The sequence below is a fragment of the Aporhodopirellula rubra genome, assembly GCF_014192335.1.
Taxonomy (GTDB): Bacteria; Planctomycetota; Planctomycetia; order Pirellulales; family Pirellulaceae; genus Rhodopirellula; species Rhodopirellula rubra.
In genome coordinates this window covers 173,015-230,685 of record NZ_JACHXU010000006.1, presented here as the reverse complement: position 1 = coordinate 230,685, position 57,671 = coordinate 173,015, and the positions used below count along the sequence as shown (strand labels likewise).

Annotated in this window: 53 protein-coding genes and 1 tRNA gene (2 of these 54 running past the window's edge); 25 read left to right on the top strand and 29 right to left on the bottom strand. The window is 56.8% G+C overall.

Annotated elements, in window-relative coordinates:
• Positions 1-1,876, bottom strand: the 5' portion of a protein-coding gene (locus FHS27_RS10510) for a hypothetical protein (protein ID WP_246419414.1). Its footprint begins 449 nt before the window's first position; only the first 1,876 of its 2,325 coding nucleotides appear in the window; its start codon is at positions 1,874-1,876; the stop codon falls past the left edge of the window.
• Positions 1,877-2,212: 336 nt separating this feature from the next.
• On the bottom strand, positions 2,213-3,364 hold the full coding sequence (gene aroB / locus FHS27_RS10505; RefSeq protein ID WP_184304898.1) for a 3-dehydroquinate synthase: 1,152 nt from the start codon (positions 3,362-3,364) through the stop codon (positions 2,213-2,215).
• Between the two features lie 127 nt (positions 3,365-3,491).
• On the opposite strand from aroB, the gene FHS27_RS10500 reads away from it, so the two are divergent.
• A complete protein-coding gene (locus FHS27_RS10500) occupies positions 3,492-4,136 on the top strand; it encodes a hypothetical protein (RefSeq protein ID WP_246419413.1) in 645 nt (214 codons plus the stop codon).
• Between the two features lie 4 nt (positions 4,137-4,140).
• Here FHS27_RS10500 and FHS27_RS10495 read toward each other — a convergent pair whose 3' ends face one another.
• The 3 genes from FHS27_RS10495 to FHS27_RS10485 are packed head-to-tail and all read right to left on the bottom strand — an operon-like array spanning position 4,141 to position 8,240.
• On the bottom strand, positions 4,141-5,622 hold the full coding sequence (locus FHS27_RS10495) for an amidohydrolase family protein (protein ID WP_246419411.1): 1,482 nt from the start codon (positions 5,620-5,622) through the stop codon (positions 4,141-4,143).
• Between the two features lie 3 nt (positions 5,623-5,625).
• Positions 5,626-6,933, bottom strand: coding sequence for a 3-hydroxyacyl-CoA dehydrogenase family protein (locus FHS27_RS10490; protein ID WP_184304896.1), 1,308 nt, complete (start codon positions 6,931-6,933; stop codon positions 5,626-5,628).
• The gene (locus FHS27_RS10485; RefSeq protein ID WP_184304894.1) at positions 6,930-8,240 is read right to left on the bottom strand and encodes a YdjY domain-containing protein; all 1,311 of its coding nucleotides are present in this window, start codon (positions 8,238-8,240) and stop codon (positions 6,930-6,932) included. The genes FHS27_RS10490 and FHS27_RS10485 overlap by 4 nt, the downstream gene beginning before the upstream one ends.
• A gap of 135 nt (positions 8,241-8,375) precedes the next feature.
• On the opposite strand from FHS27_RS10485, the gene FHS27_RS10480 reads away from it, so the two are divergent.
• From FHS27_RS10480 to FHS27_RS10420, 13 genes are all read left to right on the top strand, one after another.
• Positions 8,376-10,445 (top strand): hypothetical protein, encoded by a 2,070-nt coding sequence (locus tag FHS27_RS10480; RefSeq protein ID WP_184304892.1) that lies wholly within the window; start codon positions 8,376-8,378, stop codon positions 10,443-10,445.
• 149 nt (positions 10,446-10,594) lie between these two features.
• Positions 10,595-11,380 (top strand): YggS family pyridoxal phosphate-dependent enzyme, encoded by a 786-nt coding sequence (locus FHS27_RS10475; RefSeq protein ID WP_184304890.1) that lies wholly within the window; start codon positions 10,595-10,597, stop codon positions 11,378-11,380.
• Between the two features lie 296 nt (positions 11,381-11,676).
• Positions 11,677-12,222 (top strand): rhodanese-like domain-containing protein, encoded by a 546-nt coding sequence (locus FHS27_RS10470; RefSeq protein ID WP_184304888.1) that lies wholly within the window; start codon positions 11,677-11,679, stop codon positions 12,220-12,222.
• Positions 12,210-13,034: a sulfite exporter TauE/SafE family protein gene (locus tag FHS27_RS10465; protein ID WP_184304886.1), complete on the top strand. Its 825-nt coding sequence runs from the start codon at positions 12,210-12,212 to the stop codon at positions 13,032-13,034. The genes FHS27_RS10470 and FHS27_RS10465 overlap by 13 nt, the downstream gene beginning before the upstream one ends.
• Positions 13,035-13,063: 29 nt before the next feature.
• Positions 13,064-14,491 (top strand): MBL fold metallo-hydrolase, encoded by a 1,428-nt coding sequence (locus FHS27_RS10460; RefSeq protein ID WP_184304885.1) that lies wholly within the window; start codon positions 13,064-13,066, stop codon positions 14,489-14,491.
• Between the two features lie 76 nt (positions 14,492-14,567).
• On the top strand, positions 14,568-15,047 hold the full coding sequence (locus FHS27_RS10455; protein WP_184304883.1) for a bacterioferritin: 480 nt from the start codon (positions 14,568-14,570) through the stop codon (positions 15,045-15,047).
• Between the two features lie 22 nt (positions 15,048-15,069).
• The gene (locus tag FHS27_RS10450; RefSeq protein ID WP_315854520.1) at positions 15,070-16,164 is read left to right on the top strand and encodes a DsrE family protein; all 1,095 of its coding nucleotides are present in this window, start codon (positions 15,070-15,072) and stop codon (positions 16,162-16,164) included.
• A gap of 212 nt (positions 16,165-16,376) precedes the next feature.
• Positions 16,377-16,970 carry a c-type heme family protein gene (locus FHS27_RS10445; protein WP_246419409.1) on the top strand — a complete coding sequence of 198 codons (594 nt, stop codon included), beginning with the start codon at positions 16,377-16,379 and terminating at the stop codon, positions 16,968-16,970.
• A gap of 83 nt (positions 16,971-17,053) precedes the next feature.
• Complete coding sequence (locus tag FHS27_RS10440) at positions 17,054-17,593, top strand: rhodanese-like domain-containing protein (protein ID WP_184304881.1); 540 nt, start codon at positions 17,054-17,056, stop codon at positions 17,591-17,593.
• A complete protein-coding gene (locus tag FHS27_RS10435; RefSeq protein WP_184304879.1) occupies positions 17,593-18,720 on the top strand; it encodes an FAD-dependent oxidoreductase in 1,128 nt (375 codons plus the stop codon). Before FHS27_RS10440 ends, FHS27_RS10435 begins: the two co-directional genes overlap by 1 nt.
• Entirely contained in the window at positions 18,717-19,877 is a 1,161-nt protein-coding gene (locus FHS27_RS10430) for an efflux RND transporter periplasmic adaptor subunit (protein WP_184304876.1), read from the top strand. The genes FHS27_RS10435 and FHS27_RS10430 overlap by 4 nt, the downstream gene beginning before the upstream one ends.
• The gene (locus tag FHS27_RS10425; protein WP_009104158.1) at positions 19,874-21,085 is read left to right on the top strand and encodes an ABC transporter permease; all 1,212 of its coding nucleotides are present in this window, start codon (positions 19,874-19,876) and stop codon (positions 21,083-21,085) included. Before FHS27_RS10430 ends, FHS27_RS10425 begins: the two co-directional genes overlap by 4 nt.
• Entirely contained in the window at positions 21,082-21,813 is a 732-nt protein-coding gene (locus tag FHS27_RS10420) for an ABC transporter ATP-binding protein (RefSeq protein ID WP_184304874.1), read from the top strand. The genes FHS27_RS10425 and FHS27_RS10420 overlap by 4 nt, the downstream gene beginning before the upstream one ends.
• A 46-nt stretch (positions 21,814-21,859) precedes the next feature.
• Here the strand turns inward: FHS27_RS10420 and FHS27_RS10415 are convergent, their stop codons facing one another.
• Positions 21,860-23,203: an MFS transporter gene (locus FHS27_RS10415; protein WP_184304873.1), complete on the bottom strand. Its 1,344-nt coding sequence runs from the start codon at positions 23,201-23,203 to the stop codon at positions 21,860-21,862.
• A 216-nt stretch (positions 23,204-23,419) separates the two neighbouring features.
• Here FHS27_RS10415 and FHS27_RS10410 point away from each other — a divergent pair, with 216 nt between their 5' ends.
• The 3 genes from FHS27_RS10410 (at position 23,420) to FHS27_RS10400 (ending at position 27,268) form a co-directional block, all read left to right on the top strand.
• Positions 23,420-24,094: a DUF374 domain-containing protein gene (locus FHS27_RS10410; protein ID WP_246419408.1), complete on the top strand. Its 675-nt coding sequence runs from the start codon at positions 23,420-23,422 to the stop codon at positions 24,092-24,094.
• A 297-nt stretch (positions 24,095-24,391) separates the two neighbouring features.
• Positions 24,392-24,718 carry a hypothetical protein gene (locus tag FHS27_RS10405; RefSeq protein ID WP_246419511.1) on the top strand — a complete coding sequence of 109 codons (327 nt, stop codon included), beginning with the start codon at positions 24,392-24,394 and terminating at the stop codon, positions 24,716-24,718.
• A gap of 258 nt (positions 24,719-24,976) precedes the next feature.
• Positions 24,977-27,268, top strand: a complete 2,292-nt coding sequence (locus FHS27_RS10400; protein ID WP_184304871.1) for a SulP family inorganic anion transporter — start codon at positions 24,977-24,979, stop codon at positions 27,266-27,268.
• On the opposite strand, the gene xerC is transcribed toward FHS27_RS10400, so the two are convergent.
• From xerC to FHS27_RS10385, 3 genes are all read right to left on the bottom strand, one after another.
• Positions 27,213-28,115 carry a tyrosine recombinase XerC gene (xerC, locus tag FHS27_RS10395; RefSeq protein WP_184305026.1) on the bottom strand — a complete coding sequence of 301 codons (903 nt, stop codon included), beginning with the start codon at positions 28,113-28,115 and terminating at the stop codon, positions 27,213-27,215. The genes FHS27_RS10400 and xerC overlap by 56 nt on opposite strands.
• Before the next feature lie 330 nt (positions 28,116-28,445).
• Positions 28,446-28,694, bottom strand: coding sequence for a hypothetical protein (locus FHS27_RS10390; protein ID WP_009104148.1), 249 nt, complete (start codon positions 28,692-28,694; stop codon positions 28,446-28,448).
• A 105-nt stretch (positions 28,695-28,799) separates the two neighbouring features.
• Positions 28,800-30,071, bottom strand: a complete 1,272-nt coding sequence (locus tag FHS27_RS10385; RefSeq protein ID WP_246419509.1) for a hypothetical protein — start codon at positions 30,069-30,071, stop codon at positions 28,800-28,802.
• Between the two features lie 252 nt (positions 30,072-30,323).
• On the opposite strand from FHS27_RS10385, the gene FHS27_RS10380 reads away from it, so the two are divergent.
• A tRNA-Ser gene (locus FHS27_RS10380) sits at positions 30,324-30,410 on the top strand.
• A gap of 257 nt (positions 30,411-30,667) precedes the next feature.
• Here FHS27_RS10380 and FHS27_RS10375 read toward each other — a convergent pair.
• The 6 genes from FHS27_RS10375 to FHS27_RS10350 form a co-directional block, all read right to left on the bottom strand.
• Complete coding sequence (locus FHS27_RS10375) at positions 30,668-31,492, bottom strand: hypothetical protein (RefSeq protein ID WP_184304867.1); 825 nt, start codon at positions 31,490-31,492, stop codon at positions 30,668-30,670.
• Positions 31,493-31,636: 144 nt separating this feature from the next.
• Positions 31,637-32,158 (bottom strand): zinc ribbon domain-containing protein, encoded by a 522-nt coding sequence (locus tag FHS27_RS10370; RefSeq protein WP_184304865.1) that lies wholly within the window; start codon positions 32,156-32,158, stop codon positions 31,637-31,639.
• A gap of 194 nt (positions 32,159-32,352) precedes the next feature.
• Positions 32,353-33,627 (bottom strand): M48 family metallopeptidase, encoded by a 1,275-nt coding sequence (locus FHS27_RS10365; RefSeq protein WP_184304863.1) that lies wholly within the window; start codon positions 33,625-33,627, stop codon positions 32,353-32,355.
• A gap of 32 nt (positions 33,628-33,659) precedes the next feature.
• Positions 33,660-34,433: a TIGR00266 family protein gene (locus tag FHS27_RS10360; RefSeq protein ID WP_184304861.1), complete on the bottom strand. Its 774-nt coding sequence runs from the start codon at positions 34,431-34,433 to the stop codon at positions 33,660-33,662.
• 52 nt (positions 34,434-34,485) lie between these two features.
• On the bottom strand, positions 34,486-34,716 hold the full coding sequence (locus FHS27_RS10355) for a hypothetical protein (protein WP_184304859.1): 231 nt from the start codon (positions 34,714-34,716) through the stop codon (positions 34,486-34,488).
• Positions 34,717-34,899: 183 nt separating this feature from the next.
• Positions 34,900-36,024, bottom strand: a complete 1,125-nt coding sequence (locus tag FHS27_RS10350; RefSeq protein ID WP_184304858.1) for a DUF937 domain-containing protein — start codon at positions 36,022-36,024, stop codon at positions 34,900-34,902.
• A 227-nt stretch (positions 36,025-36,251) separates the two neighbouring features.
• Between FHS27_RS10350 and FHS27_RS10345 the strand changes: the two genes are divergently transcribed.
• From FHS27_RS10345 to FHS27_RS10325, 5 genes are all read left to right on the top strand, one after another.
• Complete coding sequence (locus FHS27_RS10345) at positions 36,252-36,443, top strand: hypothetical protein (RefSeq protein WP_009097777.1); 192 nt, start codon at positions 36,252-36,254, stop codon at positions 36,441-36,443.
• Positions 36,444-36,447: 4 nt separating this feature from the next.
• Entirely contained in the window at positions 36,448-37,794 is a 1,347-nt protein-coding gene (trkA, locus tag FHS27_RS10340; protein ID WP_009097775.1) for a Trk system potassium transporter TrkA, read from the top strand.
• 46 nt (positions 37,795-37,840) lie between these two features.
• Positions 37,841-41,875 (top strand): hydantoinase B/oxoprolinase family protein, encoded by a 4,035-nt coding sequence (locus tag FHS27_RS10335; RefSeq protein WP_184304856.1) that lies wholly within the window; start codon positions 37,841-37,843, stop codon positions 41,873-41,875.
• Positions 41,876-42,000: 125 nt separating this feature from the next.
• Entirely contained in the window at positions 42,001-42,756 is a 756-nt protein-coding gene (locus FHS27_RS10330) for an ATP-binding cassette domain-containing protein (protein ID WP_044253437.1), read from the top strand.
• Positions 42,753-44,855: an ABC transporter permease subunit/CPBP intramembrane protease gene (locus FHS27_RS10325; protein WP_184304854.1), complete on the top strand. Its 2,103-nt coding sequence runs from the start codon at positions 42,753-42,755 to the stop codon at positions 44,853-44,855. The genes FHS27_RS10330 and FHS27_RS10325 overlap by 4 nt, the downstream gene beginning before the upstream one ends.
• Here FHS27_RS10325 and FHS27_RS10320 read toward each other — a convergent pair.
• From FHS27_RS10320 to FHS27_RS10275, 10 genes are all read right to left on the bottom strand, one after another.
• Positions 44,826-45,161, bottom strand: a complete 336-nt coding sequence (locus FHS27_RS10320) for a DUF4235 domain-containing protein (protein WP_184304852.1) — start codon at positions 45,159-45,161, stop codon at positions 44,826-44,828. The genes FHS27_RS10325 and FHS27_RS10320 overlap by 30 nt on opposite strands.
• Before the next feature lie 5 nt (positions 45,162-45,166).
• A complete protein-coding gene (locus FHS27_RS10315; protein ID WP_184304850.1) occupies positions 45,167-45,346 on the bottom strand; it encodes a zinc ribbon domain-containing protein in 180 nt (59 codons plus the stop codon).
• Between the two features lie 190 nt (positions 45,347-45,536).
• A complete protein-coding gene (locus FHS27_RS10310) occupies positions 45,537-46,019 on the bottom strand; it encodes a pyridoxamine 5'-phosphate oxidase family protein (RefSeq protein ID WP_184304848.1) in 483 nt (160 codons plus the stop codon).
• Positions 46,020-46,213: 194 nt separating this feature from the next.
• Positions 46,214-46,669 (bottom strand): hypothetical protein, encoded by a 456-nt coding sequence (locus FHS27_RS10305; protein ID WP_184304846.1) that lies wholly within the window; start codon positions 46,667-46,669, stop codon positions 46,214-46,216.
• Positions 46,670-47,036: 367 nt separating this feature from the next.
• Positions 47,037-47,372 (bottom strand): amidohydrolase, encoded by a 336-nt coding sequence (locus FHS27_RS10300; RefSeq protein ID WP_184305025.1) that lies wholly within the window; start codon positions 47,370-47,372, stop codon positions 47,037-47,039.
• Between the two features lie 62 nt (positions 47,373-47,434).
• On the bottom strand, positions 47,435-48,025 hold the full coding sequence (locus tag FHS27_RS10295) for a hypothetical protein (protein WP_044253435.1): 591 nt from the start codon (positions 48,023-48,025) through the stop codon (positions 47,435-47,437).
• A 192-nt stretch (positions 48,026-48,217) separates the two neighbouring features.
• Positions 48,218-49,309 carry a redox-regulated ATPase YchF gene (gene ychF, locus FHS27_RS10290; RefSeq protein WP_009097755.1) on the bottom strand — a complete coding sequence of 364 codons (1,092 nt, stop codon included), beginning with the start codon at positions 49,307-49,309 and terminating at the stop codon, positions 48,218-48,220.
• A 274-nt stretch (positions 49,310-49,583) separates the two neighbouring features.
• Positions 49,584-50,414, bottom strand: coding sequence for a phytanoyl-CoA dioxygenase family protein (locus tag FHS27_RS10285; RefSeq protein ID WP_184304844.1), 831 nt, complete (start codon positions 50,412-50,414; stop codon positions 49,584-49,586).
• A 281-nt stretch (positions 50,415-50,695) separates the two neighbouring features.
• Complete coding sequence (locus FHS27_RS10280; protein WP_315854518.1) at positions 50,696-51,169, bottom strand: PEGA domain-containing protein; 474 nt, start codon at positions 51,167-51,169, stop codon at positions 50,696-50,698.
• A gap of 136 nt (positions 51,170-51,305) precedes the next feature.
• Entirely contained in the window at positions 51,306-52,094 is a 789-nt protein-coding gene (locus FHS27_RS10275; RefSeq protein ID WP_009097750.1) for an SDR family oxidoreductase, read from the bottom strand.
• Positions 52,095-52,325: 231 nt separating this feature from the next.
• On the opposite strand from FHS27_RS10275, the gene FHS27_RS10270 reads away from it, so the two are divergent.
• Complete coding sequence (locus FHS27_RS10270) at positions 52,326-53,036, top strand: DNA alkylation repair protein (RefSeq protein ID WP_009097748.1); 711 nt, start codon at positions 52,326-52,328, stop codon at positions 53,034-53,036.
• Between the two features lie 138 nt (positions 53,037-53,174).
• On the opposite strand, the gene FHS27_RS10265 is transcribed toward FHS27_RS10270, so the two are convergent.
• Entirely contained in the window at positions 53,175-53,900 is a 726-nt protein-coding gene (locus FHS27_RS10265; protein WP_184304842.1) for a class I SAM-dependent methyltransferase, read from the bottom strand.
• A gap of 167 nt (positions 53,901-54,067) precedes the next feature.
• The gene (locus FHS27_RS10260) at positions 54,068-55,564 is read right to left on the bottom strand and encodes a protein kinase domain-containing protein (protein ID WP_184304840.1); all 1,497 of its coding nucleotides are present in this window, start codon (positions 55,562-55,564) and stop codon (positions 54,068-54,070) included.
• Positions 55,565-55,675: 111 nt separating this feature from the next.
• Between FHS27_RS10260 and FHS27_RS10255 the strand changes: the two genes are divergently transcribed.
• The gene (locus FHS27_RS10255; protein ID WP_184304838.1) at positions 55,676-55,933 is read left to right on the top strand and encodes an indolepyruvate ferredoxin oxidoreductase subunit alpha; all 258 of its coding nucleotides are present in this window, start codon (positions 55,676-55,678) and stop codon (positions 55,931-55,933) included.
• 127 nt (positions 55,934-56,060) lie between these two features.
• On the opposite strand, the gene FHS27_RS10250 is transcribed toward FHS27_RS10255, so the two are convergent.
• The gene (locus FHS27_RS10250; RefSeq protein ID WP_184304836.1) at positions 56,061-56,951 is read right to left on the bottom strand and encodes a M28 family peptidase; all 891 of its coding nucleotides are present in this window, start codon (positions 56,949-56,951) and stop codon (positions 56,061-56,063) included.
• 85 nt (positions 56,952-57,036) lie between these two features.
• Positions 57,037-57,671 carry the 3' portion of an ADP-ribosylglycohydrolase family protein gene (locus tag FHS27_RS10245; RefSeq protein ID WP_184304834.1) on the bottom strand. The gene runs 520 nt beyond the window's last position, so the window shows 635 of its 1,155 coding nt (coding positions 521-1,155); its start codon lies beyond the right edge, outside the window — the gene reads right to left on this strand; the stop codon is at positions 57,037-57,039.

The window sequence follows — 57,671 nt, the reverse complement described above, 5'->3', positions numbered from 1 at the left end:
TGCCGGCCGGCGGGTAGGACGGTGTGGGGGACGGGGCCGGATACGTCGGTCCTGAATAGGTTGGTGCCGGATACATCGGCGTGCTCGCGGCAATGGTGGGTGTTCCCAAGGTCGACGTTGAGACGACGGTGTCACCGTCTCGGCGGCGGGCGAGTGATTCGTAGTCGCGTGCCCGTTGGGCAAGTTCGTTCATCGAGAAACGCTGAGCCGCATCGGCGACCAGTCGAATCTCGGGGGCCGAGGCTCCGCGCGCCATCAGTGACGACATGATCGTTGGCAATGATTCAGGCGTCGAAGTGGCGACGGCACGTTGCACTTCTTCGATTTGAGCGGCTGTGATTGTGCGAAGTTTCCGTGGAGCCACGAATGAACCTGGCACGCTCGAAGGATATTCCGAACGGGCGACGAGTCGTGGCGAAGACATGATCGCAATCTGTGACTCGCCAGTACGGAACTCGGGGTGTGCGGTTGCGGCGACGGTTTTGATTTGATTGCCCGTGACGTCTTGAGCCGGGGCTTGCGCAACTGCGGTAGGTGTTGGTTGCGCTACTGGCGCGGCGAGCGTTTGCGACGGAGCGGTTGTGCCAGCGACCATGGTGTTCGTGTCAGCGGATTCGCCGTTTCGTTCGGTCTCAGGCGAAGCGGGGGGCACTGCGGCAGCGGGCGTTGTGGCCAATCCGCTCCCGATCGGGACGAGGTCGGGCACGCGACGGCTGGATTTGGTCGACGGTTCAAGCGTTGGTGTTCCTTTTTGGCGTCCGCTGAGCAGCGATGAGAGGCCTTCGGTCACGCGTTGCGAGAAACTGCGGATCTGGTGATCGGCAGTTCCGTTGTGCGGTGCAGACTCTGGGTGGTTGGCAACTTCCGCCACGTGGTCGTCGATCGGTGTGTCTGTGGTGGTTTCGTTAGCGCGATCAAACCGGCTTCGATTGCGGGCTTCGATGTGGCGTTCGATTTCGTCGAGGCGTCGGATTTCGGCGAGGGTCGCCAGTCGCTCCTCTTCGGTTTCTCGCGGTAGGTCTTCGCGGTACGGTTGGTCGTCGGACACACGACGCAGTCCTGACCCAATTTGGCCTGACCCAATTTGGCCTGATCGTGATGAGGCGACTCGGTCGGCGCGGTTGTTTCCTGATTGGCCTGAGTTTCGAGGCTGAACGGCGTTTCGAGGCTGAACGGCGCTGGGGCCGCCTGGGAGGAATTCGATCGATTCACTCGGTTCATCATTTTGCAAACCCGCGATCAGTTCTTCCGCCGTTGTGACCACTTGGTCGCGATGAATCCAGCGAAATTCGCCTGACGGTGGGACGATGCGGTACCACGTTTGTGGACCATCGGGCCCGTCGCGTTCACTGCGTCCGAGGATCGTGACGATTTCGCCTTCACCGAGTTGGACGAGCCATCGGTATCGGCGTGCGCGTCCCAGGTTAGTGCCGATCCAAGCAACCGTTTTGTCTTCGATAATTTCGGCTTCGATCGCGTCTGGTTTCGCGTTGGCGTTGTTTTGGGTGTCGATCAGTTTCGCTGCGTCCGCGGGGATCCAGCAAAAACTGTCGTCGGTCGGCCGAACGCCGAGCCAGCCGTCTTCGGTCTCGACATAAACCTCGAGTTCCTGGCCGTGGCGCAGCGGATCGGTTCGATAATCGTCGCCGGATGGCCCGCACCGTAAGTACGCGGAGCCCTCGGCCACAAAAACGAGATAGGGATCGGAAACGAACGGCGAGCCGCCGGATTTGCCCGATGGATCTGCGTTTGATTGCGCCGACGTGGTCGAAAAAGGCATGCAAAACAACGCCATCAGCAACATGCTGACGCAACGCGTCCACGCGGAGAGGGCCGGAAATCGGAGCATGGAATAAGACAGCGGGGACCGACGCATCGTGCGGCTTCCGTTGTGACGGGTAAGAAACGGTTCAAGGAGCAAATTCTCTAGCCGGGGCAAAGCCGAGGCTATGAAGTCAGCGATAGCTAGAAAACTAGCGTGGCGACAAGATCAGTTCTCCAAGATCCGTCGTCGCTTCCTACCGTTTCACCGTTTTGGGACCCATCGGTAACCGTTCGTTTATTTGCGCTGGACACTCGCATCCTCGCAAGATTGCCTGCCTTGCGTCGCCGCCCTGCCCTGCCCTGTCGCCCGTCACCTGTCTCACCCATTCAATGATTTCGGGATTTCAGAGGACTCCGAAAAAGGAGCAGATGCATGTTGGCGAACGCGTTAGCGACACGCTCGGATCGCCGCGGCGACTTCATCGGCGGGAACGTCTCCGACGAGTTCGACGTTTCCGATCCGGTCGGGAAGCACGAATCGCAATTTCCCGTGAGCGACTTTTTTATCGCGTGCCATGACCGCAATCATGTCATTGACGTCAGCGTCTTCCCACGTCAGCGGTAGCCCGGCGGCGGCGAGCAACGCGGTTTGGCGTTCGAGCAATTCGCGGTCGCAGCGGCCCAGGCTCACGCTGAGTTCCGCTGCCATTTGCATTCCGATCGAGACCGCTTCACCGTGCAGCATCACGCCATAGCCCGCCGTCGACTCCACCGCGTGCGCAAACGTGTGACCGTAGTTGAGGATCGCGCGACGTCCCGTTGTTTCTCGTTCGTCGTCGGCAACCACGCGGGCTTTGGACTCGCAGCTCTTTGCGATCGCCGTGCGGGTCGGTTCCGGTTCACGTTGCAAGATGGCGGCGATGTTTGCTTCCAAATATTCAAAGAAATCGGCGTCCTCGATCACGCCGTATTTGATCACCTCGGCGAGGCCGCTGATGTATTCGCGTTCGGGCAACGTGCTGAGGAAATCGGTGTCAATCCAAACCATGTGAGGCTGCCAGAACGAGCCGACGAGGTTTTTGCCGCCCGGGAGGTTGATGCCTGTTTTTCCTCCCACGCTGCTGTCGACCATCGCGAGCAAGGTCGTCGGAACTTGCACAAGTCGAAGGCCGCGGGTGAAAGTCGCCGCTGCGAACCCGGCTAGATCGCCGATCACCCCTCCACCGACCGCAATCACAACGCTGCGACGGTCTGCCGCAGTGTCCAGCATTTCATTCCATAGCTGGGCGATTCGGTCCGTCGATTTGCTTGTTTCACCCGACGCGATTTGGATCACGCTCAATCGCAGTGGGCTCGATTTGAGAGATTGAGTGATCATCGAGCCCGCGGAATCGGCGATCGCCACGTCCTGGACGACAATCGCGTGAGTGCAATCGCCGACCGCGTCGAGGAAGTGGCTCGCAAATCCGGATGGATCAGCGAGGCCGGTTTCGCCGCTTTTGATCGCGATCGGATAGGCACGGTCGCCCAGCTCAACGGTGATGACGGAGGTGTCGGCGGGCGGATTGGATGTCGAATCAGGGCGGGGAGGGATTGGCACGGCTGGTATGCTAAAACGGAAAGGGTGGAAGTAGGCGATCCGTGAATCGGTCGCGACCTATCCTAACCGGTGTCGCGGGTTTCTAGCGATACGACCGAATCTCTCAACCGTCCAATCGGATTTGACATTGTCTGACGCATCCTCCACCTCCACGATCCCATCCGCACCTGAAAACTACTCGGAAGGTTTGGCCGAACGTTCCACGGCCGGGGATCTTCATGCGGACAAGTACAACGACCCTCGCGCCCATTTCGGTTGGAAGGCGTGGGCGTCGATGTTCGCGATCATCATCGGCGGGGCCGTGTTTGCGCTGTCGAGCATCTATGTCCGGCGAACCCGGCTAGAGGAGACGACTCGTTTTTGGGGGCCTGAGACGATCACCGCGATACAGCTCGGGGACCACGTCATGTTGTTGCCTCGTGAAGGATCCGATTTTGATCCTGTCGAATTAACCGCCTTTCCAGGACTCGGGCACCTGCGCCGCGCCTTGCTCGACGAGCGGCATTACGAATGGTCGACTCAATCGGACACCGGCGTTGATGACTTTTGTGCGGACACCAATGACGCACAGTGCGTGCGGTTGGAGTTTTCGGATCCTTCGCTGCAGCGGTTTGAAACCGCGCAAGTGGACATTGAACTGAACCACGGTGTCGTCGGTCCCGCGGATCAATCGCGACGCGTGGAGGTTAACGAACGCGTGCGTCCGGCGCTGAAGCATCAGATCGGATTGCTGATGCGTGTCAAACAGAAACGCTACGACCGACGCGATTGAACTGTTATCGCGACAGCTCGTTGAATTTCTCGATCCGCCACTTCACGCCCGGGATCAGCCGTTGGGCGTTCTCGAAATAGATCTTCTTGAGAACGTCGTCGGGTAAATGGATGCCGTAGATCTGCCATAGACCCTGTGGAGGCGGGGACTTCTCGCTGTAGTGGAAGTACTCGTCGCGGGTTTCGAAAAAACGCCAGTACAAATGCATGCGTTTTTCCGGCCACGGACCATCGGTTCCGAACAGCATGCGGTCGGCATAACGAATGATAAAATCGCGTGCCGTGTAGGGTTGCCGGCCGAGTTCACTGATCCGCGACGCGGGTTCGATCCACAAATTCGGATACTGGTCGAGCCACATCGCGACGGTGCGAAGGTCTTCGGAGTTATTCGCGATGTGGGCCCCGATAAATTGTGTCTTTCGGTGCCGCGCGATCACTCGATTGCGCGCCTGCAGCAGTTCTTCACGGGAAGGGTATTCGTCACCGTAAAAGCTCCAGTCGGGGTGACGGGACAACTCTTCCCACCGTTCGTTCGACGCATCGATCGGTTCGAAGAAAGCAGCCGGGTCGGCGGTGTGGATGATCACAGGAATGCCCAATTCTCCACACGCTTCCCAAATCGGGTCCCACCGTGGGTCGTCGATCTTGATGAGCGACCCGTCCGGGTTCCGGTATCCCAGGCCAAAACGTTTGAAGATCTTTAGGCCTGAAACACCTTGCGCCACGGCTGCTTTGAGTTCTTTGGCGGTGCGATCGGCAAAGCCTTTGCGGTGACATGCCCAGGTTGCCGGATCGTCCGTCACGCCGTCACCTTGCCAATCCACGTTCGCGTAAACGATGAACCGATCGCGGTATCGGGCCCAGAGGTGTTCGAGATGCTCGTCGAGTTGGCTGCCGAGTTTTCCGTCGAGTGACGCGCAAATTGCAATGCGGTTGCGATCCATCATCGCGACGAGGTCGTCGAGAGCCTCGTCGTTGTGCCGCAACCGATAGAACAGGTGAGTATGCACGTCCACGACGGGAAAGCGTGCGTGGGTCAGTGGCGTGGTCGAAACCTTCAGTTGAGACGTCGGGTCAAATGTTCGCACCGAGAGTTCACGGCCGTCGCATCCGTCGAGCACAACATGGGTGTCACCCTTTTTATTCGAGGCCGTCGCGATCGTCGCAGTCGATTCAGTCTCAGCCGTGGTTGTTTCAGGCTCTGTCGTTTCAACCGCGGTGCGTTCAACCGTGGGGGCGGTAGTTTTCCTGTCAGGTGTTGCGGACTCGGTCGCGGCGTTATGGCCGGGCGTGTCCTGCGCGGCAACACTCATGCAAAACAGTGCGCCAGAGAACAGCAAGACACCGGTGCCAATCAATGCGACCATTCCGAGTAGCAAACCGCAGCGGATGGGCGTGCCGAGTCGCCACGTCGGTTGGGGGTGCAGAGGAGAAAGCATGGCCGTGGGGAAGCATCTCTTCGTGAAACGGCGATGAATATCGGGCATGGATTAATCCAGTGGCTGGATCGATTTAAGTTTCGGGAACTGGGCCGCAAGCTCTTTTACACGTTCAGGTGAGAGTCCGTCCACGGGGCCCTTCGAGCCGTCGTGGGCGTTCCATCCCAGGCCGCCTTTGATCGCGGCATCAATGGTTTCTGCGTCGGCCACACCATCCCGTTCGATCGCGATCGCTTCCAAACGAATGGCCGCAGCAAACAATTCCGTGAGAAGATTAATCCGATCCTCATTGCAGTGGGGAAAATTCACGAAGGAGTCATGTCTATATTTTTCAGCGAGTTCCATCGCGATCGGTGCCAGGTCGTTTCCGACGCGATTGCCGTCACTGTCGTAGGCGTAGAACCCTTCGTTGGATGCGACTCCCGCCCGTTTGCGTTTGACCAGTGCCGGCAGCAACGGGGATGGGTCCATTCGTCCGGGAAACGCACTCCAGACGATTCGGCCACCGTCAAACGCCGTGCGTGTACCGATTAAGTCGACCAGTTCGAGCGGCGAAATCGGCATCCCGTAATCGATCGCGGCTCGGCGAATCGATTCCGCGTCGATGCCCCCGCACAGCAGGTCGGTTGCCAGATTGAGATAAGGGGCCAGCAATCGGTTGACGACAAATCCCGGTGCGTCGCGGACTCTCAGTGGTTTTTTGTCCAGGGCGATCGCATGGCGACAACACGTTTCGACCACGTCAGGGTCTGTGGGGCTGGATACGCCCTCGTCGCTATTCGTGAAAGCATGAGGAATGATCTCTGCGGCAGGTCGGTCGCTGACCGGCATGAAGAAATGCAGCCCGCAGAGTCGCTCGGGGGACCGCAGTTTGGCGGCGATCGATGCGATCGGCAGCGTCGAGGTGTTGGTCGTTAAGATTGCCTGGCGATCGAACCAACCTTCGGCTTCGGCGAAGAAGGACTGTTTGATGTCGAGTCGTTCGGCGATCGATTCGATCAACAGCCATTGGGGTACGGGATCTCGGCCAATCGCAAGTTTGTCAATCGAATCGGCTTCGTTTTCGTCGCTCGCATCGGATCGGCCCGAAATTGCGGGAGCCGGCGACGCGGGGGAAAAGTGAACAATGGGCAAAGGGATGCGTGCGCCCCAGGGAGACGCCGAATCGGCAACGCCATCACTCTGCCGTAACACAAGATCGCAACTGCGCCGCAGGATCTCCTCGTCCTGGTCGGCCATCCAAACTTCGATGCCCGACTTCAGGTGGTCGACCGCGATGGCGCGTCCAACAACACCGGCCCCGACCAGCAAGATTTGAGGTGGCGAGTGAGATGGTTTCGGTTCACCGCCGTTGATCATGGTTCGTCCCGTTGAGGAATCGGCAGTTGCGACGCTTCGGGGGGCGCGGCCGGATCGACGGCCGGTTCGGGTTGCGGTGTGTCGCTCGGAATCGGCTGCGGGACCAACACCAATCGAACCGGCGTTCCCCGTTGTGGGAGTCGCTCGGTAAAGGGTTCAAACATCAAGTTGCCGGCATCGGCACTGCTGTTGAACGGCACATCGAGCATTGCGGTTGAGAAGTTGGAGACGCAGATCATGTCGCCTGCATTGGCCGAGTAATGTTCGGTACCGTCTTCGGGATCGGACCAGAAACCGCTGCCCGCGAAGACCCACGGTTCGGCCAGTTCTTTCTTCGACTCCATGTTTCGCACCCATGTTCGGGCATCGGCAACGGAGAACTGATCGCTGGGGATAAAACGTTCGGCGACGGAGGGAGCCTCCGTATCGCTGTCCTCTGCGTTTGGATCTGAGTTTTCCGGTGCATCGGTTTGCACTGGTTTTCGCCACATGACCCACACCGAAATGGTTTGTCCGGTGGGCGGAAGGAATTCGGGATCCCATCGCACCGGTGTACCGCTCTGCGCCCCAATCGCCAATAAGGCTGCGTGAACTTCGCTGCTCTTGGCAAACACGGCGATCACGGACTCATGCTCTTTTGTGCCGACCGGACAGGCCAGCATTTCGAGCGGGCCACGCGTCATTGTGACGTAGCCGTCGATGTAGACGCGTTTGGCTTTCAGATCGACCCACAGATCCGGTTGTTGGCCGAGTTGTTTCGCGCCGGGAGGCGGGGCGTAGGTGTCGGCGATCCGTCTTAGCGCTGCTCGCTGGGCTTCGATGTGTGCCAAAATTTCCGGATCAATTTCATAGTCATCGTCGTCGTCGAGTCCCTCCCCGACGTCAGGAGACTCATCATCGGCCATGGCCGCGTCGTCTTCTTTGGGCGAGTCGCCGTTGGCTGTCGATTGCGTTGTCGAATCGGTTGCCGCGTTTGGGAGCATGCGTTTGGGTGTGTCGTCGAGAGTCGTTGAGGACGAAGAGGTCTCGCCGCTCGCGTCTTGGGCAGCGGTGCTTTCTGCAGCCGGTTGTTCCTCCGTGGTGGTTTCATTCGCTGGCGTTTGAGCGGTGTCAGATCCGGTGGTGGCCGAGTCGAGGTCTGCCTGAGGTTCTGCGTCGCTCGCATCGAGGGCGGCCGGAGCTGCGTCGGAGGCTTCCATCGTCCGAGGTGCCGGGTGTTCCTGCTCGACAGGTTTGCGACTGCAGCCCGAAGAGATCAGTCCGAGCACCAGCACGAGAGAAAGTGGAAACGTTAATAGGGATTTCATAGCGAGAAATCGGTATGGGGAATGAATGCAGGGCGACCGGCGAAAACGAAGCTTAATTGATACGTCTTCCTTGGCCCGGCGGTCTGGTTAAACTGCCTGACCGGTTCAGTATCCCTGTTGTTCGCTTATCGGTCCATGACATTGACTTCCACCGTCCCCTCCCCACGCAAACGGTCCAAAAAGGCAGCGAAAGCGGCAGCAACGCCTGATTTCGGCGGTCCACTCTCATCCGTCCAGTGGGAGACGCTGCGGGGCCAGTTGGCCAAAGCGGCACCGCGAGGTCGATCGGCGGCCAAACTTTATGGCGATGACGGGGCCAACGGGGCGTTCTATCTCTGGGGCACCTCGACTGCAATGCGCGGGCCGTCGACGACTCTCCAGCGAACCCTGGCCAAGTTAGCCACGCAGATCGAAGGCGATGGGGGGGCAAGTGGTCTCGCCCGCCAAGTTGATAGCGACGCAAACGGGGGCAATTTAGCCGACGCTGACCACGCCGACGCCGAGCAAGAGATGCTGGTTGAGGAAGCTCAACGGTTGATCGATCGGGTCTTTTATGACGAAATGTCCGCCGTCGATGCCGCCGAAACCATCATGTGGGCGGCCGCGATGCCCGGATTGAGTGGGATTTTGCCGCATGAGGTTTGGTGGCAGTGCGGCGAGCAATTGTTGCAAATCCGAGCCGATGCCTCTTTGCGATCCGACGCGACCTCGCCTCTGCACTTGTTACTCGCCGGCGAACTCGGGTTGACGCTCGCTTGGAGTCTCGCGGCGTTACCGTCGTGCCAAAAACTCGCTGAGCCTGCGGCCGAGGCTGTGTTGGCGTTCATCGAAGGAGAAGCCGAGTCGATCGATCGGTCCCTGATCCATCCCGCCGATTTGCGACTGATCGTGGCGTCGTTAGTACGATGCGACAGGTTACTGCCCTTGGTCAGCAAAACGAAATTCAAGAAACGCAACCGTGACATCGCAGCCGAGTTCGCCACTTGGATGGCCGCGTTGTCGAGGTGCGACGGCACACAGGCTCTAACGACTGTCGATGCGGACGAATGCCAGATCGATTTTCGATCGAGCCAACCGCTCGCCGGGGCGTCGATGAACGCAGTGCGAGAAGCGGTGCCGGGTGTGGCCAAAACAAAACGGGCTGCTCTTGCAAAGAAAAAATTGGGTGAACCCGATCTGCACGGATTGATGTTGGCGGCGTCGGAGTTTGATCGAGAGACGTTGCCTCCCGCAATGGCGGCCGCGCTCGGCCAAAGTCACTCGGGCGGGCAATTGGCGTGGGAGGTTTCGCTCCCCGAAGCGATGTGGCACAGCGAAACGGGCAAGACGCTCGCGATGTTGCCTGAGTGGGACGTTCGGCGTGGGCGAACCTTTGTCGACTATTCCGGAGAAGACGTCCGCGTCGAAATGATGGGCGGGCGACAATCCATTTTCCAAGGAACTCATCAAACCATGGTGCGGGTCGGCGGTGTCGATCTGCAGCCCACGGGTGATTGGGAATGCACGTGTGAGTACACCGATGATGACGTGCATTTGATCGAACTCGAGCAGCCGTTCGGAGATTATGTCTTGCAGCGGCAATGGATGCTGGTTCGTGATGACCGATGTTTGATGATCTCGGACGCGGTCTTGCCGCTCGCCGGTGGATCGGCGGCCTCAGCGTCGAAAAAGAAGAATGGAGTGGCAGAAGATGCGCCGGAGATCCTCTGCGTCAGCCGTTTGCCGCTCGCTCCAGGCGTTGACGTTGTCGAGGACGAGGAAACTCGAGAGCTGTTGTTCACGTGCAAGAAAAAACGCCGTGCTCTTGTGATGCCGCTTGCCGCGAATGAATGGCGAGTCGGCCGCTCCGATTGTCAGGCGACGGTGTCTGATGATCAGCATTTGGTCGTGACGACGGTGGGTCGCGGAGCCGTTTATTCACCCGTTTGGATCGATTTTCAAACGGGACGGTTCCGTCGAAAACGCACTTGGCGTCAACTCACAGTCGCGGAAGAACTGTCGATCATTCCTCGCGAAGTCGCTGCGGGGTTTCGGGTTCAGGTGGGCAGCGAACATTGGGTCGTGTATCGCTCCATGTCGGGGCGTGGCCCACGTTCGGTGATGGGCAAACACCTCATCGCGGATTTCTTTGCCGCTCGGTTCCATCCTGGCGATGGTGGCATGGAGGAATTGGTGACCGTCGATGCGACCAGCGATCCCGAGTGAACGGCACTCGGTATGCTGTGAGCAAACGATTGGATCGCGGTGCTGTCGAATCCAGTGCTGTCGGATCTGATGCCGCCGAATCGCGAATCACTCAGTGCCAAACCGCTGGATAATCGCGTAGCCGTTTCTTGTTTCATTGAAAGACCAACATGGCCGCTGACCCTATCGATGCAACCCAGATCGCCTGTTCGCCAGACGATGCTCGCCGCCGTATCAAAGAGAATTGGATCCGAGTTTGCGACGAGGTCGCACAAGCCGCTACGCAAACAGGACGCGGTGCCACGGATGTCCGGGTCGTGGGTGTTTCCAAATACGTGGACGCGGAAGTGACGGGTTGGTTGGTGAAGGCGGGGTGTCGAGATCTCGGCGAAAACCGTCCGCAAGTGTTGATGCAAAAAGCGGATTGGTTCTCGGCGAATGAACCCGACGTGGCCGGTGAAATCCGCTGGCACCAGATCGGACATCTGCAGCGAAACAAAGTGCGTCGTCTGCTCGCGTTCAAGCCGTTGATTCATTCCGTCGATAGCGAACGGGTGCTCGACGAAATTCACAATGAGGCGATCTCGCAGTCCATCTCAGTCGACGTGTTGATGGAAGTCAACGTTAGCGATGAGGCGGCGAAAACGGGGTTGCCTGTGGTTGAATTGCCAGGGTTGTTTGAGCGGCATTGCTCGCGAGTTGCGTCGGCCGATTCGGGCGAGTTCGGGGCGCGGGTGATCGGTTTGATGGCGATGGCGGGTTGGGGAACGGACCCGCAGCAGGCGCGTCCGCAGTTCGCTCGCTTGCGAGATCTTCGTGATCAAATGCGACAGCAGACGAATCTGGCGTTGCCCGAATTGTCGATGGGGATGAGTGGAGACTATGCCGCGGCGATTGCCGAAGGTGCCACGATGGTCCGAATCGGATCGAGTCTTTTCAGCGGCGTGCTGAAGTAGCGTCTGGATCGGGGAGCGAGCGGTTGATTACCGCCGCTCGTTTCGCGGTGTGACAATCTGCCGTCCCGATTTGCGGAAAACTTCCCGTTTTAGTTGTGTTGACATATCGTGACCTCCCGATATGATTGTTAGAGAGTTGGCGGCAGGAAGGTGCTGCACGGCCAACGAATCCGGTTTCTCGGCGTGATTGTTTTGCCGAGGCGTGACCGGTTTTTTTAACTGATTAAATATCGTCAAGTCGCGATGTGACAGTTTGTTGCGGGTGGTTTTGGCGGGTCACTGAAAAGGGATCAGATATGCAAACGATTGATGTCAAACGGTTAAACGACCAGTTTCCGAACGGGCACTTTGATCTGATTGATGTGCGAATGCCGACCGAATACCGTGCGATTCATGCGGAATGTGCACGCTCGGTGCCTCTGGAGTCGCTCGACCCCAACGACGTAATGACGGCGCGAAACGGTTCGGCAGGCGATCCGCTGTATGTGATTTGTCGAAGTGGGAACCGATCCGCTCAGGCGTGTGAAAAATTCATTTCAGCCGGGTTTGAAAACGTCATCAATGTCGAAGGCGGCACGGTGGCGTGGGAGCAAGCGGGATTGCCCGTCGTCCGCGGCAAGAAGGCGATGCCGCTGATGCAGCAGGTCCAAATCACGGCTGGATTTCTCGTATTGCTCGGCGTTGTACTCGGTTACTTCGTTCACCCTTACTTCGTCGGGCTTTCCGGATTTGTTGGCGCTGGTCTGATGTTTGCTGGGTTCACGGGCTTATGCCCCATGGCATCGATGATTGCGAAAATGCCGTGGAACCAGTGCGTCGGTGGAGGCTCATGTTCGGTTTAGCAATCCTGTTCGGATGCATCGTCGGCTTTGCTCTCGGATTGACCGGTGGCGGTGGTGGCGTTTTAGCGGTGCCGCTGCTGGTCTACGGGATGTCGATCGCGCCGCGTGAAGCCGTCGGGATCTCCTTGGCCGCTGTCGGGGGCACGGCGTTCTTCGGAACCGTGCCACGGCTAATTCGGGGCGAGGTCGAGATACGGACAGGTTTGTTGTTTGCGATCGCAGGAATGTTGGGCGCCCCCTTGGGGACGTACCTGTCAACGTTGATTCCCGAGCAGGTTCTTTTGACGATGTTCGCGGTGTTGATGTTGTTCGTGGCGTTTCGAATGTGGAGCAAGGCCAGCAATCCCAAAATTGCCAGCGGTGTGTGCAACAGTGAGACGCAGGTCGATCGTGATCGTTCAGCCTGCCAACGCGACGCCGACGGGACGCTACGGTTGACATCACGCTGTGCCCGGTTGCTCGTGATTGTGGGACTGATGACGGGTGTTTTGTCGGGCATGTTCGGTGTTGGTGGCGGTTTCGTAATCGTCCCGGCTTTGGTTCTGTTCAGCGGGATGGCGATTCACCGTGCCGTTGGCACATCGCTACTTGTGATCGTGTTGGTCAGTATCAGCGGAGTCACCTCTCACGTGATCAGTGGCAACGCGTTGTCACTCGAAACAACGGTGCAGTTCCTACTAGGTGGTTTTGCGGGGATGTGGTTGGGCGGAATCGTTGCGAAGCGTCTCAAGGGCCCAACACTTCAAAAAACATTTTCCATCGCGGTCGTGTTGATCGCGTTGTTTGTACTTATTAAATCGGCGGTCTCTTAGGCCTCACGAACATTCAAACGGAGTCAGACATGTTACTCAAGTATTTCTATGATCAAAAACTCGCCCACGCCTCTTACATGGTTGGTTGCCAACGTGCCAATGTCGCGATCGTGGTCGATCCGGGGCGTGATATTGAGCAGTATCTTGAAATGGCAGAACGGGAAGGCGTCAAAGTGGTTGCGGTCGCGGAGACGCATATTCACGCCGATTATGTTTCGGGGGCACGTGAGTTGGCCGATCGTGTTGGGGCCAAACTGTACGTTTCCGACGAAGGGCCTGATGATTGGAAATATCAGTATCTCGATTCCTACGATCACGAGTTGGTGCACGATGGTGATCAGTTCATGATCGGAAACATCAAATTCGAAGTGATGCACACTCCCGGCCACACGCCCGAAAGCATCTCGTTTGTACTGACGGATCAAGGCGGTGGCGCCGACGAACCGATGGGGATCTTCACCGGTGACTTTGTGTTTGTCGGATCGATCGGGCGTCCAGATTTGTTAGAGGAAGCGGCCAAGATCGAAGGCACTGCCGAACCGGGGGCACGCGATTTATTTCGGTCGGCGGAGCGATTCAAGGCGATGCCGGACTATTTGCAGGTTTGGCCTGCTCACGGTGCCGGGAGTGCGTGCGGCAAGGGCCTCGGTGCGATTCCCTCGTCAACGGTCGGCTACGAGAAACGGTTCAACCCCGCGTTGCAATTCACCGACGAAGACGAGTTCGTGAAATACATCTTGGCCGATCAACCGGAAGCCCCGAAATATTTTGCCGTGATGAAACGTGTGAACAAAGAAGGGCCTGTGGTTCTCGGTGCCAACCATCATCATGACATGCTCGATGTCTCCCAACTGGACGTCGCACTTGAGTCAGGGACAGTGGTTGATTTGCGTCCGTCGTCGCAGTTCGCCGATGAGCATGTTCCGGGCACGATCAATATTCCGCTGAACATGCTCGCGGGTTGGGCGGGATGGCTGGTCGATTATGACCGCCCGACCTATCTGATCTGTGAACCGGGGCTACTCGAAGAGGCTGCTCGTGTTCTTCACAAAATCGGTGTGGAAGAAATCGCTGGCGGTTTTCGCATCGAAGACGTCCAGGAAGCGGGTTTGACGAAGGAGGCCTATGCGTCCGGAATGCCGACTGAGTTAGCTGCAGCGATTCAGTCCGGCGAAGTGAAGTTGATCGATGTTCGGTCCAACGACGAATGGAACGAAGGGCACATCGAGCAAGCCGAACATCGCTTTCTCGGACGATTGCCTGATCACCTAGGCGACTTACCTCGCGATCAACCGATTGTGGTTCATTGTCGCAGCGGCGCACGTTCGGCGATCGGCGTGAGCGTTCTGCAAGCCGCCGGATACAAGCAAACGATTAATATGACCGGCGGGTACCTCAAATGGAATTCCGAAGGCCTGCCGCACGTCAGTGCGATGCAAACGATTGGTACCGCGTGAGCCTCACGGTTTCGACCGTCGTTCGATACAATCCGTTTACAGATTGTTTTCACCTTTCAACGAAAGAAAAAGATTGATGAGTTCAACACAAACGATCCAAAATCTTCAAACCGCGCTCGCTATGGAGTTGTCCGCGACGCACCAGTATCAATTGCACGCGGGCGTGTTGGACGATTGGGGAATGGGGATCTTGGCGACGCAATTGCGTGAAGAAATGCAGGAGGAACTCGGGCACTCCGAAGAGTTCATGGTCCGCATCCTGTTCCTGAAGGGGGATCCCGAACTCAAACTCGCCAAGACGCCGGTTCGTGCGAATTCACTCAAGCAGATGTTTGAATTGGATTTGGCGGATGAGAAGGAAGCCCTGGCCTTCTATACCAAGGCCTCCGTCGAAGCGAATGCGGACGGGGACATCGGTTCGCGTCAACTCTTTGAACGCATCGCGATGGACGAAGAGCACCACATGGGCTGGCTCGAATTACAACTCGATCTGCTCGAGCGGATGGGTGAGCCCGCCTACATCGCGAAGCACATGCCCACGACCACATCCACATAAGTCCCTTAAGAGGTTCGGTTCGGTGAAAATTTTCAGCATCTTGATTTTCGGTCTTCTCGTTTCATTTTCATTGATCCCAGCGGCGACTGCGCAGCAAGGCCCGGGATTCGGTGGCGGCCATGGCAATGGGTTTGGGCCTGGTGCCGGGCGAGGTGCTGGAAGAGGCGCGGGCCGCGGAATGGGGGCGGGACGCGGGATGCAGAGCGGTGGTCCAAACTCCCATGACGAACGCCATGATTCCGATCACGATGTGTTTCAATTTTTGCTGACCCATCACGAGAAGATCACGCGGACTGTCAAAGAGGTTTCCGGCGGCGTCGAAACGCTCACCGAGTCCGATGACGAGGAAGTCGCCTCGAAGATCAAAGAACACGTTGAATGGATGCAGTACCGAATTAAGGAAACGAACCCGATTCGAATGCGTGACCCTTTGTTTGAAGAGATTTTTCGGCACACCGATAAAATCAAGATGGAACATGTAGATACGGAAAAAGGCGTGCGTGTGACGGAAACCTCAGACGATCCGTATGTTGCCGACCTCATTCGTGCTCATGCCAAAGTCGTTTCGGGTTTTGTCGAGCGAGGGTTTGCCGAAGCGATGAAAAATCATGCAATCCCCGGTTCAGATACGGTACAACCGGAAGCCGATCGAAAGCCAGTGATCTCTGAGCACGGAAGCGTGGTTCGGCTGCCCAACGCCGTGCATCAACCACGCGACGGCACCAAATTGATGGTCGACGTGACCCGCGGTGACGATCCTGCAAAATTGAATTCGGCACTTGAAGGAGTGGCGAGATACGTGAATATCTACGCCGGTGCGGGAGAATCACCTGCGAACGTAGAAATCGCGGTCGTTTTTCATGGCGGTGCCACTCTCGCGGTATTGAACGACGACGCCTATCGCGAGAAATTTCAAACGTCGGGCAACCCAAATTTGGAACTGTTGCACGAACTGCACGAAGCGGGCGTTGAGCTAACCGTTTGCGGTCAATCGTTACATTCGGCGGGGTATCAATCTTCCGATGTCGCGGTGTTTGTTGATACCGCAGTGTCGGCGTTGACAGCGGTCGTGAATCTGCAAGCGGATGGGTATTCGTACGTGCCTATTTTGAAATAAACGATCGATGATCGAAGTCAATTGCGTAGGATGTCTATGTGAACCGCTGGCTCATGTTTTGACGAAAACGCTTCGATGGGCGGCCGCCCGATCCCGTCTGCCCTGCCCTGCTGAATGTCCTGCCCCGTTGAACGTCCTGACGCGCCGATCGCTCTGCTCTTTCGAGCACCCTGCCCTGCCCCGATAGGTTCTGCCCCGAAAGGTTTCGTGTGATGAAATTTTACTTGGTTCTTTGTTCGCCGCTGCTGGTAATCTCGATGTTCAGCGGTTGTTCGCGTTCAGAACGTGTGGCACCGTCGCCTACTATGGAGCAAGACGAGGTGACGATTGTGCAAGACCAAGTGCCCTCGGAATCAGATCAGCAAACACTGGTTGCCGCCAAGGAGGCATTGCAACAACGATTGTCCGGTCGGCTGATGCAGGCGATGAGCCAGGGGCCGGCGAAGGCAATCCAGGTGTGTCACGAGGAAGCACCCCGAATCGCAGCAGAGGTGGGTGCCGAGCATCATGTCAAAATCGGGCGTGTCGGTGTTCGGCTCCGAAATCCAAACAATAAATCGCCCCAATGGGCAACGGAATTGACGGATGCCAAGACCGCCTCCGCTACCTTTGCCACCTTGTCGAATGATCATGCCGCGGCGCTGTTACCGATCAAGTTGCAAACACAATGTCTCATGTGTCACGGCCCAACGGATCAGATCGCACCGATCATCAAGGACCAGCTCGCGAGGCTTTATCCGGACGACCAAGCCACCGGGTTTGTCGAAGGAGAGCTGCGTGGTTGGTTCTGGGTGGAAACGCTGTAGTCCGGGATCCAATGCGTGTCGCGGTGCGTCGCTGACCGTTTACGTACCCATTTCAATCCGTCCCTTCAATCGAGAAAACTTAGATGCTGAATCCGAAATTTGTAGTCGCGAGTCTGTTTGCCGTCGTTGCCTTCTTTCAATTGGCCGTGATGCCCGCGTCGGCTCAGTTTGGCGGTTTTTTCGGCGGACCAAAGATCGAAACGATCAGTACGCAAGATCTCAGTGCAATGTTGACGCGGCAGCAAAAGGCGGCTGCCGAAGCCGTGCAAGCGGGAAAACCGGCCTCGGAGCCTGACTTCGTTGTCGTTGACGTTCGCACGGATGCGGAAGTGAATGTCTCCGTGATACCTGGCGCGATCACGAAAGCTCAGTACGAGAAAAATGCTGATAAGTATCGAGGCAAATTGGTGATCCCCTACTGCACCGTGGGTGGTCGCAGTGGCGCGTATGCCAAAAAGTTGGTGGCCGATGGCGTGAAGGTGAAGAACTACAAGGGCAGCATTTTGAAATGGGTGGACGCCGGATTGCCGGTGCAGACACTCGATGGCCGACCGACCAACCGAGTCCATACCTACAGCGACCGTTACAAAATTCCGGCAGCCTACGAGCAGGTGACGCAGTAGTGTCCACCAAGAACGTCGTTCTGCTCGGCATTGGTCACACCAACGCTCATGTCGTCAAAGAATGGGCGAGTGATCCGATTCCGGGATGCAGTCTGACGTGCATCAGTCGCTATCCTGACGCGACTTATTCGGGCATGTTACCGGGGACGTTAGGCGGGCAATTCAGCGACGAGGAGATGCGAATCGAACTCGCTCCGTTGGCGCAGCGTGCCGGTGCAAAGTTGATCATCGCGGACACGAACGGATTGGATTTGGATGCGAGCGTGATTCACTTTTCCGATCACGAACCAATCCCTTTTGATGCGTTGTCGGTCGGAGTCGGGTCGATGCCTGCGGGATGGCTCGATCATACGGAATCGCCGCTGATGGTGCCAATCAAACCGATGCAAACGTTCTTGACTCGGTTGCAGGGGCATCTCGATGCCGTTGACCGCGATGGTGACCGAGCGTTGAAGGTGTCAATCGTCGGTGGGGGCGTAGCGAGCGTCGAAATCGCGTTTTGTTTGCAACAGAAACTGAGGAAACAAAATTCGGCAAATGACACGCTGATCGAAATCTTCACCAGCAGCGAACACGTCGCCGATGGAATGAGTGATCGCAGTGTCCGGCGTATCGAAGGACTACTCAAATCGAAAGGGATTCGGGTGAATCCTCGGCATCGGGTTTCCGACGTTGGTGAATCCAGCATCACGACGGAGGACGATTCTCGACACGAAACCGACTGCGTGATTTGGGCCACGGGGGCCGGGGCACCTCCTGTGCTTGCCACGTTGGGATTGCAAACCGACGACCGCGGTTTCATCGCGACTACCCCGACCCTGCAATCGCTATCTGACGAGCGAGTGTTCGCCGTCGGGGATTCCGGCACCGTAATCGAATCACCGTCACCAAAGGCGGGCGTGTACGCGGTCCGTCAGGCACCGATCCTTTGGCACAACTTGCGTGCGATGTTTTCGGGCGAACCGTTAGAACGCTTTGAGCCGCAAAGCGACTTTTTGAAATTGCTAAACACGGGTGACGGGAAAGCGTTCCTCGAATACGGTCCGCTGAGTTGGCATTCTCGTTTGAGTTGGCAGTTGAAGACATGGATCGACAAACGCTTCATCGCGGAATACCAAGTTAAATGAAATACGTCAGACCGCTGCTCAAGTTCGCCTTCGTTGCTGCAATCATCGCGGTGGTGGTTTATTGGTTCCAGTTTTCGCCGATTCCCGTTATCGCTCACGCAGCCGAACGTGGTTCCGTTGTCGGTGAGGTGATGGGCACAGGAACTCTCGAAGCCCGAGTCGAGGCGACAATCAGTTCCAAAATATCCGGACGCATTGTGGAAGTGTTGGCCGACCAGGGGCAACAGGTCTCGGTCGGCGAATTGCTGGTTCGTTTGGACGAAGAGGAACTAAAGCAGCAGGTTGGGATCGCCTCGGCGGGGGTGGACGCGGCGGCAGCGGCGGTCGAGCGTTTAAAGACAGACAAAGAGCGGGCCGATGCCATACTTCAGCAGGCGCGACGAAGTTTTGACCGGGTGCAATCGTTGGTCGATAAGAACGCTGCGAGTCGTGACGACGCTGACAAAGCGACCGAGGCGCTTTCGGTCGCGCAGGCGGGAGTGGCGTCGGCTGATGCGGCCATCGTCGAAGGGCAGCGAAATTTGGTTGTTGCCGAAAACACCGCCCGTTATCACGCCATGCGATTGACCGACACCGAAATTCATGCGCCGTTTGACGGGTTGATTGTGCGGCGTCGGCGCGAACCAGGAGACGTCGTTGTGCCGGGCAGCGAGATCCTAACCTTGATCTCGTTGGACCAGTTGTGGATTAGTGCCTGGGTCGACGAAACCGCGATGTCGCAACTGGCCGAAGGTCAAACCGCACGCGTTGTTTTTCGAAGCGAACCTACGTCGTCTTACTCTGGCGTGGTCGCACGTCTCGGACGCGAAGCCGATCGGGAAACACGCGAATTCATCGTTGATGTGCGAGTGTTGGAATTGCCGGAAAATTGGGCCGTCGGCCAGCGAGCCGAAACGTTTGTCAATGTCGCCGAGCGTTCGGAGGTGATCGTGGTGCCCGCGGAATGGCTCGTCCGTCGCGAGGGAAGTCTCGGTGTTTTTCTGGACGTGGAAGGAAAGGCGGTATGGCGTGAATTGTCGATCGGGATTCGCGGTCGCGAGGTCGTCGAGGTGCAACAGGGGATCAGCGAGGGTGACGTGATTGTCTCTCCCGTGAATCCGTCCACGCAATTGGCGGATGGACGCAGAGTGACGATTCAGACGGGGATGGCACGTTGAATTTAGCCACCAAAGACATCCGGCACAGTTTCGGACGATTCGCATTGACCGCAGTGGGCATCGGGATGTTGTTGATGGTCGTGATGGGGATGGGCGGTATTTATCGCGGCGTGGTCGAAGACGCGACATTGTTGATCGACCGCGCCGATGCTGACCTGTGGATCGTGCAACGAAACACGCGTGGCCCTTTTGCCGAATTGTCACGCGTGTCGTCGACGTTGGTTTACCGCGCCGCGGCCGTGCCCGGTGTATTGGAGGCACGTGAATTCGTCTATCACACGATCCAACGCCAACGCGACGGAAAGCCGTTGCGGATCGCCGTATTGGGATTGAGTTGGCCGACGGACAAAGGCGAGTGGCTGCCGTTGATTGCCGGTCGAACGCTCGGGCAAGTTCACTATGAGATGATTGCGGATCAACAACTCGGGCTCGCTCTGGGTGAACGCGTCACGCTCGGCAAAGAGACCTACGAGGTCGTCGGCATCACTGAGAACATGATCAGTTCGAGTGGAGACGGGCTCGCGTTCTTTTCCGTTTCAGACGCGTTGGCGATTCAGTTTGATACACCGGGTGAGGCGGTTCGGTTGGAACGGGCCGCTCGCCGGGCCCGTGGTGAAGATTTTGAGTTAGCGATCAGGCAACCCGACGTACTCGAAAACGCGAACAAACCTGCGAGTCAATTGCCCGCCGTTGCCAAGCCTCAAATCAGCGCGGTGATGATCACGTTGACTCCCGGCACGGACCCTGATCGGGTTGCAGAAGTGATCTCGGGATGGGGCGATGTGTCGGTGTACACAGCGGATGGACAACGCGAGCTCTTACTCAAAGGCAGCGTCGAACGAGTCCGGCGACAGATCGGACTGTTCCGTGTGCTGCTTACCATTATCGCGGCCATCATCATGGCCTTGATCTTGTATACCTTGACGCTGGACAAAATTCATTCGATCGCCTTGTTGAAACTGATCGGGGCACCGAATTCGGTCGTGCTGGGCATGATCCTGCAACAGGCGTTGATCCTCGGTTTTGTCGGTTTCGGTATCGCCTACCTCGTCGGCCGGCAATTGTTTCCGTTGTTCCCTCGTCGCGTGATCTTGGCTCACGCAGATTTACTGCAATTGGCGGGAATCGTTTTGGCGATCTCGGTGATTGCGAGTCTTCTGGGGATTTGGAAGGCGATGAAGATTTCGCCTAACGAGGCGTTGGCATGAGTCAGTCTGAACCCGCGGCGATTGAGGCCGAGCAACTAACGAAGATCTACGGCAGTGGGAACACCGAAGTCGTTGCCATGAAAGACGCGTCGATGCGAGTCGAGAAAGGTGAGGTCGTCGCGCTGCTAGGCCCGAGCGGAAGTGGCAAGTCGACGTTCCTCACCGCCGTCGGGCTTATCAATTCGCCCACCCGCGGTCGCATCTCGATCGGCGGGCAACTCGTCCATGACGGTGACGTCGCCTACACCAATTTGCGTTCGTTCCGTCGCCGACATCTCGGATTCATCTTTCAAAAATCCAACTTGATTCCGTTCTTGTCGGCGATTGAGAACGTGCAGATCGCGATGCAGCTTAGCGGTGAGTCCGCGAGAGCGTCACGTCGTCGGAGCATGGAATTACTCGAATACCTCGGTGTCGCCGATCGTGCGAGTAATTTCCCTTCGATGCTTTCTGGCGGCCAGCAGCAACGCATCGCGGTCGCACGTGCTTTGGCGAATCGGCCGAGTGTGATTTTGGCTGATGAACCCACCGCCGCGCTCGACGGACATCGAGGCCGCCAAGTGATGGAGTTGTTCGCAAAGGTGGCTCACGAACAAGGCGCGGGCGTGATCGTCGTCACCCATGATCATCGAGCACTTGACGTTTTCGACACGATCTACGAAATGGAAGACGGCTTACTGAGTCGGTCGGCCCCGAGTGAATCTGCACACGCGAGCGTTCCGCATTAGGGCGTTGCTATATCTGCAGCGTGGCGTGAATGGTCGAGATGCACAGTTAGGGAGAATCGTATTGACCGTGGATCTTGCCGGCGACGGTCGCTGATAAAACCCATGGGATTAATAACAGCAGCCAGACTGCGGTGATCTGGTTCGAAGTACTGCTGGCCGCGTATAGAAACAGAGCCATCGCGGAAATGACTTCGGCCGTTGGTTTTGCGATGCCTTTGATCACGACGATGGATTGTCGGCGAAATCGCTTGCTAAGGATCGCAAACGCCGAGGCGAGTGCGGGGTCGTGCAGCGATCGACGGAAAACGTCGAGTCCTCGAGCGAATGTAAAGATGATCATCAAGGCAAACACGCTGTTGACGAAGAACGCCGCCGCTGCCGTGATGGCGAGCAATAATGGGTACACCCGCAACGCCATTCCCACACTGAATCGATCGAGCAGTCGGCCCGCGACGAATAGTTGCGATGTCAAAATCAACGTGTCGACGATTGCGTAGTAGGCCGCAAAGTAAGTGATGAGGGATGATTCGTCTTCGTGCCAATAATCGGAAACGGAGACCTTCCATTGGTATCCGATCAGTGTCAGCACGGCCGTCTGCACGACCATGAGAACGAGTAGGTGAGAACGAAACTGCAGGAGCGACCACGATGGTTTGGGAGGAACCGATGTTTCGCTCAGTGAGGACGCCTTGGTGGGGGCTTGGTCTTTTCCGTTGGATTCCTGAGTGGGTGTGTCGCAGGACGAATTCAGAGCCGCGGTCTTTTCAGAGCCGTTTTGGTTGTGCGGTTGCGTGGTATTGGGTTGTTCGGTGGGCGGTTGGCTCGCCCGTCGCGGCAACGACCACGCCAACACAGCGACGGCGAGATCGAGAGCCGCGATGACCTGGAGAATTCGCACGTTACCGAGCACCGATGCTTCCCAGGTCAAGAACAGGCCTGCGGCGATGCCGGCGACGGGGGCTCCCGCAGCGACAAGCGTGTACGGACGTTTCGATTCCGAGTTTCGAAACCAATCGGTCATTAAGGTTGTCAGGAACACGGTGTTCAGGCAGCCGCGAACTTCGGCCAATACATAGATCATTCCGAGGACAATTACCGAATGATGGGACTCGGTGAGTTCCCAGGACAAATACGTCGAAGCGGTGGCTAGGAGTGACCAGATTGCGACGATGCAGTGACGTGGTGCCGTAACGTTGATCAATACGAAGGTCAGCATCGACACGATCACAACGATCACGGCGGATGCGACGAGGACCAATGGCAGCGCATGGGATCCGACTCGGGCGAGATATAGACTCATGCCGATCGAGCTGGTCAGGACGTAGGCGGCCGACGTCAGGAAGGCGAAACCAAAGAGGACGCCGATCGCTCGACGCGGGAGGGGAATCAAATCAGAATCCGAAGAATGAAATAGAGCGTGGTTTGCGGTTTACCCGCGCGAGCATTTTTTCTAAATACCATGCAGAACCGTCAATCGGGGAGAAAAATGGTCGTCGCACCAGACGATCATGCTTCAGGATCATCGGACAGATTTGAAGGATACTCGAGAGCGTTGTAGAGGATGAGAACGTTCTTTTCGTGGCTAGTGGCCATTACTTTAATCGTCTTGCGATCGACATGTCGTGTGCGAGTGGCCAACGACATCCGGCCGGTGCTGCGCCGATCGGGGATCCCGTATGTCTTCGCGATCCTCCACTCGCATCAATTTGCCGCTCTGATGGTTGCCGAGAAGGGGCTCGGCGCGATGGTCTCGCGTTCAGCCGATGGCGAGATGATCGTTCCCTCGCTCACGTTGTGCGGTTGCGTGCCGGTACGTGGGTCGAGCGGCCAGGGAACGGCGAATCGTGGCGGTCGGACTGCACTACGTAATCTCATTCGTCACGTACGCAATGGATGTCCCGCTTGTTTGACGGTCGACGGACCACGTGGGCCACGCGGACGGGTGCATAAAGGAATCGGTGACCTTTCACGTCAATCCGATGCCGTCGTGCTCGCCGCAGTGGTGGTCCCCCGGCGACGGTGGATCGTCAGCAAAGCGTGGGATCGGATGCAGATTCCGAAACCGTTCACGACAATCGATTTGTATTTTTCTCAACCGCTCGTCTGCGGGGCCGAGGAGACGCTCGAAACGTATCGTCGGAGGATCCAGGAAACCCTCGCGGAAATCGAATCGCTCGTAGATCCGGACGAATTCACCTACAGCGCACCACGCCTTCCCGGGCCGTCGGTGTTTCGGCAAAGAGCCGAGAAATTGCGACTGCCGCGTTCAAATGCCGCCTGATACGGGCTGTTTCGCCACCCGCGAATTCGATGAAGTTTGCATGACGCCGGGGTGAGGAACTCGAGGTTTCCCGCCCAATCTGCATGTTATTGCTGGACAATCGACGTCGATGTGTCGCTAACTAAAGGGGGGCAGAAGACCGAGCGGAGCGATCGCCGTGATCTCTCTTGCCCCCTCTTGCTGACTAGGTAAGAATGGACGAATCACGCCGACCGACACAATAACTACACTATCGTTGGTCCGCTTCGGCTGTCGTCACCGAATTCCTGTTCCGCACAACGGATCTCTTCGCCCTTGATGTCGAAAAACTCGCACTTCGTCGAACCGCACTGGATGATGCCATGCATCATGTTGGTGCTGTTTGCATTGCCGAGTCTCGGGATCACCGCAACTGTATCTCGACTCTCGCTCGATCGCGAGACTCAAAGTCAGTCCGAAGAGTTGGAAGAACGAGTGCCGTGTTCGGCCGAACGTCGTGAACGTGACGATCGGTTTGCGGATTCCACGCCCAGCCCGTACCGGCTCTTCTCTCCGCATTGGACAATTGTCCGCATCACTGATGTTCCGCGAGCCATCGTCGGACATCGACTCTCAAGTGGCAATCTCGCGCCCATTCGCTGTTAATAAATCGCAGATCTTTTCTGTATGGATTTGTTAGTCTGAACTCACGCGAACATGCGCTCATCATTGCACACGGTCACACCATGGACCGAGGTGCAACAATTTGAGTCCTGGTCGTGTGAAACCAGACACTGACTTTTTGGCGGTAACTCGTTTCATCCGGTGCACAGCAGTGGCACGGAATGAACGGGTAGTATTTGTTCGTTTTTTGGTGCCCGCGATTTTCGCGGGTGCATCTGTTTTCATCAGGATTTCGCAGCGATGTCTTCCCAAACCACTACCTATTCCTCTTCAACGGTCATCCGAGATTTAATCTCGGGTGTGGTTGTTTTTCTGGTGGCGTTGCCACTCTGTCTCGGTATCGCATTGGCATCGGGGGCGGATCTGTTTTCGGGCTTGCTTGCCGGGATCGTTGGCGGGCTCGTCGTGGCGGCGATCAGTGGATCTCACACGAGCGTCAGCGGACCGGCCGCTGGTTTGACCGCGATCGTTGCCGCCCAAATCGCCGCATTGGGATCGTTCGAGGCGTTCTTGCTGGCGGTCCTGATCGGCGGTGCGATTCAGGTCGGTTTCGGGATTGCGAAGGGAGGGGCGCTGTCGGCGTTTTTCCCATCGAGCGTGATCAAGGGGTTGCTCGTCGCGATCGGCGTGATCCTGATTTTGAAACAGATCCCACACGTCTTCGGCCACGATGCCGACCCGGAAGGTGATATGTCGTTCGTCCAGCCGGACAGTGAGAACACGTTCACCGAAATTTTGCTGATGATCGCCGGCGACATTCACGTCGGTGCGATGGTCATCGGGATCGCATCGATCCTGTTCCTGGCAATATGGGATCGAATCCCGAGGTTGAAAAGTTCACTCGTTCCGTCGCCGCTCGTGGTGGTGCTGTTGGGGGTCGCATTGAACATGTTGTTTAGCAGGTTCGGTGGGAAATGGTTGATCGGGGAAAGCCACCTCGTGCAAATACCAATCGCGAGCAGTGCCTCTGAGTTTATCGGTTTTCTAAGGATGCCTGACTTCACGCAGTTGTTGAATCCGGCGGTCTACATCGGCGCCATTACGATTGCCGTTGTCGCGTCGTTGGAGACATTGCTCAACCTCGAAGCCGTTGACAAGCTCGATACTGAAAAACGCAATTCACCCGCGAGTCGTGAGTTGATCGCACAGGGTTGCGGCAACATGGTTTGCGGGATGATCGGTGGTTTGCCTGTTACGTCGGTTATCGTTCGCAGTAGCGTCAACGTGAACTCGGGAGGGAAAACCAAGCTCGCAGCAATCTTCCACGGGATTTTGTTGTTGCTTAGCGTCGCGATCCTGCCGGGCTACATGAACATGATCCCGTTGTCGGCTTTGGCCGCGATTCTGCTGGTGACCGGTTTCAAACTGGCCAGCCCTAAGTTGTTCAAGCAGATGTGGAACGAAGGCCGTTATCAGTTCGTTCCGTTTATCGTCACGGTGGTGGCAATCGTCTTCACTGACCTGTTGATCGGTATTCTGATCGGATTGGGCGTTGCCGTTCTGTTCATCCTTAATAGTAACCTGCGTCGTCCGATTCGCCGTGTCGTCGAGACTCACTTGGCCGGTGACATCACCCACATTGAATTGGCGAACCAAGTCAGCTTTTTGAATCGTGCCGCAATCGAACGCATTCTTGATGAAGCCAAACCAGGCACTCGATTGACAATTGACGCGAGTGCCTCGGATTACATTGACCCCGATGTTCTGAGTTTGATCCGCGATTACAAAACGAACACGGCCCCCGCACGCGATGTGCTCGTCAATTTGGTCGGATTTCGTTCCAAGTACCAACTCAGCGATGACGTGCAGTTTGCGGATTACACGACCCGTGAGTTGCAAGACAAGGCAACGGCGGATCAGGTTATCAAGACCCTGCGTGAGGGGAACCGACGTTTCGTCAGCGGGACCCGTTTGAACCGAGACTTGGGTCGCCAGGTCAACGCGACCGCGATGGGGCAAAACCCGCTCGCCGCCGTGCTCAGCTGTATCGACTCGCGAGTTCCTACCGAGTTGGTCTTTGACCTTGGGGTGGGAGACATTTTCAGTGTCCGTGTTGCCGGAAATATCATCGGCACCAAATCGCTCGGCAGCCTCGAATACGCCGTCGGTGTGGCGGGCGTGAAATTGGTTGTCGTGTTAGGGCACACTCGCTGTGGCGCGGTGACCTCGTCGGTCAAACTTGTCGCGGGCAAACAGGATGCGATGAGCGCGACCGGTTGTGAACACTTGCAATCGATCGTCGATGAGATCGCACCGAGTATCAAGGACCTCCCGCCGCGATCGCTCGACGAATTGAGCGAGGAAGCGTTGGAAACCTACGTCGACAACGTTGCCAAACAAAACGTGATTCACACGGCTGAGGAAATCACCCGTCGTAGTCAGGTGATCCGCAACGCAGTCGGTGAAGGCCGCGTCAAAGTGATCGGTGCGTTGTACGACGTGAAGACCGGTGAGATTGAGTTCTTCGGGGCTTCGCCTATTGAGCCCGAGGGTGAGCCTGCTCGTAAATCGTTCGCAGATTCGCCGCGCTAACGTGCGTGTAGATCTGGGTCGTCGTTAACGACTTGTGACCGAGTAATTCCTGCACGCTGCGAATATCAGCTCCCCGATCGAGCAGATGGGTGGCGAAGGAATGACGCAGCGTGTGGGGGCTGGTCCGAGTATCGAGTTCGGCGTCGGCGATGTATTTGTCGAGCATCCGACCGACACTGCGAGTCGTCAGAATGTTCCCGAATCGGTTGACGAAAACCGGTGCCGCCTGACCGAGACGTTCGGACTCCGCCGATCGATTGCGACGGGCCGCGTATGCACGAATCGCATCGATCGCGTACGACCCGAGCGGACTGATCCGTTCTTTGCGACCTTTTCCTCGAACGCGGGCGATCCCCTGACCGAAGTCGATGTCGCCGTCTCGAAGGGCAACCAGTTCACTGACCCGGAGTCCGGCAGAGTACATCGTTTCTAAAATCGCGCGATCACGTAGTCCGGCGGGATCATGTGCCGGAGGTGTCGTGAGGAGTCGGCCGATTTCCTCGTTGGAAAGAACGAGTGGCAGTTTGCGGTTTCGCCGTGGGTTGCGCAGTGGCTTCGCGGGGTTCGTTTTCGCCGAGCCTTCACGCATCGCGAATTTGAAGAAACTACGCAGCGACGCGAGTTTGCGTGAGATCGTGCTCTTGGCGTAGTCGGCCTGTTGCAACGCCGCTTGAAATTGTCGGAGGTGTGAGGGATCGAGCGAATCGAGCGTTGTCCCGGCAAACTGCCCACCCTCAATCCACTGTGCAAATCCGAACAGATCTTCGCGGTAGGCTTTGATCGTCAGGTCCGACGCGTTGCGCTCCGTCGCCATGTACCTCAGGAACCGAGTGATCGCCGATGACAGGGGGACTTTTGCCATGATTCAGGTTCCTGACGTTGAAAACAATCGTTGCGGATGCTTCGTCACCGCAAAATTCATGGGGGCGTAATTCGTTAAGATTTCCGGCAGGTCTCACGATCGTCGCGAATGTCTTGACGATATTTGTGGCGGCTTGAACCCCTTATTTATTTGCGACTCAGCACTCGATCCTTTCGTTCTCGCGGTGGTCCTATCGCGAAGATCGACTCTCTAGAGCAATTCCATTTTTGTTGCAGCCACGGTCGCCGGACGTGGAGACCATGTTCTGGCGAGCGTCGCTCGCTTTAGCAAACTTTCGTCATTTACGGAAAAGCTCTAAGCGAAGTCATCAATCGAGATGCTGTCAAATTCTTCGCTCGCGGAGATTTCGTCGAATTCGGTGATGACGGTTTCGCGGATCTTGCGAGACAGCATCGCCGCGTCGTACCAGGAAAAGTCCAAGTCGGGATTGGCGGCAAAGCGAGCGAGCTGTCGGAGCGTTTCGTCGCGGTTTTCATCGTCAAACAAAAAGATGAACTTCTCTTCACCTTTTACGAGTGCCAATACGTTGACTTCCTTTTCCATCTTTTGTTCTCGTCCTGAGTTGGGTCACGCGGCGGAGGAGGAGTGTTGCGTCGCGGTTTGGCCCGTTTCGGGAGATTGGGCCCGTGCAACACTTCCGACGTGTGCTCAGTATCGGCTCACAGGCCAGCGAAGAATGAGGTCGCTTGGGTCCTGACCGCCCCGAGACTCCAACATTTCCGCGATGTGCAGGTGACAACAGAAACGAATGAAATCTTCGCTGCGTTTGATATAACCCTGCCAAGACATCCCACGTGCATCGTCGCCGGTTTCGACATAATCGGCGAGTCTTGCCGTAAAGTAAGGGTCGTCACCGCGATACAGCCGCGTATGTGTCAAAACCGGATCATGTTGCCGGATCATCATTGGCGGTACCGGTTGCGGTGGATCGGGGATCAGGTCAGTGGGCTCGGGCCAGTTCGCGGGCAGCGGCGCGGAGGCGGCGAACTCACCTTCGACCCAAACGCCGCCGTCGGTAACGCACTCGCCATCGGCGTAAGGGCCATCGCGATAGACGCCATCGAGCGGCCCCATTTCGGCGTACTCAAATTCCGATCCCGGAGACATGGGCGGGCTTTGTGGGTCGGCGATTTGGGAGTTGCCCGTTTGATTCGTGGCGATGGACGCGGGGCGGCCCGGTGGTAACACGATCTGTTGACCTGCGGCGGTCTCATTGAATTGCGTTCGCGAGATGTTCGACTTGACCACCGGTTCGCCCCAAGGGTCGGTTGCCGCGGGCCGTTTGGCCGTTGAGGGGGCAGCGTTTTCAGGTGAACCACCCGGTTGAACGGAGTGGGCGTTCGGGGCCGCGGTGGATTGAGCGAGCGGAACGGATTGCGGTTCCTGCGTTTTTAGCTGACTGCGGGCCAATTCGAACTCTGCTTCCTTGGCAATTCGGGCGGGAATTTTGTCTTCGCTTTCAGTGCCCCAGGGCAAACCGTATCCAGGCGGAATCGCGTGAAACCCTTCGTTGGCAGCGTACCAGTGAACGGTCAAACCCATTCGTGGTGGATAGTACGCATCGAAATCCGTGACCGATCCGACGACGATCGCCTCCACGTCCATCATTTGAGCGAGTCGTTGGAATTCGGCGCCGGTTCGCGGCTCGCCATACTGGGCCGCATAAGACCGTAACTGCATCGCGGTCACGCCGACGGGTAAAACTTCAAAACCGGGGATCGCCTGCAGAGCCGCGTAATAGGCCCGCGCGACTTCGTTACCGTCGACATTGGGTTGGTCGCTCTGGTTGAAAAACGGCAGCACCGCGACTCGTTTGAGCTGGGGGAAAGGGTTGTGCAACACATCGCGAGTTCGGGTTTCCGGAACTAAAGAGCATCCACCGGCCGAGAAGACCAGGAAGAACCCGAGCGTGACCGCCAGCGCGGCGCGAGAGCCGACCGCCGCAAAATGGGCTGTCGCCCGAGCGAATGCGGTGTCGATAAGCGTCTGAACGTTTGGTGCGAGTTTCACGGGTTCAAGCCAGTTGCATGACCGCGCATCTCCTCCACCCCCGTTACTTTTATCGGCACCACGGACGGCAAACTTTGCCTAATCCTCAAAAAACCTGTGGCGATTCATTTCAACCGCCTGTGGGCGAACGCCAACACACCTGCTAAAATCCCCCAGCTCGCCGGATGGGTGGCCGAGTGGACGAAGGCTCTAGTCTTGAAAACTAGCGTAGGGGTAACTCTACCGTGGGTTCGAATCCCACCCCATCCGCTTCTTGCTCTCTTTTGGGTGCTGACGAATACCAGTGCCGGGAAGATTCTTTGCTAAACAACCCGACGGTTGATTGGTGATCGCCCGCGTGGATCACCGCCCGTCGAAAATTCTCAATGGCGATGGTTCATGGATCGCCGCAGCGATTCCGATGAAACCCAGCGGTTTCGAATCAACGCGCCGAGGGAAGGCTTGATTTCCATCCATGAGCCTCGGGCTCCGAAACGCAGTTTGAGTGGTGCGGCAGTGTCGGTGCGTCAGTCCAAGAATGCGACGGCGGCCATGGCTCGGGATTGGTTTTCCGTGTTCATCGCGACTCGGTGCCAGCCGTCGAGGCGGAGGGTGGCGTGGTCGGGGTGGGAGACTTTTCCACGCACAAACACAACCGGATCGCGCCGCATGACCCGCCAGTTCCATTTGCTCGCTTGCGGGTTTTTCTTGAGTAGTTTTCGGTACTCTTGCGTATCCAGTCCGCTGGGATGTCGACCACACACGTACACGGTGGTGCCTCCGTCGCGATACAGGAATTCACACACGTGCGGTTTGCTGCCGAGGCCACGTGAGATCGGTTCGTTTCTGAGGAGAAGCTTCTCATTGACCCGCACGTTGCCGGCGGGAAGAAAGAACCATTCACCTTGACGAACGAATGTGTCTGTCTTGCGTCGCAATCGTTTGGTTCGCTTGCCCTTCTTTCCACTTTCGCGGTCACGAACCAGTTCTGGTTTGAGCGATTCTTTTGCCGTGATCACGTTACTAACGGGAGCCGTTTCGGGAACGCCGGCGACAAACCAATGTCGTTCATCATGTCCGCACAGAAACTTATCCTTGCGAACAGGATCGTTCGCACGCTCGGCTGACTGCCGTACCATCAGCAACAGATGTCGTTCGCGGGGTTGGACATCGATGACGGTGACGTCGGCGTCCTCGGTTGCTTGGATGTCGAAGAACTCACCACGGCGATCATGGCCGATGTCAATGACGATGGGACCGGGAGCCAGACGCCATCGGTTTTCAATCAATGGCCGGATGGTAGCGCGTGCACCGAGTTTCTCGAACTTGGCAATGAGATTTGAATCGTCCATGCAAAAAGAGACATGCTCTTTTAACGTGGGTTCGCGAGAGACCGCGATTTGTGATCGGAATTTGGTTGCTTGTTTTTGAGCTTGTGGCGTGATGATTGTGCATCAACGCGAGAGCATTGCCGGTTTCGAGTCAGAATGAAGGGCCTAAAATGCGGTGCCGCATCCGTCGCAAAATTTCGCATCGCCGTCGTTAACTTCCCCACATGAGCTGCATGATTTGGACAAGGACGACCCACACTCGTCGCAGAACTTTGCCTGACGGTCGTTTGCATTGCCGCACTGGGGACAACCGATTTTGTCTCCACTAATGCCTTCACTAAGGCCCGCGGCCAATGCCGAGGCCATGGTTTTCACACCGCCTTGGGTCCCTTCGGCCATGTAGTTGAACGTGTCTTTTCCGACCGGGGCGATCTCTCCCGCATGATAGCGAGCGATGGCGCCGACGTAGGCAACTTGGGTCATCACGGCGCCGACAAACATCAGTGGCAAGCCGACGAAACCGCACCAAAAGTATCGAGGTGGCTCAAAGCCGCCGAACGAAGAAAAGAAACTTCCCAGCCCCACGATGGTGAACAGGATGCCGACGAGCAGGATCAGCGGCCCCACCACGCGAAGCACTCCTCGAACTTGTGTGTGACCTGGATTGATTTTTTCTTCTTCGGACATCGGGCTTCCTTATGGCAACGAGAACGGCACATCGATTCTAGGCTGAATCGTTGCGGTTTCGGGGCGCCCTTGTCGCGGAGAATGCTGAGAAAGTGAATGGTTGTAGAGGCAGACAGGTGACAGGTGGCGCGGTATGGGAATGGTCTGCTTGTGCCCTGCTTGATCTCGAAACCGTTGACGCATTCGACAGGCACTCAATAGGTGTTCGCGAGTAACGATGAGTCGCTGTTGCGATTTTTCCAGATGTATCGGATGCGGTTGGGCAGCGGTGGGTGAACTCCATCATCGACATTGATAAGCCGAAACAGAACGTGTTTCGGATTCGCTTCGATCATCTCGACCAGCTTTTCAATCTGTCGTTCGTTGAAGCGAACGTCTCGCGGATCGTCGAGCAGGGATTCCCAATCGAGACGCTGCATTTGGTTTACCAACTTGGCTTGCTGTTGCAGTTGTTCGAGGTAATCGGGGTCGTCAGCGTCTTCGGCTTCCCACATGTATTTGAGGAATCCCGAGAGCGACGTTTGCTGATTGGCTTTTGCCTTGGCACGCAATTCTTGCTGGACGGATTCGTAGAGTTCGTCATCGGCGACGTGGCCGAAAGGCGTTGCTTTTTCAACAGCGGCGGCGACGTCTTTCTGCGACAAGGTTTGATGTTGGGCGGTTCGCGCGAGCAATTCCAGTTCGAGGAGTTGTCTTTGCTCGGCGTCGAGTCCGCTCTTGATGAGTCCGCTGATCGACGGTTCGATGCCGTTAACCTGGGCCCCGAAATCGTCACACAAATGCTCGATCGCTTTACCGTGTTTGAGCATTCCCATCCCACTGATACGCCAGAAGAAGAACGCAGTGATCGAAAGGACAAAGAACCCGATCATGCCTTCGATCTCGATCGCCTGGACGACGAAGATCGCGATTAGGATGCCGAGAGCAAGTGTTAATAGACGAAACCGGTCTCCGGTGAGATAGAACCGATAGTAGTGACCAAGTTCGTGCCCCATGATGGCTTGGATTTCGTCGCCATCGAGTTTGTGGAGTAGTTGTCGGTTGAGATAGATACCATCGAGGGAGCCGAACAAACGTCCGAGCCGGACGGCACTGGCGTTGAGAGATTTGTCGTTGGTGACAAAGACGGGAATACGATCGTCGGGCAAGCGAAGTTTTTGCAGCGTCTCGCGAAACAAGGATTGCAGTTTGTATTTATCCAGATCACCGAACCGCGTTGTCTCTTTGATGTCTTCCAATCGCTTTTTCTTTTGCCCCCAAATCATCAACAACGCCATCACGAAAGGGCCGACCATGACGAGGCCGGCGGTTGCCGAGAGGATCGGTTCTTGGATGACCTGGTCCCATCGGATCATCGAGGCCAGTGCGCCGATCGCGACGACACGAATCGCCACCCAGGCGACGACGGATTGGTTAGCACGGCGGAGTTGTTCGAGTAAGTCCGCTCGATCGGGAATCATGGTTTTCATGCGAGTGTCGTTAGTCGCGATGCGGGGCAGTGTTAGAAGACCGCTTCGAGCAGGACACTGAGGAACCCACCACTCGGTTTGCCGCGTGTTTGGTAATAGACGTGCCCCGGTCCGGTGTACCGGTTGACCAGCCCTTCGCCGGACATCAGTGAATCGCGAACGCTCTCGGTGGCTTTAACCAGTTTGTACGTCACGGTATCCGAAAAGGCGACCATGAATCGGTTGTCCACGTAGATGGTTTCATCAACGGCGAGTTCGCGGTGAACGACGGACCCATAACTTTGGCAGAAAACATGTCCGACGCCAGCGGCGTGCATCAGGAAGAGGCCCTTCCGGCTCATCAATCCTTTCAGGCCACCATAGGTCGTGCGGATATTGGTTTGCCCAGTGTTGGCGAGGTAAGAGCCTCGCGTGAGGTAGTAGCCGGAGTCGCCTTCAATATTGAGCACGACGATATCGCCATAGCTATCTGGCGCGAGCACGACCTGTTCGCCATCGGATTTCGCGCGAAATTCTGCGGTGAAGAAACTCTCGCCACCGAGAAGGCTTTTGAAGCCGCCGGACCACGAGTGCTTCTTTGGCGGTTTTGCAATCGGCCGCACGCCGTCGTGCGATTCCAACGGATCGACCGAGTCGTGGCTGCTTTCCGGGGGATCAGTCGGAGACTGCCGTCCGATATGAGCGGCGATTTTGATTCCCGCCGTCATCGTCAGCATGCTGTTGGGCTGTGCGACGACGTACTCGTTCTGTTCGAGCGATATTTCTAGCGTAGAAAAAACGGGAGAGTGCTGAACCTGGAACTGCATGAAAGCGGTGTCGCGGGAGGCGGACAGTAGGTGAGAGAGCTGTCTGCCTGGATCAGAAATCGTCGCCGGCTTCGGTCGCGTACTTGTTACGCATCATGTAACCGACGAACGCGATCACGCCGAGGATTCCGAGAAAGATAAACAATGCCACCATTCGCGAAACGCCCAAGACATCTGAGATGCCGGTGATGCAGATGTCATAGATGACGATCCGGATGAACCAGCTGATGATTCCGCCGATTCCACGACGAGCCAGGAAGGTAGACGAGGTGAGTGCCGACATAATTTGGCTCGCGAAGTGGGGGGGGAGTGTTAAGATGGCATGTGATAGGGGGTTGGATGGGCTGCGTCAAGTTTTCTCGACCGCTCTTCATTGAAAATTCCTGCTTCCCCAACGACGTTCCAATGCAGCGACGTAAGACTACGGGCACCGTGGGACGTTAGGTCCACGTCGATCATTGGCGGCTTACGAGGACGTGAGCGTACCCACCTTTGCGAGCATATTGTCGACGATTGGTTGTAGGATTGGTCCGACACCTGGGATCGCGAGAACTTTGTCGATCATGGCCTTGATCGGTTCGATCATCGGGCCGATTTGGTCGGTCACGGTGGATCGAACGCTGGCGGGAAGTTGGTCGAGCATGGAGGTCATGCTGCCGAGTTTCTCGTTGAGCGATTGCATTTCGGGAACCGCGGTTTGCGCCGATTCGACATCGTCGACGCTTTGCAACGTTTCGGTGTAGCCGCTGAAAATTTCGGACAGTTTGCCGGTCGCGTCCGCACCGGTGAGCCCCAGAGTGTCTTGCGGGGCGGAGCCCATGTCGATGTTTTCGAGTGCATCGATCACGTCGGCGTCCACATCCGGCACCGTGGGAGCGGCGGGTTGGTTGAACATTTTAAAACCGACAAATGCAAGAACGCCCAGAATCACAACGGGAATCAACTTTGACATGAGTCCGCCGCCCGACGGGGATGGAGTCGCAGGTGGAGTCGCCTTCGGCGGCGCCGCGGGAGTGCTGGCGGGGACGTTCGCCGGGGTGTCTTCGAAGCCGAGGTCGGTGAGGCCGAGTGTGCCCGCCATGCCGCCGGGTAACGATTTCGCGATTTCGTCTTTTTGGCTCATCAACAGGTTGGCGAGTCCTCCGCTGTCGAGTCCGAGCGATCGTTTTTGTTTGCCCAGAAAGCTCATCACGATCGGTGCGAGCATGGCCATCAGTGATCCGGCAGTTCCGGATTTCATACCGCTGACTTTGCCGACAATGTCGGCGATCATGCCGGCTTTGGCTCCAAACAGACCTTCGATCAGGCCGCCGGCGTCACCCTCGGGCGAGGCCGCGTTACCGGTGGAAAACATATCGCCGATGTTGTCGAGCAGGCCGCCGTCGAATTCGGGTGAATCCAGTGTTTTTTCCAACGATTGGGCTCCCTCGGGAGTGGACGCCTGTTTGAGCAGTCCGCCGAGAATCGTCGGTAAGAGGGCACCGATTCCTGATTGCAGGACTGCCGGATCGATGCCAAATTTCTTGGCGATCTGGCCGGCAACCATGCCTCCGAGTTGACCTTTTAAAATTTCAATCATGTTCATCGACATGCCAGGACCTTCTGCAAAATGTGGGGCTCGACGCAATCCACCGGCTTCTCGACAAAAGGAACCGAACGGGACAACGCGAATGGAGGGGCAAACGCAACGAACATCCTAGGGTATCGATTGGTGTACATGCAATCACTCTTGGCGAGGCGGGTCCATTGCCCCGTAGGCCGTGGCTCCACTAGGATGCTGCGGTATCGAACACGAACTTCCCTTCCTGTCCATTCAAAATGCTCTCAATTTCTCCGACATACCTGTTGTATTACCTGCCGCTGATCGTCGCGATTTCGCTGGTGTTCGGTGCGACGCGGCACGAAGACATGACCTTGATATTGAAGCACGCCATGCACACGGCCCGTTGGATCACGGGGTTCATGGGGATCGTGTTCTTGGTGATGTTGATCATGGACTGGATGGTATAGGCCGATGCGAATTCTTACGCTCGGCGGCGGCACGGTCGGACGCTGGATCGCGGACATGTTGTGTCGTCGCCGGCACAGCGTCACCTTGATCGACAGCGATCCGGAGATCGTTCGTTCGATCAACAGCGAACTCGACGTTCGCGCGATTGAGGGAAATGCTTCCCAGAGCACGGTGCTGTTTTCGGCTGATGTTCTCAGTGCGGATTTATGCCTCGCGGTGACGGGCAACGATGAAGTCAACATTGTTGCCGCCAGCATGGCGAAGGCGTTGGGCGCGCGTCGCTCGATCGCGCGTGTCTACGCGCCAGCGTTTCGCGATTTAGCGACGTTTGACTATCAGCAGCATTTCGGTATCGACAGTCTGTTGTCGCTGGAACAGTTGTCGGCGTCGGAGTTGGCGCGAGCGATTCGGAACCCGGACGCGATTCCCTTAGAACACTTCGCTCGTGGACAGTTACAAGTTTATGAGATGGATGTGTCGGCGGGTTCCTCGGCTGCGGGCAAGAAGCTCATGGAACTCGATCTCCCACAGGGTGTGCGTGTCGGATCGCTCGCCCGTGAGGGACGGATGTGGATCGCCAGCGGTGCAGACGAAACGCACGTCGGCGACCGTGTCAGCCTTGTGGGAATGCCCGACGCGATCAGTGTCGCGCGGAAAGTATTCGGTGGCGAAAAACGGGCTCGCAAGAAAGCCAAGGTCATGATCGCGGGCGGTGGCGAAACGGGGTATCACCTAGCCAGTTTGTTGGGCCGCGAGGATTTTCGCATCGTGCTGCTCGAGACCGACGCGCATCGATGTGAACAATTGTCGAAACTCTTACCACACGCGACCATCGTGCAGGCGAGCGCTAACCGACGCAGCGTGCTCGAGGACGAGGGGGGCGGCACGGTCGACTATTTCGTCGGTTGTACGGGTAACGATGAGAGCAACATTATGGCGGGCGTGGAGGCACGTGAACTCGGTGCGTCTCGCGTGATGTGCGTCGTTGGGCGTCCTGACTACGCGAACGTGGTCGGCAAGCTCGGTATTGATTTGGCGGTCAGTGAGCGGGACGTCGTCGCGCGTCAAATTCTCGGTTTCCTCAATGAGGGTGCCGTGATCAGTCAAACGAAACTTCCCAACGGTTCGATCGGTGTCTATGAACTCGAAGTGCTGCCTGATTCACCGATCACGAAAGCGTCGCTGGCCAACCTGCCGCTCGCGGGGCGGTGTTTGATTGCCGCGATCCAGCGTGACGGTTTCGTTCGCGTGCCGACCGCGAAAGATGTGTTGAAGGTGGGCGATATCATCGTGGCATTGATCGACCTCGACGATACGGACGAGATTCTCAGCCTGTTCCATTCCGATTGATGATGGCTCGCCACCACGACCGGTGGCCTCTTACAGATTGCGACGGATGATGATCGAAGTTTGGGCAGATATTGGCGGCACGTTTACTGATTGTTTGGTCACTCGCCACGACCCCGGCACCCCTCCCCAACAAGACACCCTCAAGGTGCTCAGCAGCGGTTTGGTGTCGGTGGATTTGTTCGCGGTCGTGTCGTCACGTGAGATGATCGTGCGGATGCCCGTTTCGCTCGTGCGCGAAGGATTTTGGGTGGGCGCCACATTGACTGGTGCGGGCAACGCGATTCTGGGCGAGGTCGTACGCTGCCAACTCGAAAAGAACGAGACCCGCGAGAGCGACCGTGAGCCGACCGACGGCATCGACGTGAAGTTGATGCTCGACCGGGATCATGGTTTGCGGGAACATGGTTTGCGGGAACATGGTTTGCGGGAACATGACCTGCGGCATTCCGGGGAGCAACCGGCGACTCGGTTCACACTCGACTCCGGTTTGGAGGCGCCGGTCTTGGCGACCCGTTTGTTGTTGAGCGGTCGTTTCAATGTGCCGGTGGGATTGCGGGAGCCGTTGCCGAGTCTGCAGGTGCGGCTGGGGACGACCCGTGGAACGAACGCGTTGTTGACCCGAGGCGGTGCGAGTACGGCATTACTGATCAACGAAGGACTGGGCGATCTATTGTCGATCGGGACTCAGGATCGACCGGATCTCTTTTCACTAAACATCGTCAAACCCGCACCGCTGCCGGAACACATCATCGAGGTGCCTGGCCGATTGGGTGCGGACGGCGAAGAGATCGCAGCGTTTGATGAAGAGCGGCTTCGGGAACGATTGCGACAATTGCACGCTGCACCGAACCGGCCCGAAGTCGTCGCGATTTGTTTGATGCATTCGTATTTGAACGACGCCCACGAGCGGATCGCCGAGAGGATCGCTTGTGATGTCGGATTCGAACGTGTGGTGCGTTCGACTCTCGTCGCGGCGTTACCGAGGATCGTGCCGCGTGCCGAAACCACGACGCTTGACGCGTATTTGCAACCGGTTTTGGAAGACTATGTTGCCCGTGTCGAAGAACAATTCGGTGGACCGGAGAAATGCAAGCTGCGTTGGATGACGAGCGGTGGGAACCTCGTCGCGTCGGGAGGCTTTCGTGGTCGGGAGAGTGTTTTATCGGGACCGGCCGGGGGCGTCGTGGCGCTGGCTGAAATCGCCAAAAAGCTCGGAATTGCCGGTGCGGTCGGATTGGACATGGGCGGGACGAGTACCGACGTTAGCCGTTTCGACGGCGAGATCGGTCGACGACAAGAGAGTCAGATCGGTGGTATTCGCGTGCTCACGCCGATGATGGACATTCACACCGTCGCGGCCGGTGGCGGTTCGATCTGTGGGGTGCGGGATGGGCGGTTGTTCGTAGGCCCAGAGAGCGCCGGGGCGGATCCCGGGCCGGCGTGTTATGGCAGGGGTGGCCCACTGACGATTACCGACATCAATGTAATCTTGGGGCGGTTGCCGATCGAACGGTTCCCGTTTCGGTTGGATCCGGAGGCGTCGTGTCGGGAGTTGGAGAAGGTCCGCAGTTTGTTGCCCGATGAGATTGCGACATCGCCCGAGCAGTTGGCAGAAGGATTTTTGCGAATCGCGGTGACGGAAATGGCTGAGGCGGTTCGTGTGGTGACGACCGCCGCGGGCAACGACGTCCGCAAGATGGCGTTGGTCGGGTTCGGAGGTGCCGCGGGTGGGCATCTTTGTCGTGTGGCCGAAGCACTCGGAATGTCGCACGTGGTGGATCATCCGCAATCTGGAATCTTGTCTGCGGTCGGCATCGGGCACGCCGCGATCGGGCGTATCGTGACGCGGGCGTGGCAGCAAACGATTGCCGCGGGTGAGGCTCCACGTGCGGTGTTGCCCGAGCATGTCGCGGGGATGCGTGAGGTGGCGTCGCACTTACGTGCCGAATGCCTTGGAATGCTCCAAAAGGAAGAGTCGTTTACGGGTACGGGGACCGACGACGAGCGATTGAGGGTGTCGGTCTGGTGTGACCTGCGATATGTCGGAACGCAGTCGACCATGGAGTTGCCGCTCGAACCGGCCGGTACAATTGCGGAACGAATGGACGCCAAGCACGCGTCCACATTCGGATACGAGCGTCCGAGCATGTCGATCGAGATCGTGTCGATGCGGTGTGAGGCGACCGTGCGGCAACCCGTTCATAATGATGTGGAGTCGCAGTCGTCGAAACTATCGTCCATCGAGCGACGTGACGAGGTGGGACGCCGCGCCGAAAAGGAGAGGCATGGTGTCAGTTCGAATGTCGGTGCGAACGCTGAGGCGGTTCCGGTTTTCGATCGTGAGAGTTTGGTGGGTGGCGAGACGATCAAGGGCCCAGCCATCATTGCGTCTCCTCACTCGATCCTGAATGTCGAAAGCGGATGGGCAGCGGAGGTACGAGACGACGGCATCGTCGAGCTTCGGTGCGCTGCAGCCGAGCACGTCTCATCCGTGAACGTGTTGGTCGATGCCGATCACGAGGCGGACGATGCGATTGAGATGGAAGTGGTCGCTCGTCGTGTCCAGGGAATCGCGGAGGCAATGGGCGAAGTGATCCGGCGGACGAGTGTCAGCGTGAATGTGAAGGAACGTCGCGACTACAGTTGTGCGGTGTTTCTCGGAGACGGTTCTCTTGTTGCGAACGCGCCGCATGTGCCCGTGCATCTCGGTGCGATGGGACACACCGTTCGCAGTATCACGGCGTCGTTTCCCGAAATGAAGCCCGGTGATTGTTTCATTAGTAATGATCCTTTCTCGGGCGGTTCTCATTTACCCGACGTCACGGTGGTCACGCCCGTGTTTTGTCATTCGAATCAGCGTCCGGAGGGCTGGCCGTGTGATTACTTCGTCGCATCGCGTTGCCACCATGCAGAGATTGGCGGGATGGTGCCCGGGTCGATGGCTCCGGAGGCGACCTGTTTGGCCGACGAAGGTGTGTTGATTCGAAACATGCCACTGACGCGGGGCGGCGTTTCCTGCCACGATTCGTTGCGAGAGTTGTTGTCGACCGGGCAATACCCTTCCCGTAGCGTCGAGGAAAACATGTCCGATATCGCTGCGGCAGAAGCGGCCGGTCGAGAAGGAGCACGAGCGATCGCCGCATTGTCGGAGTCATTACCGCCGGGGCGATTGGCGTCGCTCTTGCAGCGGTTGATGCACGTGGCGGGTGAGGCGACGGCAACGTGGATCGAATCGTTAGGTGAGGAACGCCGCGAGTTCGAAGACCAATTGGACGACGGGACGATCGTGAAGGTCTCGCTGCGTCCGGATCAGGTTGCACGGCGGCTGACGATTGATTTTACAGGTTCGGGGGACGTGCATCCTCACGGGTTCAATGCGACACGTTCGATCGTCACGGCTGCGGTTTTGTATGGATTGCGATGTGTGGCCCCGAATGAATTGCCGCTATGTGATGGTGTGTTGCGCCGAATCGATTTGGTGATCCCGTCGGGGTTGTTGGACCCGCCTGGGAACGATGACCCGCGTCTCTGTCCGGCAGTGGTGGCGGGTAACGTCGAGACGTCCAATCGCGTTGTCGACGTCTTGCTCGGTGCACTCGGTGTCGCCGCCGCGTCGCAGGGGACGATGAACAATCTGTTGCTCGGCGATGAAACGTTCGGTTACTACGAAACGATCGGCGGTGGGGCCGGGGCCACGGAATCGAGCGACGGGGCTGACGCCGTTCACACGCATATGACGAATACTCGGATTACCGACCCTGAGGTTTTGGAGTCACGTTTGCCGGTTCGGTTGCGAACGTTTGCGGTTCGACGGGGCAGTGGTGGTGGGGGACGCCGTCGTGGCGGCGATGGTATGATACGTGAGATGGAATTTCTGAAACCGTTGACACTTTCGTTGATGACGTCTCGCCGCACGACTGCTCCCTATGGAATGCAAGGTGGGCAACCGGGCAAGTCGGGGCGACAGACGTTGATTCGGGGAACGCAGGAGACCGTACTGCCGGGTTGCGTTTCGTTGTCGATCGAGGCGGGCGATCGGTTGCGAATGGAAACGCCCGGCGGTGGCGGTTTTGGCCGATGAAATTCAGCGTGCGTCGGTGAATTATGCGTGCGAGCGTGAATTAACAGACCCATCTTGCCGGACCTTGCGTAGGGCGGGTTCCGGTGTATCTCTCTTCTCTTTTCGTGCCACCGATCCGCGACACCATGCTCCATATTCACGCGTTGACCAAACGTTTTGTGGCCGACAACGAAGTTGTTTGTGCGGTGAATGGACTGTCGTTGGAGGTTCATCCGGGAGAAGTCTTCGGTTTGCTCGGCCCTAACGGAGCGGGGAAGACGACGACACTGCGAATGGTGCTCGGACTGGTCGTGCCGGATGAAGGTTATACAGAGGTGGCCGGTGTCCGAACTTCGGTCGATCCGTTTGCGGCGAAAGCGAAGCTCGGATTCGTTTCGGCCAGTGATGGGGTGTATCCCTGGTTGAGCGTTCGAGAGATGCTGCTGTATTTCGCCGATCTCTACGGCGTGACGCCGGAAGAGGCGTTGGAGCGGTTGGAACTGCTCGCCGACGTGATGGACATTAAAGGGTTGCTCGATCGGCGTGCCGGAACGTTATCGACCGGACAACGTCAACGTGTGACACTCGTGCGAGGATTGATTCACGATCCGCCGGTGATGTTGCTCGACGAGCCAACCCGGGGGCTCGATGTGGTCGGTGTGCAAACGATTTTTCGTTACATCGCTCATTTGCGTCAGGTCGGAAAAGCCGTCATCGTTTGCACGCACCGACTTGACGAAGCCGAACGGTTGTGTGACCGGTTCGGTTTGTTGCACCGTGGTAATTTGAAGTATCACGGCACGCTTTCGACACTTCGTGAAGAATCTGGACGCGAACATCTTGTCGAAATGTTTGACGATTTAATGAATCCACCATCACCTTTGAGTGAGACCACCGCGTGAGTTTGTCTTGGTCTCGGTTGGCACGTCTCAGCCGCAAAGAGCTTCGTGAAACGCTTCGCGATCGACGTACGATTCTGACTTTGGTGATGATGCCGTTGTTGGTTTATCCCCTGCTCAGTATGGCGTTGAATCGTTTTCTGATTTCGTCCGGTGGTCCCGGTGAAACCGGTTTTGTTGTGGGTGTGGCAACGGTCGAAGAAAGCAACTGGTTGCAGTCGTTGATCAACGATCCACGCAGCACACCGCCGCGATCGATTCAGGATGCGAGTGGTGGCAACCTGGCCGAGTTTAAAGTGGTTGTCACCGAAGACATGGATCCGGATGAAGCGTTGTTGGCGAATCAGCTCGATATCGCGGCGAAGCTCGAGATTGACGGCGACGAACCGTCGTTGATTACGATCACGGCATTCGCGGGGGACCAGGCGAGTCAGTCGGCGCGTCGCATTTTGATTGAACGATTGCACTGGCTGAAGCTCGAGGACACGATTGAGATCCTAAAACAGCGTGTGCCGGATTTTAGCTCGTTTGAGATCGCCACTTCCGAAATCGGCGAACGTCCCAGCGGCAATGTGCTCGCCTCGATCATCCCGCTCGTGTTGGTCTTGATGACGATTACCGGGGCGGTGTACCCCGCGATTGACCTGACTGCGGGTGAGCGTGAACGAGGAACAATGGAGGCGTTAATGGCGTCGCCGGTTCCCCGTTGGTGGCTGTTGCTGGCCAAGTACGTTGCGGTGGTCAGCGTGGCGTTGCTGACGGCGGTGGCGAACTTGGGCGCGATGTTCACGACCCTGTCCTTAACGGGCCTGATGCCGATGCTCGCGGGTGAGGGCGCGGGACTCGGTTTGAAGCAGATGGCATTGATCTTTCTGCTCCTCGTGCTTTTCAGTGCCTTCTTTGCCGCAGTATTGTTGTCACTGACCAGTTTTGCGAGATCTTTCAAAGAGGCTCAGGCCTATTTGATCCCCGTCATGTTGCTCTCGCTCGCCCCCGCGATGTTGTCGTTGATGCCTGGTATCGGGCTCGATGGAATGCTAGCAGTGGCTCCTTTATTAAATATCGTATTGTTGGCGAGGGAGATTCTCGCGGACAACGTGCACGCGTTTGGTGCGACGTTAGCAATCGCATCGACCGTTTTGTACGCAGCAGCGGCGTTGGCGATCGCCGCAAAACTGTTTGGAAACGATGCGGTCAACCGGACAAGTGACGCATCGATCGGGTCGCTATTCAAACGACCCAGCGAAACGACACCTCGCCCCAGTGTCGGGGAGGCCGGAATGGTTGTCGCGTTGCTGTTGCCGGTTTCGTTCGTCGTTTCCAACGCGTTGATGCAATGGGTTCGCCGGCAAGAAGGTGACGTGAATGTCACGTTGCAATTGGGACTCAATGCGATCGCTTTGATTGCGGCATTCGGTTTGATCCCACTGTTTGCCACTTATCTGGGCCGGCATCGGTACCGATTAACGTATCGACTCAATAGGACAAGCATCGGGTTTTACATCGGCGCAACGATTTTAGCGGTGGGGGCTTGGGCGTTCGCACACGAAGCGTTGGTCCTCGCTGATCAGTGGGGGTGGGCACTGCTGAGCGAAGACCAGATGGAGCGTACGCGGGGCGTCTTAGAGAAATGGAAAACGATCTCACCGATCGTTTTGCTCGCGACGATGGCGCTGACACCGGCGGTCATCGAAGAACTATGTTTTCGTGGGTACTTGTTCTCCGCGTTTTCGAACGTATTGCGACCTTGGCAAACCATCATGGCAACGGCCGTCCTGTTTGGACTGTTCCATGTTTTCGTCGGCAGCACTTTGTTGGTCGAAAGATTTTTGCCAACCACGTTGTTGGGAATCCTACTCGGCTGGGTCGCTTACCGGAGCGGCAGCGTGTTGCCCGGAATGTTGTTGCATTTTCTGCACAACGGCCTGTTGGAAATGGTCGCTCGTTACCACGAAAAACTCACCTTTCTCGGAACCGAAATGCAAGAGAGTCGGCATTTGCCACCGACTTGGTTGGCAATCACTGGTGGATGCCTGGTTATCGGGATTGCAATCGTATGGTTGAGTCGACCATCACGAACGGTAGACGCGGTAAGCGCTTGAAGAGGTTCGCCGCGATGCGATGCGGGCCATCCCGACGACGGCGCCCGAGACGGCACCCCATAAAAGTGCATCTTTCCAATCGACTTCGGACGATGCTGGGTTTTGAGGTGGCGCTCGGTTGAGAGCCGTTTTCCATCCCGCTTGAAGTGCGCGACGAGCGAGAAAGGTTGTCGCGATCGCGACGCCAAATGCCAGTGCGTTTTCTGTTTGGCTGATGCCTTGGTTTCGGTCGTTCGAAGAATGCGGCAGGTAGCGTTCCGCGTACTCTTGGAGATCGTGTGCGTTTTCTTTGATGCGATCGAGCATGGAAATTAGTCCTTTTGGTTTGGGTAGGTAACGGGGCGGTGTCGTGTTGGTGTGATATCGCCGGGATGTTCCACGTAGATTTTTTCGCCGCAGTGTGGGCACGCTACTGCGCGGTCGAGCACGTGTTTGCCACAGTGTGGACAAGGAATCTCGTTTAGCGACGCGTTGTCTGATTGGGTCTCCATGGGAATCTCCTGGGCGTTGGGAAGGGACATCGTTTCAGCACATCATGGCGGAGGGCGTCGAGAATGAGAGCAAGCCTCAATGATTGGCATCGTGTCGCTGTCCCATCGGCGATAGGTCGTTGCGCTCGGACTCGAGTACCCAAAGGCTTGATCGAAAATTGACGCTTGGCGAGGGATGCAATCTGTTGAACTACATCGAAACCGAGGCGTTGATCGATTCATCCACGTGCGGTCGCTCACCTTGCATGTAGGCTTTGCCGGCCTTGATTAGGTAACGCAAACCGTCGGTGCCTGAGTTGTCCCAGTACTCACCGTGCCGCGCCTCGACTTTTAGCAAGACAATCGAGTCGCTGGATTTGCCTTCGGGAAACCAGACCTTCCAGGCCTCGGACCACAGTTCGTCGAGTTTGGCACGGTCATCAACAGCGTGAGCTTTGCCCGAGATGGTCGCGAACTTGCGAGAGTTTTGCATGGTGACTGCGACTTCATTGTCGAGTATGAGATCGGCGACCTTGCCGGAATTGCGGTTGGTCACGAACCAAACATCGCCATCCGATTCCACCTCTGCGATGGCCATCGGGCGAGACTCGAGCGAACCGTTGCTGGAACGTGTAACTAGCATTGCGTTGTCAAAGTCATTGAGAAGTTCGATGAGTTTTTTGTGTGTATCCATGGTTCTATTCTTTAAGCTCGAGATCTAAAAACGAAGAACTGTTCCGCCTGAGATTTGCCGTCGTAGCACCGTTCGTTTGCCGATCAGGTTGATCGTTGAACGAACGGTGGGATTTCCGCGGCGAGGATGGCCGATCAATTCGCAGTTACGCGTGTTGCTCGCTTTTTGATGGAAACGAGCACACGAGTGCGGGTTTATCGCCAGCGTGGCGGTAGCAGTTGTTGGTACGGCGAGGGCTGGGGGCGGGCGCGGAAGTAAGCCGCCGTTGCGAGGATGCCGAGAGCGAGTCCACCGACGAAGGCAAGCCCAGTTATGGTTCCCGGGTGCTCATCGACTTCGTACCTCACGCGATCGACCGCGGACGTGATCGGCGGTGTAACGCGTTCGGCGAGTTGTTCACCCACGTGATTGACCTGGTTCAGCAATGTCGGTGCGGGGGCGTATTCACGCACGACGGACTCGATTTCTTCAGTCGAGGCTTTGGTGTACTCGCCGAGGAATTTCTCTACGGCATCGCGGTCACACGGCAATGAATGTAGTTCTTCGTCGCCGATGTGAGGCCAACGCGTGTGAATGGCATCCTTCACTCGGCTCCACGGATCGGATTTCCATTCGGATACGGTTCCGGTTGCTTGTTCTGTCTGAGACATTGATCGCTCCTTTTTGAATATTGAATTTCAACACGGCGGAACAAACCGTCGCGTTGAGATTGCGAGCTGAATTCAAATCGGAGCAGACGCAATTGCTGTGCCAGGACTTCGGCGAACGGATTCGGCAAATGTCGGGCGGAGAACGATCTCACGAAGAAAAACGCTGGGAATTATGCTCTTTTCGTTTCCCGTCGTGCCTGAGGGACGGTCTCTGACGGAGCAGAAGAGATCCGCCACCGGTCATCATTGGGCGAGTTCAGAGGGAGGATGCGTTCGGAGAGAAGAGAGAAGCCGAGAGCGATGGTGTCGAGTTCCCGTTGGTCACCCGGCAAGGATGAGCTGATCCCACAGCGGGAGGTCGACCACGTTATTGCGGTGAGACGCAGCGAGAGATTGTGTCGACGGCAAGTCTCAAAGATCGAGCAGCCATGATGAAGTTCGTGTGGGCACTGACTTCCGGTTGGATCTGCTCGTACAACTGCGTCGCTCCGTTGAGACGCCGCAGTTTTTTCTTGGCCATCTTTAGGTAGGTCGATGGATCGGTGGACTCATCGATGGGGCCGACCGCGAGAATGAAGTCGTAGAGATCGCGGACAATTTCGTGCATGTCCTCGTCGTCTTCGGCTTCGTCGCAATGTTTGAGAAACGTGCGCACCATCCAGACGTGTGTGAGTTGCGCGTCGATTTCTCGAACGCGATTCATCGCACCGTCTGGATCGGATGGTTCGGTAGTCACGTCGTCCGTGCTCACTTTGTCGTCTGTGCTCACGTCACCGGTTCTTCTGCGGCATTGACGTCCGATGCGAGCGGTCCTGCATCGTCGTTATGAGATACCGTCGCGTCGGGGGTCGGTTTCGCGGGAGCGTGACCATGGGGTGTGTTCATCGCGACCAAGATGACACCGAGAACGGTAAGTGCCATGCCCACCCACAATAACGGGCTAACCGTCGTGCCCGCGTGCAATCGAATCACGGACACGACTGCGGATACCGAAACGGCGCCGCCGAAAACGATCGGCATCACGAGCAACGCGTTGCCGCGGCTCGTCATCATGGCGGTTGTTAAACATACCGCTCCGAACGCACCCAGCGTTCCGGCGAGGAAGCCCCATTTCGCGGTGGGAAAGTATTCGCCCGTGTAACTGAACGAATCGCCTTTGACTCCCATCATGACGAGGCCACCGATGATCGCGATCACGAGGTAAGCGATCCCGATGAACACGTAAGGCTTGAAGGGCGACCAAAGTGGCACACCGTCGACCCGCGGCGACTGCGCGTTCCCGATCGTCGGCCCGTAACATCCCCAGAAGATTGCCGTGCCGAGTGCGAAGAGGATTGGTATCAACATTTTACTCATGTATCTCTCGAGCGAGGGTGTGATTTTGAGTCGGAAGCGTCAGCGAGTCAGTCGTTTGCAGGTGAATGGTCCGGTCATCCAGTTCGCGGGATCGATGGACCGTTCATGCAGGTGGGAGCCGGTTCGTGCGGGGAAATCTGCGTCGCGTCAAAGCCCGAGGGTTGCACCTGCGATTGATCAGATCAACAGTTTTTAGACGTTGAATAGGAAGTGACAGATGTCGCCGTCCTGCATCACGTAGGCTTTCCCCTCGACTCGCAGTTTGCCGGCGGCCCGGATTTCCTTTTCAGTCTTGTATTGTTCCAGGTCGTCTAGGTTGTAGATTTCGGCACGGATGAATCCGCGTTCGAAGTCACTGTGAATCACGCCTGCGGCTTGCGGTGCGGTTGCCCCGATGGGGACCGGCCACGCACGTACTTCTTTTTCGCCGGCCGTGAAGTAGCTTTGCAGGCCGAGCGTCCGGTAGGTTTCTCGCGCGATCACGTTGAGCGAGGGTTCTTCGAGTCCAACGTCGGAGAGCATCTCGGCACGATCGGCTTCGTCGAGTTCCGCGATTTCCGCTTCGAGCTTCGCACAAACACACGCGACTTCGGCGCCGGTCTTTTGAGCGTGCTCGCGTACCTTTTGGACCAATTCGTGTTCACCGGCGAGATCGCTCTCGTCGACGTTGGCGACGTAGAGGATCGGTTTGGCCGTCATCAGCCCGTAACTGCTGATCGCGTTGGCTTCGCCTTCGGGGAGTTCGAGCGTGCGAAGCGGCTGTTCACTCTCGAGATGAGCGTTGCATTTTTGGATCGCGGCGACCCGCAATTTCGCTTCTTTGTCGCCACCGCGAGCACTCTTCTCGGCTTTCGGAAGGGCGTTTTCGAGCGTCTGCATGTCCGCGAGCACGAGTTCGGTTTCGATAGTGTCGATGTCCGCGATCGGGTCGACGTTGCCCGCGACGTGGGTGACGTCGGGATCTTCGAAGCAGCGAACGACTTGAATGATCGCGTCGACCTGGCGGATGTGGCTGAGGAACTTATTTCCCAACCCTTCGCCCTCGGAGGCGCCTTTGACGATCCCGGCGATGTCGACCAATTTCAACGCCGCAGGAATGATCTTCTGCGGGACGATGAATTGGGTGATCCGAGTCAATCTCGGGTCAGGCACGCTGACGATGCCTTCGTTGGGTTCGATCGTGCAGAACGGGTAATTGGCACTTTGGGCCGAGACACTGCTGGTCAGGGCGTTGAAGAGTGTGCTTTTGCCTACATTCGGCAAGCCGACGATTCCGGCTTCCATCGAAAACCTTTATGGGAGGGGGCTACGGGAGAGGTGATTCAGGGGTGCCGATACGAACGTTGCGGCTGATCGCAGGTCATCTCAGAAAACGCATGTTATCGCCGTTCCGCCTCGATTCGTCGACCCACGTGTTTGCTCACGTGAAAAAGAAAAATTGCCGGTGGGCCGCGGATGTTGGCCGCTGGCCGTGGTCCCTCGTCGGACAAGTCCGGCGACCTGTGACGGGGCACTCAAGGCGGTGGTGGGGCCGGCGCGGTGATGCGGTTTCAGGCGTTTAGAACGGACGCACCGCACCGGGCCAGCGATCTTTTGGAGCGGTTCCCGCGACCACGACTCCCTTACGTTCCCAATTCAGATACGCCGTCACGTCAGCGGGGCAGTACCGCAGCGTAAGCCCGCAACGGCGCCGGTCGCTCTGATTGGGGGCCGACCCGTGAACGAGCAGGTCGCTGTGGATCGAGATTTGCCCTGCCGCGATCGGCGTGAATCGATGAGCACCGTATTTCTCGGGTTGCGTGACGACTTGGTCGAGGACGTTGCCTGAATCCTCTTCCGTGGTGTCAAAGTCGATCAGGCCGTGTCGGTGTGATCCCGTATAAACCTCCATGCCGCCGTTGTCCAAATCAGCATCGTCAATGGCGAGCCACACCGTCACCGCTTTGGTCGGCGTCAACGGCCAGTAGCTGCAGTCCTGATGCCAGTCCACGCGTTTGCCGTCTCCGGGCATTTTGCAAAAGAAGTGAGAGCCCCATCCGATCACGTTCTCGCCCAAAAGATCGGCAACGTAAGAGACAATTTTAGGGTTCGTCAATAAATCCCAAACACGTGCGTGTTTGAGGTGGGCACTGCTGATCGAATAGCTGTCCTTGCCGGCGGCAAATGTTTGGGCGAGAAGATCGTCGAAATACTCTCGTAGCTCCTGAGTATCGGAATCGCCGAGAACAGTCAGTGGCCCCAAATAGCCGTCGCGATTCCAAGCGTCGATCTGATCGGGGGACAACACTTTGGGAGATGCGTTATCGGTCGGAAAGAATCGGATCTCACGCTGGACCGTGGCAATGGATTTTCGGTCAGGAATGATCGCGTAGTCAGTGGCGTCGTTCATGGGGATTCTCGTCCGCGGGTCCCTGAGGTGGGTTTGCCCCAGGGTGAGGCCTGGATGTCCAAACGTAGACATTCGGTTGGTGCTTTCCCGGCGTTGAGCACGGGTGTGTGCCAGACGGCTGGCGTCGTTTCACTGGACCGTTTCGAACGTTTGGCCGTTTTAACGTAACGTAAGGACGCGCACTTTCTCGTTCGATCGAGATTGGGTCAGTTCGCTGGTGCTTACGTCGCGATATCCAGGATAGCAAATCCAAAGACTCACGTCGCTTTTCGAGCCTGCAGTCAGCTTCCGATCGCTTGGCCGCGGAGATGTTCGGCTCGGTTCAGGACGTCTTCGGAGGACTCGATGACTTGCGGGACGAGTTCCACGTCAATGATCCGTTCGTCGCGGATCTCGCCTGGCCACAACGTTTCGCTAACGAATTCAGCAACCGGCCATTGATACCAGGGTGGTTTTACTTTGCGGCGAATCGTTTCAGTCCGGAATCCGTCTTTCTCGATGCGGATCTCGCGGGTGCCGTAGTAGACGAAACTTGTTGCCGCGGGGCTGGTCCCGATGAGTTGATTATCGACCGACACGGTGGCGCCAGGAGGCGACGTCCGAACCGTCATCCGTCGACGCACGCAACCCGTGCTTAGGAACACCATCGTCAGGCAAATCGTGATACCAAACGCCCGACCGGGTACACGAACACAACCCATCTCGCGAGGCACGAGGTGGCGGAGCCGTTGCGAGAAATTTCGAGCGTGAAACACAGTTGTACCGATCGAAGGCACGATGAAATGAACGAGTGATTCCGGTTTAGCAATCTTCGCCGACGTCGGGCTAGAGCAATTGTTCGATCGGATCGGTGGATTTACGAACACGTAAGAGCCGGCACGCGTTTGGGGACTAAACGATCAGCGATTGTCCTCCGTCGATCCACATGGGTGTTCCCGTGATGTGGCTGGCCAGGTCGCTCATCAAGAATGCGGCGGCGTTGGCGACCTGTTCGGGTGATCCGAATTCGCCGCCGGTCAGCGGGATGTCGCCTTCGGGGTATTCGATGGGAGTCTCGATTTTTTCGAGGTTTTCGCGATTCGTCTTATTGTGGATTTCTGACTGTATCGAACCAGGGCAAATCACGTTGACGCGTATTTTGGAGGGAGCGAGTTCAAGGGCCAGCATCTGAGCGAGCGCGAACTGCCCTGCTTTGCTCGACGCGTAGGCGGACGCACCTTCGTTGCTAAACGTTCGAGTGCCATTGATCGACGACATGATGACGATGCTGCCGCGTCCTTGCTTGCGCAGATGCGGGACGCTGTGGTGGATCGTCAGGTAGGTGCCTGTCAAATTAACGTCGATCGTTTTTCGCCACTGCTCAGGAGTGATTTCGTCGATCGGTGCCCATGTCCCGTTGGTGCCGGCATTGGCGACAACGCCGTCGAGTCGCCCGTGACGCTGGACCGTTTTTTCGACCGCGTCGCGAACCGCATCGCTGTCGGTCACGTCCGCGTGGGCCCAGGATGCGGTACCTCCGTCCGCTTCGATTGTCTTAACGACTGCACGCATGTCGTCTTCATCTCGGCTAACGATCGCGATCGCGGCACCGCATTTGGCGGCGTGAATCGCGATGCCTTTTCCAATTCCTGAACTTCCTCCCGTAACCAGAATCACCTGTCCAGATAAGTCGATATTCATCTTGTATGGCCGTGTTGTGGGTAAAGGGGTGACGGATAGCTGACACCGAGACGGGCAAATGGTGCGCCGTTCTTCCCCGGTCGTTTTGAGTACGTTCGATCACGGTCGACGCCGCGCCCGTGAGATTGCTGAATCGATCGAGTACGATAAGACCGCACGACAGTCGCCTTGTGACGGATCGTATTTCGTCGCTTTGCACCCACACCGCCCGTCTATTTCGAGTTTTGACTGATGCCAACGACCAAACGAGAAGTGCTCGCATGGCTAAAAGAAAACGCTGACCCACGTGGTATCGAGCATTGGAGTCGACGGTCTCAAGACCTGACGAGCTATGGCATTGGATTGACTCGGTTGCGAAAATACGCCAAGCAAATTGGACGCGATCACAAGCTCGCCCAGTCGCTATGGAAGAGCGATGTTTACGAATCCAAGATTCTCGGGTTGTTGGTCGACGACCCGAAAAAGATTACCCGCGAGCAAGCCGAAGAACAGGTCGGCGGAGGGCTCAGTTCAGGCTATCTCGCGCATGTATTCGCGTCCTGCGATGCCACGCTTGCGAAGACCCCGTTTGCGTTTGAATTGGCGAGTGATTGGGTTGACAGCAAAGACGCGATGCGTCGACGCTGCGGATACGCGTTGCTCTACGAACTGTCAAAAAAGAAACCCAAAGGAATGGATGACGACTATTTGCTCGATCGAATTCGTCATATTCGAAAGACCATTCACAGTGAAGACATGTGGGTGCGAGAGGCGATGAACACGGCGTTGATGGGAATCGGAAAACGCAATCAAGTGCTCAACACAGCAGCGATTGAGGCAGCCGAAGCGATCGGCCCGGTCGACATCGATTACGGTGACGATAATCAATGCGAACCGCTCGACGTGATCAAACACCTCAAGACGGATTACCTACAGAAAAAGCTATTCGGGGCAACAAAATAACAAGCGTGTTTCAGTCACAGATGGTTTTATGAAACCGTTGCCGTCGTTTGAGCGGGCATGTGTAACGCGAGTCTGCGGATGATTGCCGCATCAAGACGTTCGGGCCGCTTTTATTGCTACGCAAAACGCGTCATGCATTCATGACTTGATGGCACCGAATGCGGCGAAGCACGAGTTCTTGTGCAGCAGCTCCACACTGGCGAAGCCGACTTCGCGGAAGAGGTCGAGTTGATAGGTGACGGGACGCGGCGAGTCTTCTTTTTCGATGTATTCGAAAACCTTCTCGCGGTATTCGTTGCCACCGAGTTCGCTGAGATATTCGCCATAGCGAGACCACATCAACTGATGCACGTCGGCGATTTCATGTGACACAAGGTCGGTAATCCAAACCGATCCACCCGGCCGAAGTAAGCGATGGATTTTTTTGAACGCGGACGTCCAATCAGCGTCGTCACGCAGATGATGCAGTACGGCTGCGGCGAGTATCACGTCATAGGAATTTTCAGGAAGATCAGCGGTACGGAAATCGTCATGCCAGAGACGGATCTCACCATGGTTGTCCGCACGAAGCCGTTGTTCGGCTCGCGTTAGCATCGGTTCGCTGAGGTCCAGAAGATCCGCGTCAAAATCGGTTCCGAGTGCCCGTCGCAGTTTGATCGTGTTGTTTCCCGCCCCGCATCCGATATCGAGAACCCGGGTGATTGCCGGTGTCGCTGCGATGGCCGCTTGGGTGATCAAGTCCATCGCCAATGGTGCATCAATCGTTGCGGATTGTCCCGTTTCGAGAACGCTGAACCGCTCGACATCGTTGTCAAACCGCTCACGAATTTCGTCGGTCGTTGATTTGTCGTTCTGGTTAGTCATTGGTGGCTTTGGAAAGATTGGGATTGCCAGTGGTTCATATGACGTGCCGCATGGTTACGCGATTCAGGTCATCGGAATCGAGTTGGAGTGGCTCTCGATGGATCGGTGTTCACACTCACGGCGACCCCATGTCGAGGTGCTTTGGAGGGCCACGTGTGTTTCGAGTTTCAACCAATCAGACGACGGAGATCGGATACCCGTTGGATTCGTTCTGATGGCGATTTGCGAAGCGTCACCGAAATAATATTTGCGAGCATCGGTGTCAATTGTGAATGCGGTTCGACGGTAACGTTGCTCTCCGAGAGTGTGTCTGAAAGTGATTCCTCGACGCTGCTCTTAAAATGTGGTGGTCTACCGAAGATAAACCAGTAGGCCAAACCGCCGATCGCGTAGATGTCAGTCCTTTCGCTGATTTGACCGAATGCCGGCGAAATCTGTTCGGGGGCTGCAAAGCCCAAAGTGCCACCGAGGAGTAGGTCGGATGAATCGGGTGATTCTTGTGCCGGCACCTGCAGACGCTGCCGGGCAACCAAGGCTGGCATTCGTCGCGAAAATCCAAAGTCGGTAAGCGTAACCTCACCAGCTCGATCGACGAGAATGTTGTTCGGTGTGATGTCACCATGGACCAAACCGTTGTGGTGAATTGCCTGCGTTACATCACATACCTGCCGCAGCAGTGCGATGAAGCGTTCGGGACTCGCGTTACTGCACTTTAAGAGCGGAACCCCGTCGATCCACTCACTCACAACATAGGGGCCACCGTGTGGTGATTGCCCCCAACCTCGGTAGCAGATTACGCCAGGATGTTTGATTTGAGAGGCGGCATCGATCTCTCGAAGGAAGGTTTGCTTTGCCTCGTCGTTTTTCCAGAAAGTTTTTCGCAGGAACTTCACTGCGACCAACCTGCCGTTGGGTTGCATTGCGGCACGGTAGACTTTTCCAAATCCTCCGTTGCCGATTAACTTTCCCAACACAAACTCTCGGTAGTCGATACGACTTAGATTGAATGTTTTAAATGCGTCGCTGTTCTGTGGTGTGAGAGACGATTGTTCATCAGTCGAGTGCGACAAATTCCGGCCAGGTCCGATCGACGCAGCAGGCTGTAACGTTTCGCGAATTCGAGCGACTCGGCGTCGGATCGTTCGCTCATCGAGCGACATTTCTTTGGCGATCGCCCGTTGAGTCTTTCCGCCCAGCAATTGCTGGAATATTTCGTGAAGATCTTGGGGAAGCTCGTTCTGGATATGCTCGAGCCATTCTTCGTCCGGACAGTCCGCATTGATTGTTACTGTCTTGATCAACTGCGACTCCGCCGTCTCGAGCGAGATCTTTTGACTTTGGCCGCCCCGTTTGAGTGCGATGTTTGTCTCGATCGATCGTGCCATCTTGCGCCGTGTAAACGTGGCTAGCAATCGCCATAGCGACACGCTGCCGCTGAACTGAATTCGACTGTGTTGGACGGCTTGGAAGAAGCTCCCCATTGCCGATTGCACGACATCTTCGGGGTCAACGCTTGCACGAAAACGTTGATTCAATCGACTCGCGACTAACGCAACGAGACGCATTGCGTATCGATCGACCAGTATTTGGGCGGCTGCCTCATCACCTGATTTCCACTTTTGCAGTAGCGCATTGCTCGGCAAATCGACAAGAGAGTCTGCCATTTCTGAAATCTTTTCAGGATCGTTGTCCGGTTCCGCCATTGCTTTCTCACCTCCCTGGTGACGATGGCATTGTGCCAACTTTGAGACTAACCCAACTGAGGAGACACGTACATGACGATGGTGGTTACCGAACCTTGCCGAGGTTGTAAGGACAAATCCTGTTTGCCCGTTTGCCCAGCAGAATGTTTCTACGAGGATTCTGAGATGCTGTACATCGATCCCGATGAATGTGTCGACTGTGCCGCCTGTGTGAGCGAATGTCCGGTTGAGGCGATCTTTTATGAAGACGACGTGCCCGAAAAGTGGAAACGCTATCTCGGAATCAACGCTCAGAAGTCAAGGGAATGTTTGCCGGCGGCGCTTGATTGAAACGCACTGACTACGAATCGTTCAGTCATGGCGTGCGAAGAATCGATTTACTGACGCCCTGCGGAGTACTCCGCAGCGGCGTTAGGTAACGACGCGTTGTCCGACTGACCCACGAGCGGGTGACCGACTATCGCAACAGTTTTTTCATTGCGGCAGCGACGCCGAGTGTGACTTCCGTCATGCGTGGATAGTCGAGGGTTTCGGGAGTATCGGTGGAACGATGGTAGTGTGGGTTACGCAGGAAGCTAGTGTCGGTCAGCATCAACGCTGGGTAACCTTGATCCCAAAACGAGCTGTTGTCGCTCAGCCGAATCTCGTTGATCTTTTCTGGCAACACGATCGAAAATAAGGGTAGGCGTCTGGTGCCACGTCGGAACCCTCGACGGAATTTCCAACACAGGTTCCACGATCGCAGGTTGCCGACGGCAGCCAAGAAATTGCCGCGTCGTGGAAAGAAGCGATGAAGCATTTTGGGGATGGCGTCGGGGACGAGTTGGGAGCCTTGCGTGAGTTGATAATAGCCCACCATTTCGAGACAAAGCATCCCGACAATATCGTCTCCGCGAACGCGAGATTCACGGGCATGATGCTGACTGCCCATCGAATCGACGTTGAAATAGGGTGGCTCTTCGCAAGCAAACGAGACATAGCGGGCGGTTCGTTTTCCGGAATGTTCCCGTAATAGCCGGCTGACTTCGAGCAGCACGGCTACCGCAGACGCGTTGTCGTCAGCGCCGGGTGTGGAGAACACGGTGTCGTAGTGAGCGCCGAGCAGAACGATTTGATTCGCACGTGTGCCTCCCTTTTTCTGCACGATCAGGTTGGTGGCTTCGTCGCCCATCGCGTCGTAAGTTTCTCTTTCGACGTGATAACCCATCTCATGCCACTGGGCTTCGAGATAGCCGATTGTTGCGAGAATCGTTTTCGGCTTTTGCAAAGTGCGCGGGCCAATTAATCCGGCCAGTCGATCGACGTGCAGTCGGAGGTTGGCTTCGATTTGTTCACGGTTTTCGTTCATGATTGTCAGACGACTCTGTTCTGATTCGTGTCAGTAAACAAATGGGTTGGGCGAGCAGGAGCCGGCACGAACGCAGCACATTGATTCAGTAGGGTGGCGCCAATCGGCGGAAGCCGTGAAAGAGAACAATCAACAAAAACGCGAGGTTCCGAACTAAGATCGCCAACGGGTTCACTCGAGGAGCGATCCGATGCGAGTTTTCTACTGAGCAAAGAGAGGATTGCTCTCTTTCCGATTGGGCCGAAGATAACGTCTCCGCGAGATTGGTCATCCATCGAACACTGCGCGGCCAATCGCTGATTCCATCGATCCATTCTTTTGGAATTCCTTCGCAGCCTACGCGGCAACCCACAATCCCACCGACTATGGCGGCCGTCGTATCTGCGTCACCCCCGCATTCGATCATGGTGGTGACGGCGATTCGGAAATTTTCAGGGTTCGATAACCAAGCGTGAATGGCAGCAGGAACTGTGTGGTAGGTGTAGCCCGTGATGCCATTTGCGAGATTCATCGATTCGGCGAATTGCGAAGTCGATTCCCCCGATGCTACGCTTTGGACCGCGTGTGTGAGTAGGGTGCATAGTTCCTCGGCATCGTTGCCAAGAGTCTCGACAACATTTCGTAGCCATTGGTTCGCGTCGATCTTCGTTGCTGTTCTAGATTCATATGCCGCCAACGCGATCACGATCGCTCCATATTCCGCTTTGGGGTCACTATGGG

Coding starts and splice junctions, on each gene's coding strand:
- FHS27_RS10345 (WP_009097777.1), top strand. CDS start 36,252: ATGCTCTCAATTTCTCCGACATACCTGTTGTATTACCTGCCGCTGATC.
- FHS27_RS10485 (WP_184304894.1), bottom strand. CDS start 8,240: ATGAAATCCCTATTAACGTTTCCACTTTCTCTCGTGCTGGTGCTCGGA.
- FHS27_RS10260 (WP_184304840.1), bottom strand. CDS start 55,564: ATGGCAGACTCTCTTGTCGATTTGCCGAGCAATGCGCTACTGCAAAAG.
- FHS27_RS10360 (WP_184304861.1), bottom strand. CDS start 34,433: ATGCAGTTCCAGGTTCAGCACTCTCCCGTTTTTTCTACGCTAGAAATA.
- FHS27_RS10295 (WP_044253435.1), bottom strand. CDS start 48,025: ATGAGTAAAATGTTGATACCAATCCTCTTCGCACTCGGCACGGCAATC.
- FHS27_RS10305 (WP_184304846.1), bottom strand. CDS start 46,669: ATGTCTCAGACAGAACAAGCAACCGGAACCGTATCCGAATGGAAATCC.
- FHS27_RS10400 (WP_184304871.1), top strand. CDS start 24,977: ATGTCTTCCCAAACCACTACCTATTCCTCTTCAACGGTCATCCGAGAT.
- FHS27_RS10440 (WP_184304881.1), top strand. CDS start 17,054: ATGCTGAATCCGAAATTTGTAGTCGCGAGTCTGTTTGCCGTCGTTGCC.
- trkA (WP_009097775.1), top strand. CDS start 36,448: ATGCGAATTCTTACGCTCGGCGGCGGCACGGTCGGACGCTGGATCGCG.
- FHS27_RS10370 (WP_184304865.1), bottom strand. CDS start 32,158: ATGTCCGAAGAAGAAAAAATCAATCCAGGTCACACACAAGTTCGAGGA.
- FHS27_RS10255 (WP_184304838.1), top strand. CDS start 55,676: ATGACGATGGTGGTTACCGAACCTTGCCGAGGTTGTAAGGACAAATCC.
- FHS27_RS10420 (WP_184304874.1), top strand. CDS start 21,082: ATGAGTCAGTCTGAACCCGCGGCGATTGAGGCCGAGCAACTAACGAAG.
- FHS27_RS10270 (WP_009097748.1), top strand. CDS start 52,326: ATGCCAACGACCAAACGAGAAGTGCTCGCATGGCTAAAAGAAAACGCT.
- FHS27_RS10310 (WP_184304848.1), bottom strand. CDS start 46,019: ATGGATACACACAAAAAACTCATCGAACTTCTCAATGACTTTGACAAC.
- FHS27_RS10285 (WP_184304844.1), bottom strand. CDS start 50,414: ATGAACGACGCCACTGACTACGCGATCATTCCTGACCGAAAATCCATT.
- FHS27_RS10495 (WP_246419411.1), bottom strand. CDS start 5,622: ATGCCCGATATTCATCGCCGTTTCACGAAGAGATGCTTCCCCACGGCC.
- FHS27_RS10330 (WP_044253437.1), top strand. CDS start 42,001: ATGCTCCATATTCACGCGTTGACCAAACGTTTTGTGGCCGACAACGAA.
- FHS27_RS10445 (WP_246419409.1), top strand. CDS start 16,377: ATGAAATTTTACTTGGTTCTTTGTTCGCCGCTGCTGGTAATCTCGATG.
- FHS27_RS10250 (WP_184304836.1), bottom strand. CDS start 56,951: ATGAACGAAAACCGTGAACAAATCGAAGCCAACCTCCGACTGCACGTC.
- FHS27_RS10455 (WP_184304883.1), top strand. CDS start 14,568: ATGAGTTCAACACAAACGATCCAAAATCTTCAAACCGCGCTCGCTATG.
- FHS27_RS10375 (WP_184304867.1), bottom strand. CDS start 31,492: ATGGACGATTCAAATCTCATTGCCAAGTTCGAGAAACTCGGTGCACGC.
- FHS27_RS10480 (WP_184304892.1), top strand. CDS start 8,376: ATGACATTGACTTCCACCGTCCCCTCCCCACGCAAACGGTCCAAAAAG.
- FHS27_RS10475 (WP_184304890.1), top strand. CDS start 10,595: ATGGCCGCTGACCCTATCGATGCAACCCAGATCGCCTGTTCGCCAGAC.
- ychF (WP_009097755.1), bottom strand. CDS start 49,309: ATGGAAGCCGGAATCGTCGGCTTGCCGAATGTAGGCAAAAGCACACTC.
- FHS27_RS10460 (WP_184304885.1), top strand. CDS start 13,064: ATGTTACTCAAGTATTTCTATGATCAAAAACTCGCCCACGCCTCTTAC.
- FHS27_RS10430 (WP_184304876.1), top strand. CDS start 18,717: ATGAAATACGTCAGACCGCTGCTCAAGTTCGCCTTCGTTGCTGCAATC.
- FHS27_RS10470 (WP_184304888.1), top strand. CDS start 11,677: ATGCAAACGATTGATGTCAAACGGTTAAACGACCAGTTTCCGAACGGG.
- FHS27_RS10315 (WP_184304850.1), bottom strand. CDS start 45,346: ATGGAGACCCAATCAGACAACGCGTCGCTAAACGAGATTCCTTGTCCA.
- FHS27_RS10490 (WP_184304896.1), bottom strand. CDS start 6,933: ATGATCAACGGCGGTGAACCGAAACCATCTCACTCGCCACCTCAAATC.
- FHS27_RS10335 (WP_184304856.1), top strand. CDS start 37,841: ATGATGATCGAAGTTTGGGCAGATATTGGCGGCACGTTTACTGATTGT.
- FHS27_RS10350 (WP_184304858.1), bottom strand. CDS start 36,024: ATGTCGATGAACATGATTGAAATTTTAAAAGGTCAACTCGGAGGCATG.
- FHS27_RS10300 (WP_184305025.1), bottom strand. CDS start 47,372: ATGAATCGCGTTCGAGAAATCGACGCGCAACTCACACACGTCTGGATG.
- FHS27_RS10275 (WP_009097750.1), bottom strand. CDS start 52,094: ATGAATATCGACTTATCTGGACAGGTGATTCTGGTTACGGGAGGAAGT.
- FHS27_RS10465 (WP_184304886.1), top strand. CDS start 12,210: ATGTTCGGTTTAGCAATCCTGTTCGGATGCATCGTCGGCTTTGCTCTC.
- FHS27_RS10355 (WP_184304859.1), bottom strand. CDS start 34,716: ATGTCGGCACTCACCTCGTCTACCTTCCTGGCTCGTCGTGGAATCGGC.
- FHS27_RS10265 (WP_184304842.1), bottom strand. CDS start 53,900: ATGACTAACCAGAACGACAAATCAACGACCGACGAAATTCGTGAGCGG.
- FHS27_RS10320 (WP_184304852.1), bottom strand. CDS start 45,161: ATGCTCGATCGCATCAAAGAAAACGCACACGATCTCCAAGAGTACGCG.
- FHS27_RS10390 (WP_009104148.1), bottom strand. CDS start 28,694: ATGGAAAAGGAAGTCAACGTATTGGCACTCGTAAAAGGTGAAGAGAAG.
- FHS27_RS10365 (WP_184304863.1), bottom strand. CDS start 33,627: ATGAAAACCATGATTCCCGATCGAGCGGACTTACTCGAACAACTCCGC.
- FHS27_RS10405 (WP_246419511.1), top strand. CDS start 24,392: ATGTCGAAAAACTCGCACTTCGTCGAACCGCACTGGATGATGCCATGC.